Source organism: Pseudomonas sp. YA1 (assembly GCF_058680555.1).
In genome coordinates this window covers 1-54754 of sequence record NZ_JBZWBG010000016.1, presented here as the reverse complement: position 1 = coordinate 54754, position 54754 = coordinate 1, and the positions used below count along the sequence as shown (strand labels likewise).

At 63.5% G+C, this 54754-nt stretch carries 56 protein-coding genes, 1 tRNA gene and 2 pseudogenes; 35 read left to right on the top strand and 24 right to left on the bottom strand.

Annotation, left to right across the window (positions count from 1 at the left end):
• The first annotated feature begins 22 nt into the window (after positions 1-22).
• A complete protein-coding gene (gene dinB, locus AC4OR5_RS22215) occupies positions 23-1072 on the top strand; it encodes a DNA polymerase IV (protein WP_058160032.1) in 1050 nt (349 codons plus the stop codon).
• A 6-nt stretch (positions 1073-1078) separates the two neighbouring features.
• Here the strand turns inward: dinB and AC4OR5_RS22210 are convergent, their stop codons facing one another.
• The 5 genes from AC4OR5_RS22210 to gacS all read right to left on the bottom strand — a co-directional run bounded on the left by AC4OR5_RS22210 (position 1079) and on the right by gacS (position 7825).
• Positions 1079-3007, bottom strand: coding sequence for a sulfatase-like hydrolase/transferase (locus AC4OR5_RS22210; RefSeq protein WP_024947563.1), 1929 nt, complete (start codon positions 3005-3007; stop codon positions 1079-1081).
• A gap of 112 nt (positions 3008-3119) precedes the next feature.
• Positions 3120-3527 carry an META domain-containing protein gene (locus AC4OR5_RS22205; protein WP_003117111.1) on the bottom strand — a complete coding sequence of 136 codons (408 nt, stop codon included), beginning with the start codon at positions 3525-3527 and terminating at the stop codon, positions 3120-3122.
• Positions 3528-3594: 67 nt separating this feature from the next.
• Positions 3595-4020, bottom strand: a complete 426-nt coding sequence (locus AC4OR5_RS22200) for a hypothetical protein (RefSeq protein WP_003086023.1) — start codon at positions 4018-4020, stop codon at positions 3595-3597.
• Positions 4021-4055: 35 nt separating this feature from the next.
• Positions 4056-5045 carry a 2-hydroxyacid dehydrogenase gene (locus AC4OR5_RS22195; protein WP_003112591.1) on the bottom strand — a complete coding sequence of 330 codons (990 nt, stop codon included), beginning with the start codon at positions 5043-5045 and terminating at the stop codon, positions 4056-4058.
• 2 nt (positions 5046-5047) lie between these two features.
• On the bottom strand, positions 5048-7825 hold the full coding sequence (gene gacS / locus AC4OR5_RS22190; protein ID WP_058160033.1) for a two-component system sensor histidine kinase GacS: 2778 nt from the start codon (positions 7823-7825) through the stop codon (positions 5048-5050).
• Positions 7826-8010: 185 nt separating this feature from the next.
• Here gacS and pirR point away from each other — a divergent pair, with 185 nt between their 5' ends.
• The 7 genes from pirR to mazG all read left to right on the top strand — a co-directional run bounded on the left by pirR (position 8011) and on the right by mazG (position 18303).
• On the top strand, positions 8011-8730 hold the full coding sequence (gene pirR, locus AC4OR5_RS22185; protein ID WP_023107115.1) for a response regulator transcription factor PirR: 720 nt from the start codon (positions 8011-8013) through the stop codon (positions 8728-8730).
• The gene (gene pirS, locus AC4OR5_RS22180; RefSeq protein ID WP_079992398.1) at positions 8730-10067 is read left to right on the top strand and encodes a sensor histidine kinase PirS; all 1338 of its coding nucleotides are present in this window, start codon (positions 8730-8732) and stop codon (positions 10065-10067) included. The genes pirR and pirS overlap by 1 nt, the downstream gene beginning before the upstream one ends.
• Positions 10068-10301: 234 nt before the next feature.
• Positions 10302-12530, top strand: coding sequence for a TonB-dependent siderophore receptor PirA (gene pirA / locus AC4OR5_RS22175; protein ID WP_003117107.1), 2229 nt, complete (start codon positions 10302-10304; stop codon positions 12528-12530).
• A gap of 249 nt (positions 12531-12779) precedes the next feature.
• A complete protein-coding gene (gene cysM, locus AC4OR5_RS22170; protein ID WP_003102419.1) occupies positions 12780-13679 on the top strand; it encodes a cysteine synthase B in 900 nt (299 codons plus the stop codon).
• An 8-nt stretch (positions 13680-13687) separates the two neighbouring features.
• Positions 13688-15040, top strand: a complete 1353-nt coding sequence (gene rlmD, locus AC4OR5_RS22165) for a 23S rRNA (uracil(1939)-C(5))-methyltransferase RlmD (protein WP_003102417.1) — start codon at positions 13688-13690, stop codon at positions 15038-15040.
• An 84-nt stretch (positions 15041-15124) separates the two neighbouring features.
• A complete protein-coding gene (gene relA, locus AC4OR5_RS22160; RefSeq protein WP_003086042.1) occupies positions 15125-17368 on the top strand; it encodes a GTP diphosphokinase in 2244 nt (747 codons plus the stop codon).
• A gap of 104 nt (positions 17369-17472) precedes the next feature.
• Positions 17473-18303, top strand: coding sequence for a nucleoside triphosphate pyrophosphohydrolase (mazG, locus tag AC4OR5_RS22155; RefSeq protein WP_023126467.1), 831 nt, complete (start codon positions 17473-17475; stop codon positions 18301-18303).
• Between the two features lie 43 nt (positions 18304-18346).
• Here mazG and lpxO2 read toward each other — a convergent pair whose 3' ends face one another.
• Positions 18347-19285 carry a lipid A hydroxylase LpxO2 gene (gene lpxO2, locus AC4OR5_RS22150; protein ID WP_015503406.1) on the bottom strand — a complete coding sequence of 313 codons (939 nt, stop codon included), beginning with the start codon at positions 19283-19285 and terminating at the stop codon, positions 18347-18349.
• Between the two features lie 232 nt (positions 19286-19517).
• Between lpxO2 and AC4OR5_RS22145 the strand changes: the two genes are divergently transcribed.
• Both AC4OR5_RS22145 and AC4OR5_RS22140 read left to right on the top strand, forming a co-directional pair.
• The gene (locus tag AC4OR5_RS22145; protein WP_015503405.1) at positions 19518-20057 is read left to right on the top strand and encodes a DUF2058 domain-containing protein; all 540 of its coding nucleotides are present in this window, start codon (positions 19518-19520) and stop codon (positions 20055-20057) included.
• A gap of 187 nt (positions 20058-20244) precedes the next feature.
• The gene (locus tag AC4OR5_RS22140; RefSeq protein WP_058160035.1) at positions 20245-21573 is read left to right on the top strand and encodes a Wzz/FepE/Etk N-terminal domain-containing protein; all 1329 of its coding nucleotides are present in this window, start codon (positions 20245-20247) and stop codon (positions 21571-21573) included.
• Between the two features lie 40 nt (positions 21574-21613).
• On the opposite strand, the gene AC4OR5_RS22135 is transcribed toward AC4OR5_RS22140, so the two are convergent.
• The 4 genes from AC4OR5_RS22135 to AC4OR5_RS22120 all read right to left on the bottom strand — a co-directional run bounded on the left by AC4OR5_RS22135 (position 21614) and on the right by AC4OR5_RS22120 (position 22729).
• The gene (locus AC4OR5_RS22135) at positions 21614-21805 is read right to left on the bottom strand and encodes a hypothetical protein (protein WP_003454532.1); all 192 of its coding nucleotides are present in this window, start codon (positions 21803-21805) and stop codon (positions 21614-21616) included.
• Positions 21806-21897: 92 nt separating this feature from the next.
• On the bottom strand, positions 21898-22224 hold the full coding sequence (locus tag AC4OR5_RS22130; RefSeq protein WP_003086055.1) for a Rho-binding antiterminator: 327 nt from the start codon (positions 22222-22224) through the stop codon (positions 21898-21900).
• 5 nt (positions 22225-22229) lie between these two features.
• The gene (locus AC4OR5_RS22125) at positions 22230-22484 is read right to left on the bottom strand and encodes a DUF2024 family protein (protein ID WP_003086057.1); all 255 of its coding nucleotides are present in this window, start codon (positions 22482-22484) and stop codon (positions 22230-22232) included.
• Between the two features lie 11 nt (positions 22485-22495).
• On the bottom strand, positions 22496-22729 hold the full coding sequence (locus tag AC4OR5_RS22120) for a glutaredoxin family protein (RefSeq protein WP_009876024.1): 234 nt from the start codon (positions 22727-22729) through the stop codon (positions 22496-22498).
• A 115-nt stretch (positions 22730-22844) separates the two neighbouring features.
• Here AC4OR5_RS22120 and AC4OR5_RS22115 point away from each other — a divergent pair, with 115 nt between their 5' ends.
• A complete protein-coding gene (locus tag AC4OR5_RS22115) occupies positions 22845-23405 on the top strand; it encodes a MarR family winged helix-turn-helix transcriptional regulator (RefSeq protein WP_023107110.1) in 561 nt (186 codons plus the stop codon).
• A gap of 53 nt (positions 23406-23458) precedes the next feature.
• Here the strand turns inward: AC4OR5_RS22115 and AC4OR5_RS22110 are convergent, their stop codons facing one another.
• The 3 genes from AC4OR5_RS22110 to purM are packed head-to-tail and all read right to left on the bottom strand — an operon-like array spanning position 23459 to position 25897.
• Complete coding sequence (locus tag AC4OR5_RS22110; protein WP_003086061.1) at positions 23459-24175, bottom strand: DUF3108 domain-containing protein; 717 nt, start codon at positions 24173-24175, stop codon at positions 23459-23461.
• Positions 24168-24836: a phosphoribosylglycinamide formyltransferase gene (gene purN, locus AC4OR5_RS22105; protein WP_003102402.1), complete on the bottom strand. Its 669-nt coding sequence runs from the start codon at positions 24834-24836 to the stop codon at positions 24168-24170. Before purN ends, AC4OR5_RS22110 begins: the two co-directional genes overlap by 8 nt.
• On the bottom strand, positions 24836-25897 hold the full coding sequence (gene purM / locus AC4OR5_RS22100) for a phosphoribosylformylglycinamidine cyclo-ligase (RefSeq protein ID WP_003109942.1): 1062 nt from the start codon (positions 25895-25897) through the stop codon (positions 24836-24838). Before purM ends, purN begins: the two co-directional genes overlap by 1 nt.
• Positions 25898-26110: 213 nt before the next feature.
• Here purM and AC4OR5_RS22095 point away from each other — a divergent pair, with 213 nt between their 5' ends.
• Together AC4OR5_RS22095 and hda are read left to right on the top strand one after the other, a co-directional pair.
• Positions 26111-27148, top strand: coding sequence for a DUF2066 domain-containing protein (locus AC4OR5_RS22095; RefSeq protein ID WP_023099883.1), 1038 nt, complete (start codon positions 26111-26113; stop codon positions 27146-27148).
• A 201-nt stretch (positions 27149-27349) separates the two neighbouring features.
• Positions 27350-28054, top strand: a complete 705-nt coding sequence (gene hda, locus AC4OR5_RS22090; RefSeq protein WP_003102398.1) for a DnaA regulatory inactivator Hda — start codon at positions 27350-27352, stop codon at positions 28052-28054.
• A 210-nt stretch (positions 28055-28264) separates the two neighbouring features.
• Here the strand turns inward: hda and AC4OR5_RS22085 are convergent, their stop codons facing one another.
• Genes AC4OR5_RS22085 through arsC form a run of 3 tightly spaced genes read right to left on the bottom strand, consistent with a single transcriptional unit; the run spans position 28265 to position 29632 of the window.
• Positions 28265-28684: a DUF2069 domain-containing protein gene (locus AC4OR5_RS22085; protein ID WP_003086072.1), complete on the bottom strand. Its 420-nt coding sequence runs from the start codon at positions 28682-28684 to the stop codon at positions 28265-28267.
• A 1-nt stretch (position 28685) separates the two neighbouring features.
• Positions 28686-29282 carry an NAD(P)H:quinone oxidoreductase gene (wrbA, locus tag AC4OR5_RS22080; protein ID WP_003102394.1) on the bottom strand — a complete coding sequence of 199 codons (597 nt, stop codon included), beginning with the start codon at positions 29280-29282 and terminating at the stop codon, positions 28686-28688.
• Positions 29279-29632, bottom strand: a complete 354-nt coding sequence (arsC, locus tag AC4OR5_RS22075) for an arsenate reductase (glutaredoxin) (RefSeq protein WP_058160037.1) — start codon at positions 29630-29632, stop codon at positions 29279-29281. Before arsC ends, wrbA begins: the two co-directional genes overlap by 4 nt.
• A gap of 124 nt (positions 29633-29756) precedes the next feature.
• On the opposite strand from arsC, the gene AC4OR5_RS22070 reads away from it, so the two are divergent.
• Both AC4OR5_RS22070 and AC4OR5_RS22065 read left to right on the top strand, forming a co-directional pair.
• Positions 29757-30992, top strand: a complete 1236-nt coding sequence (locus AC4OR5_RS22070; protein WP_058160038.1) for a YihY family inner membrane protein — start codon at positions 29757-29759, stop codon at positions 30990-30992.
• Between the two features lie 158 nt (positions 30993-31150).
• A complete protein-coding gene (locus AC4OR5_RS22065; protein WP_003112577.1) occupies positions 31151-31336 on the top strand; it encodes a hypothetical protein in 186 nt (61 codons plus the stop codon).
• Between the two features lie 10 nt (positions 31337-31346).
• On the opposite strand, the gene AC4OR5_RS22060 is transcribed toward AC4OR5_RS22065, so the two are convergent.
• Positions 31347-31730, bottom strand: a complete 384-nt coding sequence (locus tag AC4OR5_RS22060; protein WP_003102388.1) for a hypothetical protein — start codon at positions 31728-31730, stop codon at positions 31347-31349.
• A gap of 344 nt (positions 31731-32074) precedes the next feature.
• Between AC4OR5_RS22060 and AC4OR5_RS22055 the strand changes: the two genes are divergently transcribed.
• Together AC4OR5_RS22055 and AC4OR5_RS22050 are read left to right on the top strand one after the other, a co-directional pair.
• On the top strand, positions 32075-32539 hold the full coding sequence (locus tag AC4OR5_RS22055; RefSeq protein ID WP_003102387.1) for a TlpA disulfide reductase family protein: 465 nt from the start codon (positions 32075-32077) through the stop codon (positions 32537-32539).
• Positions 32539-32814 carry an acylphosphatase gene (locus AC4OR5_RS22050; RefSeq protein ID WP_003102385.1) on the top strand — a complete coding sequence of 92 codons (276 nt, stop codon included), beginning with the start codon at positions 32539-32541 and terminating at the stop codon, positions 32812-32814. The genes AC4OR5_RS22055 and AC4OR5_RS22050 overlap by 1 nt, the downstream gene beginning before the upstream one ends.
• A gap of 16 nt (positions 32815-32830) precedes the next feature.
• Here AC4OR5_RS22050 and AC4OR5_RS22045 read toward each other — a convergent pair whose 3' ends face one another.
• Together AC4OR5_RS22045 and AC4OR5_RS22040 are read right to left on the bottom strand one after the other, a co-directional pair.
• Positions 32831-33787 (bottom strand): hypothetical protein, encoded by a 957-nt coding sequence (locus tag AC4OR5_RS22045; RefSeq protein WP_003086088.1) that lies wholly within the window; start codon positions 33785-33787, stop codon positions 32831-32833.
• Positions 33788-33795: 8 nt separating this feature from the next.
• Positions 33796-35511: a proline--tRNA ligase gene (locus AC4OR5_RS22040; protein WP_003134223.1), complete on the bottom strand. Its 1716-nt coding sequence runs from the start codon at positions 35509-35511 to the stop codon at positions 33796-33798.
• Between the two features lie 107 nt (positions 35512-35618).
• On the opposite strand from AC4OR5_RS22040, the gene AC4OR5_RS22035 reads away from it, so the two are divergent.
• On the top strand, positions 35619-36026 hold the full coding sequence (locus tag AC4OR5_RS22035) for a PaaI family thioesterase (RefSeq protein ID WP_058160039.1): 408 nt from the start codon (positions 35619-35621) through the stop codon (positions 36024-36026).
• 63 nt (positions 36027-36089) lie between these two features.
• Here the strand turns inward: AC4OR5_RS22035 and AC4OR5_RS22030 are convergent, their stop codons facing one another.
• Positions 36090-37415, bottom strand: coding sequence for an OprD family porin (locus tag AC4OR5_RS22030; protein ID WP_003109949.1), 1326 nt, complete (start codon positions 37413-37415; stop codon positions 36090-36092).
• Between the two features lie 718 nt (positions 37416-38133).
• Here AC4OR5_RS22030 and AC4OR5_RS22025 point away from each other — a divergent pair.
• The gene (locus AC4OR5_RS22025) at positions 38134-38562 is read left to right on the top strand and encodes an HIT family protein (RefSeq protein WP_003086095.1); all 429 of its coding nucleotides are present in this window, start codon (positions 38134-38136) and stop codon (positions 38560-38562) included.
• Positions 38563-38772, top strand: coding sequence for a SlyX family protein (locus tag AC4OR5_RS22020; protein WP_003086099.1), 210 nt, complete (start codon positions 38563-38565; stop codon positions 38770-38772).
• Between the two features lie 48 nt (positions 38773-38820).
• On the opposite strand, the gene AC4OR5_RS22015 is transcribed toward AC4OR5_RS22020, so the two are convergent.
• Together AC4OR5_RS22015 and AC4OR5_RS22010 are read right to left on the bottom strand one after the other, a co-directional pair.
• The gene (locus AC4OR5_RS22015; protein ID WP_003086101.1) at positions 38821-39435 is read right to left on the bottom strand and encodes a cold-shock protein; all 615 of its coding nucleotides are present in this window, start codon (positions 39433-39435) and stop codon (positions 38821-38823) included.
• Positions 39436-39648: 213 nt separating this feature from the next.
• Positions 39649-40119 (bottom strand): Dps family protein, encoded by a 471-nt coding sequence (locus tag AC4OR5_RS22010; protein ID WP_003086103.1) that lies wholly within the window; start codon positions 40117-40119, stop codon positions 39649-39651.
• A gap of 439 nt (positions 40120-40558) precedes the next feature.
• Here AC4OR5_RS22010 and aspS point away from each other — a divergent pair, with 439 nt between their 5' ends.
• From aspS to AC4OR5_RS21935, 15 genes are all read left to right on the top strand, one after another.
• Positions 40559-42334 (top strand): aspartate--tRNA ligase, encoded by a 1776-nt coding sequence (gene aspS / locus AC4OR5_RS22005; RefSeq protein ID WP_003123218.1) that lies wholly within the window; start codon positions 40559-40561, stop codon positions 42332-42334.
• Between the two features lie 66 nt (positions 42335-42400).
• Complete coding sequence (locus tag AC4OR5_RS22000) at positions 42401-43147, top strand: YebC/PmpR family DNA-binding transcriptional regulator (protein WP_003086107.1); 747 nt, start codon at positions 42401-42403, stop codon at positions 43145-43147.
• A gap of 84 nt (positions 43148-43231) precedes the next feature.
• Positions 43232-43756: a crossover junction endodeoxyribonuclease RuvC gene (ruvC, locus tag AC4OR5_RS21995; protein ID WP_003112575.1), complete on the top strand. Its 525-nt coding sequence runs from the start codon at positions 43232-43234 to the stop codon at positions 43754-43756.
• Positions 43757-43772: 16 nt separating this feature from the next.
• A complete protein-coding gene (ruvA, locus tag AC4OR5_RS21990; protein ID WP_009315344.1) occupies positions 43773-44378 on the top strand; it encodes a Holliday junction branch migration protein RuvA in 606 nt (201 codons plus the stop codon).
• 10 nt (positions 44379-44388) lie between these two features.
• Positions 44389-45447, top strand: coding sequence for a Holliday junction branch migration DNA helicase RuvB (gene ruvB / locus AC4OR5_RS21985; RefSeq protein WP_003086123.1), 1059 nt, complete (start codon positions 44389-44391; stop codon positions 45445-45447).
• 52 nt (positions 45448-45499) lie between these two features.
• Positions 45500-45946 carry a tol-pal system-associated acyl-CoA thioesterase gene (gene ybgC / locus AC4OR5_RS21980; protein WP_003086124.1) on the top strand — a complete coding sequence of 149 codons (447 nt, stop codon included), beginning with the start codon at positions 45500-45502 and terminating at the stop codon, positions 45944-45946.
• A 1-nt stretch (position 45947) separates the two neighbouring features.
• Positions 45948-46643, top strand: a complete 696-nt coding sequence (gene tolQ / locus AC4OR5_RS21975) for a protein TolQ (RefSeq protein ID WP_003086125.1) — start codon at positions 45948-45950, stop codon at positions 46641-46643.
• Positions 46644-46665: 22 nt separating this feature from the next.
• A complete protein-coding gene (gene tolR / locus AC4OR5_RS21970; protein ID WP_003086126.1) occupies positions 46666-47106 on the top strand; it encodes a protein TolR in 441 nt (146 codons plus the stop codon).
• A gap of 2 nt (positions 47107-47108) precedes the next feature.
• A complete protein-coding gene (tolA, locus tag AC4OR5_RS21965; RefSeq protein WP_003117096.1) occupies positions 47109-48152 on the top strand; it encodes a cell envelope integrity protein TolA in 1044 nt (347 codons plus the stop codon).
• On the top strand, positions 48149-49447 hold the full coding sequence (gene tolB, locus AC4OR5_RS21960; RefSeq protein WP_003086128.1) for a Tol-Pal system beta propeller repeat protein TolB: 1299 nt from the start codon (positions 48149-48151) through the stop codon (positions 49445-49447). Before tolA ends, tolB begins: the two co-directional genes overlap by 4 nt.
• Positions 49448-49499: 52 nt before the next feature.
• Positions 49500-50006: a peptidoglycan-associated lipoprotein Pal gene (gene pal / locus AC4OR5_RS21955; protein WP_003111417.1), complete on the top strand. Its 507-nt coding sequence runs from the start codon at positions 49500-49502 to the stop codon at positions 50004-50006.
• A gap of 9 nt (positions 50007-50015) precedes the next feature.
• Complete coding sequence (gene ybgF, locus AC4OR5_RS21950; RefSeq protein WP_003140772.1) at positions 50016-50840, top strand: tol-pal system protein YbgF; 825 nt, start codon at positions 50016-50018, stop codon at positions 50838-50840.
• Between the two features lie 219 nt (positions 50841-51059).
• Positions 51060-51707 (top strand): 7-carboxy-7-deazaguanine synthase QueE, encoded by a 648-nt coding sequence (gene queE / locus AC4OR5_RS21945; RefSeq protein ID WP_023107103.1) that lies wholly within the window; start codon positions 51060-51062, stop codon positions 51705-51707.
• Positions 51708-51722: 15 nt separating this feature from the next.
• Complete coding sequence (gene queC, locus AC4OR5_RS21940; protein ID WP_003111415.1) at positions 51723-52397, top strand: 7-cyano-7-deazaguanine synthase QueC; 675 nt, start codon at positions 51723-51725, stop codon at positions 52395-52397.
• 59 nt (positions 52398-52456) lie between these two features.
• Positions 52457-52532: transfer RNA gene (locus tag AC4OR5_RS21935), tRNA-Lys, on the top strand.
• A 368-nt stretch (positions 52533-52900) separates the two neighbouring features.
• Here AC4OR5_RS21935 and AC4OR5_RS21930 read toward each other — a convergent pair.
• Both AC4OR5_RS21930 and AC4OR5_RS21925 read right to left on the bottom strand, forming a co-directional pair.
• Positions 52901-54184, bottom strand: a pseudogene (locus AC4OR5_RS21930) (site-specific integrase).
• Positions 54181-54638, bottom strand: a pseudogene (locus AC4OR5_RS21925) (conjugal transfer nickase/helicase domain-containing protein); the annotation flags it as partial. The pseudogenes AC4OR5_RS21930 and AC4OR5_RS21925, both read right to left, overlap by 4 nt.
• Positions 54639-54754: the final 116 nt, after the last annotated feature.

Sequence of the window (54754 nt, the reverse complement as noted above, 5' to 3'; positions counted from 1 at the left end):
CGGGGCTTGTAGCGAGATTCCGGTGCGGAAAATCATCCATATAGACTGCGACTGTTTCTACGCCGCCCTCGAGATGCGCGATAACCCCAGCCTGCGCGGCAAGGCGCTGGCGGTTGGCGGTTCGCCGGACAAGCGCGGAGTGGTCGCCACTTGCAGCTACGAGGCGCGGGCCTATGGCGTGCGCTCGGCGATGGCCATGCGCACGGCGCTCAAGCTGTGTCCCGATCTGCTGGTGGTGCGCCCGCGTTTCGATGTCTACCGGGCGGTGTCGAAGCAGATCCATGCGATCTTCCGCGACTATACCGATCTGATCGAGCCGCTTTCGCTGGACGAGGCCTACCTGGACGTCAGCGCTTCGCCGCATTTCGCCGGTAGCGCCACGCGGATCGCCCAGGACATCCGCCGCCGGGTGGCCGAGGAACTGCACATCACCGTTTCGGCGGGCGTCGCGCCGAACAAGTTCCTGGCCAAGATCGCCAGCGACTGGCGCAAGCCGGACGGGCTGTTCGTGATTACCCCGGAGCAGGTCGACGGGTTCGTCGCCGAGTTGCCGGTGGCCAAGTTGCATGGCGTCGGCAAGGTCACGGCGGAGCGCCTGGCGCGGATGGGCATCCGCACCTGCGCCGACCTGCGCCAGGGCAGCAAGCTGAGCCTGGTGCGCGAGTTCGGCAGCTTCGGCGAACGCCTGTGGGGACTGGCCCATGGTATCGACGAGCGACCGGTGGAAGTCGACAGCCGGCGCCAGTCGGTGAGCGTCGAATGTACCTTCGATCGCGACCTGCCGGACCTGGCGGCTTGTCTGGAGGAACTGCCGACCCTGCTCGAGGAGCTGGACGGACGCCTGCAACGCCTGGATGGCAGTTATCGGCCGGACAAGCCGTTCGTGAAACTGAAGTTTCACGATTTCACCCAGACCACGGTGGAACAGTCCGGCGCCGGGCGCGACCTGGAGAGCTACCGGCAATTGCTCGGCCAGGCCTTTGCCCGTGGCAATCGTCCGGTGCGCCTGATCGGCGTTGGCGTGCGCCTGCTCGACCTGCAGGGCGCCCACGAACAACTCAGGCTGTTCTGATGCTCCTCATGGCGTCAACGAAGTCGCGAGGCTCCGCGGCGACGGCTCTTCCCTTACCGGCAAGGCGCTGAAGCGGCCGAGATCCTGCAGCAGTTCCAGGCGTGCTGCACGGAGCGGGCCGCGTATGGCTTCCTGTTGTTCCACGTCGAGCGGGCGGTCGTCGCCATCGCTCACCGGACCGTGGTGACGGTCCGCGCCACGCAGTGGGAAGCTCACCTTGAAGCCTTCGCCCAGGTAGGCGATGCGCGTGGTATCGGCGCTCACCGCATAGTCGCGATGGTAGTCCGCTGCGAGCAGGTCCTGTCCCAGCGAGTAGTCGCGGGGCGGATTGCGTACGCCCAGCAGCGGCAGGAGCGTTGCGGGCAGGTCGATGTGGCTGGTGATGCCGCGGACGGCACGGGGCGCCTGTCCGGGAATGTTCAGTACGGCGACGGTGCCGGTCTGGTAGCGATTGAACTCGGTGTTGTGGCCCCAGCGCGAGCGTTCCATGAACTCTTCCCCATGGTCGCCGAGCACCACTACTACGGTGTTTTCCAGCAGGTGCTGGTTTTCCAGGTGCTGCAGCAGGCGGCCGATCTGTGTATCGACTTCGCGCACGGCATTCAGGTAGCGGTTCTTGATCAGCGGCATCTGCGCCTGGAAATCGGTGGTCAGGTAGTTGAAGTTGACCAGATAGGGGCGGATTTTCGCGGTCTCGTCGCGGAAGCTGTAGTTGGCGTGGCTCGACTCGAGGAACAGGCAAGCGAAGAACGGCCGGTCGGGTAGTCGGCGATCGACGAAGCGCAGCAGGTCGTCGGTGTTCCGGGCGTCGCGCTGCCAGGCAGGCTCCGGGCTATCCAGCACGTGCAGGTCCTGCGGGCGCAGGTTGACGAACACGCTGCGGTCGAAGGGCGGATAGCTGAAACGTTGCGCGGCATTGATCCGGAACTGGTAGTTCTGCTGCCTGAGTACCTCCATGAGCACCGGCGGCTGGCCAGCCTTCAGCACGGCGTCCCAGTAGCCGCCGTGCAGCCCGTAGAACATGCCGAAGACGCCCATCTGGGTCAGGTTGCCGCTGCTGTAGTGGTTGTCCAGGCGGATTGCCCGGTTGGAGAAGTCCCACAGCCTGGGCATGTAGCGCGGATCGAGCATGTCCCCGCGGAGCGACTCGGCGACGATCCAGACGATGTTCAATGGGTGCGCCGGGGCGCTGATCTCCAGCGGCCGGAGCGGATAGTGCAGGTCGCTCTGCTGCTGGAGCAGCTCGCGCTGGGTGGGCGTCGGCTGGATGCCCAGGCTCCGCGCCAGGCTGCGGACGGTCAATGGCAGGTACAGCGGATAGCGTTCGCTGGCCAGCAGGATCGGCCGGTAGTCGCGCAGGGAGCTGAACGCATAGGCCAGGCGTTCGCCCAGGGCCAGGCAGAGGAAGGCCGCCAACAGGTAGCGCCAGGCGCGCCGAGGGAGCGCGGGAAGGCGTTCGCGGCTGACCTGGCAGGCGCTGTACAGCAGCACCTGCAGACAGAGCAGGGCCAGGGCCGCCAGGCTTGCGCTGAGCAGGGTGCCGTCGCCGCTGCCGAGGCTGGAGAGGCCGCCGGGCGAGACCAGCAGGCCGATGCTGAAACCGTTGAGGTGGAATCCATACAGGTCGTAGAGGGTGCGGTCGGCGTAGAGCAGTATCTGTACCGCCGCGCTGCCGACGATGGCCAGCACGCCTGCCAGCCACGGACTGAGGCGCACGGGAAGACGATCATGGAAATGCAGGAGCAGTCGGCAGGCGAGGTACACCGGGACTATATAAAGGAAGGCGTAGCTCAGGCTGGCAGCGACGCTCCAGAGCGGCAGCCAGGCGTCGTCGAAGACGATCCCGTCCTGCAGGCGCAGCACCTGCCAGAGCACCACCAGCCACGACAACAGAAAGAAGCGGTTGAGTGTCTCGGTGCTGGGTGGGGCGAACATCAAGCGTCTCCGGGCGAGGATGCGGAAGCCTAGGGACGTGGTGGTCAAGCGGGAATGAAATGGATGTCAAAAAAATGTAAACAGGCGGCGCCGGGTAGCGCCGCTTCAGGCTTCAGTCGTGCTCGGGGACCAGGCGCAGCGGCTTGCCTTCGGCCGGCCACAGGCGCAGCTCGTCGGTCGGCGAAATGTCCCAGTGCTGGACGCTCTGCAGCAGGGCCAGGAAGCGCCGTTCCTGCTCCATGATCTCCGCGGCGCACAGGCGGCGGGTGCTGCCGATGGCGCCGAACTGAAGGAGGTCGTCCTGCAGGGTGTAGCTGGCGAACCAGTGGTTGCAGCCGCCGTTGCCGAAGGCACGGCCCTGGCCGTCGAAGGTCAGGCTGATGTGGCTGTAGTCCATCGTCGGTTGTGCGCCGACCCAGTCGACCTGGTAGGCCTGCTCGGTTTCCAGGGTGGTCTCCTGGCTGGCGCAACCGCCCAGGACCAGGGCGGCGGAGGCGAAGAGGGCGATAGAGGGTTTCATGGCGTTTCCTTTGCGCATTTCGTACGGGCGATAGTTCACAGACCGTCGGTCGGACGGAGCGTTCGCCCTACTGGCATTTCGGGCACAGGTGCTTGCCTTCGCGGCTGCTCCAGCCCAGTTCGTGAATGCGCTCTTCGGCGGCCGGCGCCAGGGCCTTGCGACCGAGACTGGCGTCCACGGCGAACTCGAAGTCGAGACGAGCCTGGCACTGGTCGCAGTCGACCTGCCAGGTATGGATCGCCAGTTCGCGGAACGCTGGGCCGCGGGCGACCGCCAGCCACTGGCCGGGTGGGTTGATCAGGTGGCGGACCTTTTCCACGGTCAGGCGCATGCTCAGGGTCTTGCTGCCCTTGAGGCTGACCAGCAGCACGTCGTCGGCCTTGATCGAGCCGCCGGTGCCGGTGACCTGGTAGCGCCCCGGGGAGAGCGCGCGGCATTCGTTGAGGGTGTATTGCGGGTTGAGCAGGGTGTAACGGAAATCGTGTTCAGCCATGGAGCCTCCAATCAGCCGCGCATGCTACCACGCCATCAGGCCCGGACCCGATTGCGCGGCGTCCCGTCCTGCCAGGCGGCGATGTTGTCCAGGGTGGTGTCGGCGATCGCCGCCAGCGCCTCGCGGGTAAGGAAGGCCTGGTGGGCGGTCACCACCACGTTGGGGAAGCTCAGCAGGCGTGCCAGCACGTCATCCTGCAGGGGCTGGTCGGAGCGATCCTCGAAGAAGATATCCGCTTCCTCTTCATAGACATCCAGGCCGAGGTAGCCCAGTTGTCCGCTCTTCAGCGCCTCGATCAGCGCCGCGGCGTTCACCAGGGCGCCACGGCCGGTATTGATCAGCATCGCGCCGGGTTTCATCGTCGCCAGGCGCTGCGCGTCGATGAGGTGGCGGGTGTCGGCGGTCAGCGGGCAATGCAGGCTGACGATGTCGGACTCGGCGAGCAGGGCGTCGAGCGCCAGGTAGCGCCCGCCGAGCGCTTGGATACGCGGATTGGGATAGGGATCGTAGGCCAGCAGCTCGCAGCCGAAGCCGGCCATGATGCGGGCGAAGGTCTCGCCGATCTGTCCGGTGCCGATCACTCCCACGCGTTTGCCGTGGAGGTCGAAGCCGGTCAGCCCATGCAGCGAGAAATCGCCCTCGCGGGTCCGGTTGTAGGCGCGGTGCAGGCGCCGGTTGAGCGTCAGGATCAGGCCGACCGCGTGCTCGGCGACAGCGTGCGGCGAATAGGCCGGGACGTGCACCACCGGCAGGCCGAGCGCTTCGGCGGCGGCCAGGTCGACGTGGTTGTAGCCGGCCGAGCGCAGGGCGACCAGGCGCGTGCCGCCAGCGGCCAGGCGTTCCAGCACCGGCCGCGAGAGGTCGTCGTTGACGAAGGCGCAGACTACTTCGAAGCCCTGGGCGAGGACCGCCGTGTCCGCCTGCAGGTGGGCCTGCTGGAAGTGCAGTTCGAAGCCGTGCCGGTGGTTGCTGGCCTGGAAGCTCTCGCTGTCGTAGGCCTGGCTGCTGAAGAACAGGATGCGCATGGTCAGAGTTCGCTGGAGTCGAGGCTGGTGGAAGACAGGTGGGTGGTGGCCGAGGCAGTCTCGGCCAGGGCCTTGATGGCCTTGTCCAGCTCGTCCAGGGCCGCGGCCGCCGCCGGATCGTTCTGCTTGAGCAGGGTTTCGCTGGTCTGGCAGGCCGCGCGCAGCTGTGGCACGCCGCAGTAGCGGGTGGCGCCGTGCAGCCGGTGGACCCTCTCGAGCAACGCGCTGCGGTCGTCGTTGTCGCGGGCCTGGCGAATTGCCTGGCGGTCCGCCGCCAGCGAGGCCAGCAGCATCGCCAGCATGTCGGCGGCGAGGTCGGCCTTGCCGGCGGCCAGGCGCAGCCCTTCCTCGGGGTCGAGCACGCTCAACTGACCGAGCTGCGGCGCACGGCTCATGCTGGCCAGCGACTGGCCCAGGCTCAGTCCGGTCCACTTCAGCACTACCTGGGCCAATTGCTGCTCGTCGATCGGCTTGGTCAGGTAGTCGTCCATGCCGGCCTGCAGCAATGCGCGCTTCTCGTTGGAAAGCGCATGTGCGGTGAGCGCGATCACCGGCACTGGACTGACTTCCCGCTCGGCCTCCCAGCGGCGGATCGCCTCGGTGGCCTGGCGGCCGTCCATGCCGGGCATCTGCACGTCCATGAAGACCAGGTCGAAGCGCTCGCGCTGCACCACCTCGAGGGCTGCGTAGCCGCTGTCCACCGCAGTGACCTGGGCGCCGAGGTCGCTGAGCAGGGTCTGCACCAGCAGCAGGTTGGCCGGGTTGTCGTCGACGCAGAGCAGCCGTGGCGGCCGTCCGGAAACCATGGCGTGGGGCTTGTCGCTGCGCGTCGGGCGGACCTGCAGCAACTCCTGCAGCTTGCGTTGCAGCTTGCGGGTGCAGGCGGGCTTGGCCTCGACCTGTTCGTCGGGCAGGGTCGCGTGGTATTGCGCCTGCTCGGTGGTCGGGCAGAGCACCAGGGTCTTGCAGCCGAGCCGTTCGAATTCCCAGAACGACTGGCTCAGCTCTTCCGGCGGATGGATCGCGGCCGAGACGCCGAGCACCGCCAGGCTGATCGGCAACTGGCCGGGCGGCGGGTTGCGCAGGCTTTCCTGGAGGCTGTCGAGGTCGGCGAATTCGCTCACTTCCAGGCCGAAGTCGGTGAGCTGGTGGTGCAGCGAGCGGCGCGTCAGCTCCTGCGGTTCGAGCAGCGCCACGCGCTGGCCCGCGGCCCAGGAGGCGCCTGGCTCCTCGTTGTCGTCGCGACTTTTCGGCAGACTCAGGCTGATCCAGAATTCGGCGCCTTCCCCAGGCGTACTGTCGACGCCGATCTCGCCGCCCATCTGCTCGATCAGGCGCTTGGAGATCACCAGGCCCAGGCCGGTGCCACCGGCTTGCCGCGACAGTGAGTTGTCGGCCTGGCTGAAGGCCTTGAACAAGGCCTGCTGGTCCTCCTCGGAGAGGCCGATACCGGTGTCCTGTACGCTGATCCGCAGCTGCGCGCGGTCGTCGCTTTCGTCCTCGAGCATGGCGCGTACGGCGACGGTGCCGCCCTGGGTGAACTTGATGGCGTTGCCGACCAGGTTGGTGAGGATCTGCTTCAGCCGCTGCGGGTCGCCCTGCAATTGGATCGGGGTATCTCGGTAGACCAGGCTGACCAGTTCCAGTTGCTTCTCGTGGGCGGCCGGAGCCAGCATGGTCAGGGCGTCCTGGATCAGGTCGCGGAGATTGAAGGGGAGGTTTTCCAGAACCAGCTTGCCGGCCTCGATCTTCGAGAAGTCGAGGATCTCGTTGATGATCCCCAGCAGGCTTTCCGCCGATTTCTGGATGGTCGTGAGGTAGTCCTGCTGGCGCGGGCTGAGCTCGCTCTTCTGCAGCAGGTTGGTGAAACCGAGGATGCCGTTGAGCGGGGTGCGGATCTCGTGGCTCATGTTGGCGAGGAACTCGGACTTGATCCTGCTCGCCTCCAGGGCCTCCTTGCGCGCCAGGTCCAGCTCGATGTTCTGGATCTCGATGGTTTCCAGGTTCTGGCGTACGTCCTCGGTGGCCTGGTCGATGTTGTGCTGCATTTCTTCTTGGGCGCTCTGCAGCGTTTCCGCCATGCGGTTGATGCCGGAGGCCAGTTCGTCCAGCTCGTTGCTGCCCATCGGTGGCAGGCGGGTTTCCATGCGGCCTTCCTTGAGCTGGGCGACGCCCTGGCTGATCAGTTCCAGCGGCGCGTTGATCGCGCGGCTCATGCGCAGGGCGAGGAGGGCGGTGACGCCGAGGCCGGCGGCGATCAGCAAGAGGCTGGTGAACAGGCTGCGATATCCGCGCAGCAGGGTCCCGTGGTGCGACAGTTCCAGTTCGACCCAGCCGAGTACGCGCTCGTCGTCAGGCTCGGTGGCGCCGGACAGGCTGTGGTGGCGGCCAAGAACCGGTAGCAGGAAGTGCGTGGTGTCCAGTTCGGTGGACATGCTCAGATGGCTGGCGTCGCCGGCCGGGGCGACGGTGAGCATGCTTGGCCCGGCATGGGCGAGGCGTTCCTGGCGGGCGTCGAGGAAGGTCACCGCGCGCACGTCCGGTTGGTCCAGCGCCTCGTTGGCGATGCGGTTGAGCACGGCGGTATCCTTTCGCGCCAGCGCGGTGGCGGCCAGCGGCGCCAGTTGTTCGGCGATCAGTTGCCCGCGCTCGATCAACTGGGCGCGCATGTCGGACAGCTGGACCCAGGTGAAGTAACCGCCAAGCACCATCGCCAGCAGGCTGGTGGGGAGCAGGGTGAGCAGCAGTACGCGCCCCTTGATGCCGAGATCCTTGAACACACGTCTCTCCGTCGAGCCAGATCGGCATGGCCGACGCTCCCCGGCCATGCGTTTATCCCGCGCAGTTTAGCGGGTCGCGGAAGGGGAATCTGCACCGATGTGCGCAGCCCGGCGGATTCGGCTTGCGACGAAGCGGAAAGATCGTGAATACTGGCACGATTGCTAATCAATCTTATTTGGCTGCCATGCTCCCATCCCTGACGCCCGACCCCCGACTGCTGGCCATCGAGGACGATCCGACACTGGGCGCACATCTGTTCCAGCATCTCAATGGCAGCGGTTTCGAGGTGACCTGGTGCCGAGACGGGGAAGAGGGGTTGGCGGCTGCGCGCAGCGGCGCCTATGACCTGATCCTGATGGACATCATGCTGCCGGGGCGCGATGGCCTCGACATTCTTCGCCAACTCCGCCAGGAGCAGGCGCTGCCGGTGATCCTGATGTCGGCCCTGGGCGCCGAGCAGGACCGCATCGCCGGGTTCAGCCAGGGCGCCGACGATTATCTGCCGAAGCCTTTCAGCCTGGCCGAGCTGCGGGTGCGCATCGATGCCATCCTGCGCCGGATCGCCCTGGAGCGGGGGGGCGCGCCGGGCCGCTGCGCCGAACCGCTGGCGCGGCCCTCGCTGCAATTCTCTGCCGATGTCTGCGATGTCAGCCTTGGCGAGCGGTTCGCCGGCCTGACGCCGACCGAATACCGCCTGCTGGAAACCTTCCTCGCCGCGGAAGGCGAGACCCTGACCAAGGCCTTCCTTTACCAGCATGTCCTGCACCGCGGTCATACCCAGCATGATCGCAGCCTGGACATGCACGTCAGTCACCTGCGGCGCAAGCTGCAACGCCTCGGTTACGCCGGTCACCAGTTGCATACCGTCTGGGGCAAGGGTTACGTCCTGACACCGGCGCCATGATGCCCAACCGCCATTCGCTGTTCTGGCGCCTGGCCCTCGTGCTGGTGGCGTTCTTCCTGCTATCGGTATGGCTGTCCTGGACCTGGGGACGCAGTGCCGAACTGAAGGGTTACTACCTGTCCGCCGAAGCCCGCTCCGCCTTGGCGGATTATGCGCGGCGAGCCGAGCGTGCCTGGCTCGACGATGGCCGCGAGGGCATCGACCGTTGGCTGGCCGAGCCGCGCCAGCAGGCGCTGGACTGGGTGGTCGTGCTCGACGGACGGCTGCAATCGCTGGGCAGTCGTCCGCTCACCACGGAGGAAGCCGAGCGCCTGACTTTCCTGCGGGGCGTCGACTGGCCGATGAGTTCCCGCTCGCTGTCGCGGCCATTCATCAACCTGCGCTTCCCCGAACATCCGGAGCAAGGCAGGGTGGTCCTGCGTCTTCCCGCCGAGTTCGTCCCTCCCGGCTTGTCGCCGGCCAAGCGCCTGGTCACCCATGGCCTGGTGCCAGCCGGGCTGGCCCTGCTGCTGGGAGTGTTGCTGTATCGGCGCTGGATAGTGCCGCTGGGACGTCTGCGAGCGCAGGCCAATGCCCTGCGCGGCAACGACCTGACGGCGCGTACGCAGGCAGAGATCAGCCGGCGCAGCGACGAGTTGGGCGATCTGGGGCGGGCGTTCGACCATATGGCCGAGCGACTCGACGAGCACATGGTGTTGCAGCGCCAACTGCTCCGCGATCTCTCCCACGAGCTGCGCACGCCGCTGGCGCGCCTGCAGGTGGCGGCAGAGGGCACGCTGTCCGCGCAGCTCCTGCGCGAGCGCCTGGAGCAGGAGGTACAGGGCATGCAGCAACTGGTGGACAACACCCTGGAGCTGGCCTGGATGGACACCGAACGCCCGGTATTGGCGCTGGAGGACATTTCCATCCCGGCGTTATGGGACCTGCTGGTGGAGAACGCACGTTTCGAAAGCGGCTGGGCCGGCGAGCGGTTCCGCAGCGATCTGCCCGAGGATTGTGTCGTGCGTGGCAACCTCAATGCACTTGCCCAGGCCCTGGAGAACCTGCTGCGTAACGCCATCCGGCATTCGCCGGAGGGCGGCGTGATCCGCCTGCATGGTCGGCGCGAAGGAAGTTGCTGGTGGCTTTGCCTGGAAGACCAGGGCGAGGGTGTGGCCGAGCACCAGTTGGAGGCCATCTTCCGCCCGTTCACCCGGCTGTCTTCGGCACGTACCGGCAAGGGCTTCGGCCTGGGACTGAGCATTGCCCGTCGCGCCGTGGTGCTCCAGGGCGGCCGCCTATGGGCGGAGGCCGCCGATCCGGGGCTGCGCCTGTGCCTGGTGCTGCCTTCTGCCTAGCGAGGCGCAGGTGCCTTTACATTTTGCCTAGATGTAAATGATCTTTACTCTCCTTTGTGAATGATTATCATCCGTGCGATCTCCTCGGCCGGCCTTGTTCCGGGTCTGCGCCCTGTCCTGCCCGTGCCGAGACGTCACCCGCGCAACGCCGGCGACCCAGGCTTCAGAAAAAACGTCAACGTATCCCTCGTGGCTCGCCTGCTACCCGTTTTCCCTCGACAGGAGTAGTCACGCATGTACCCCCAATTCCGTCGCGGCCATCTCGCCGCTGCCGTCCTTTTCGCTTCATCGAGCCTGCTGGGCGGGCAGGCCCTGGCCGAGGACGAGCGCCTGGAAGAACTGGACGAACGCGCCGAATCGGTGGTCCAGCTGGGTGACGAGGTGGTGCTGGGCACCGCCGAACAGGAGCTCAAGCAGGCACCGGGGGTATCCATCATCACCGCCGAGGACATCAGGAAGCGCCCGCCGGTGAACGATCTCTCCGAGATCATCCGCACCATGCCCGGGGTCAACCTCACCGGCAACAGTTCCAGCGGCCAGCGCGGCAACAACCGGCAGATCGACATCCGCGGCATGGGGCCGGAGAACACCCTGATCCTGGTCGACGGCAAGCCGGTCAGCTCGCGCAACTCGGTGCGCTACGGCTGGCGCGGTGAACGCGACACCCGCGGCGACAGCAACTGGGTGCCGCCGGAGGAGGTCGAGCGCATCGAGGTACTCCGTGGGCCCGCGGCGGCGCGCTACGGTTCCGGCGCGGCGGGTGGGGTAGTCAACATCATCACCAAGCGCCCGACCGATCGTTTGCGTGGCTCCATGACGGTGTTCACCAACATTCCGGAGAGCTCCAAGGATGGCGCCACGCGCCGCGCCAACTTCAGCCTCAGCGGGCCGCTGACCGAAGCCTTGAGCTTCCGTGCGTACGGCAGCGCGAACAAGACCGATTCGGACGATACCGACATCAACCTCGGACACACCGTCAACCCGAGCCGTACCGTGGCCGGACGCGAAGGGGTACGCAATCGCGATCTCAGCGGGATGCTGTCGTGGCAGGTGACCCCCGACCAGGTCGTCGATTTCGAAGCGGGCTTCAGCCGACAGGGCAACATCTATGCCGGCGATACCCAGAACAACAACGGCACCGCCAATACCCAGGGACTCGCCGACGACGGTGCGGAGACCAACCGCATGTATCGCGAGAACTACGCCATCACCCACAACGGGACCTGGTCGTTCGGTACTTCCAGGTTCGTCGCCCAGTACGACTCCACCCGCAACAACCGTCTGGAGGAGGGGCTGGCCGGTTCCGTCGAGGGGCAGATCGGCGCCGACCGTTCGTTCAGCACCAGCAAGCTGGAGAACTATCGCCTCAGCGGCGAACTCAACCTTCCGTTGCATGCGTTGTTCGAGCAGGTGCTGACGGTGGGCGCGGAGTGGAACAAGGAAACCCTCAACGACCCGTCCTCGCTCAAGCAGGGCTTCGTGGGAAGCGACAGCTTGCCGGGGACCCCGGCGGCCGGCTCGCGAAGCCCGAAAAGCAAGGCGGAGATCCGTGCGCTGTACGTGGAGGACAATATCGAACTGCGCCCCGGCACCATGCTCACCCCCGGGCTGCGCCTGGACGATCACAGCGACTTCGGCCTGAACTGGAGCCCGAGCCTGAACGCTTCCCAGACGCTCGGCGAATACTTCACGGTCAAGGCCGGTATCGCACGGGCCTTCAAGGCGCCCAACCTGTACCAGAGCAACCCGAACTACCTGCTCTATACCCGTGGCAACGGCTGCCCGATCCAGACCAGCAGCGGCGGCTGCTACCTGGTCGGCAACGAAAACCTGGACGCCGAGACCAGCGTCAACAAGGAACTGGGCATCGAGTTCCGGCGCGATGGCTGGGTCGCCGGGCTCACCTACTTCCGCAACGACTACAAGAACAAGATCGTCGCGCCGCTGGATGTCATGGGACAGACCGGGACCGGTAACAACATCCTGCAATGGAGCAACGCGAAGAAAGCAGTGGTCGAGGGCCTGGAAGGCAACTTGCTGGTCCCCCTGCACGAGGACCTGAGCTGGAGTACCAACCTGACCTATATGCTGCAATCCAAGGACAAGGACACCGGCAACCCGCTTTCGGTGATCCCCGAGTACACCCTGAACTCGACCCTGGACTGGCAGGCCAGCGAGCGTCTTTCCACCCAACTGACCAGCACCATCTACGGCCGCCAGGAGCCACCGAAGCATGGCACCAGCCGCAACACGCCGGTGGTCTCGCGAAAAGAGGTGGGTACCTATGGCATCTGGGGCGTCAGCGCCGGCTACACCTTCAGCGAGAACCTGAGCGTACGGGGCGGGGTAAGCAACCTCTTCGACAAGCGCCTGTACCGCCAGGGCAACTCCTTCGACGCCGGCGCGGCAACCTACAACGAGCCGGGTCGCGCCTACTACGTTTCGATGACCACCTCGTTCTGATCGCCGCGGCCAACGCGCTTTCACCGGCAGGCGCAACGCCTGTCGGACCTTTCTTTGGCGTTGGTCAGGCATCGGCTGTCCAACGCCAGGTTTTCTCTTCGGACGCCTCTGGTCATCGCATCGCATGCCGTTTCGGGCGGTCTTTCGGCTGAATCGGCATGCATGACCGGATATTGCGGTGCTAGGGTCCGGCCCCAGTTTCCCGGTATCATGCTCAGCCTTTACCGTCAGTGCCGAACGAGTGCCTCCATGACCGTGCAGTACCCGACTATCGCCGACTGCGTTGGCAATACCCCTCTGGTGCGTCTGCAGCGCCTTCCCGGGGAAACCTCCAATACCCTGCTGGTGAAGCTCGAAGGCAACAACCCGGCGGGATCGGTGAAGGACCGCCCGGCCCTGTCGATGATCACCCGTGCCGAACTGCGCGGCGACATCCGCCCCGGCGATACGCTGATCGAGGCTACTTCCGGCAACACCGGCATCGCCCTGGCCATGGCGGCGGCGATCAAGGGTTACAAGATGATCCTGATCATGCCGGACAACTCCACGGCTGAACGCAAGGCGGCGATGACTGCCTATGGCGCCGAGCTTATTCTGGTCAGCAAGGAAGAGGGCATGGAGGGCGCGCGCGATCTGGCCGACAAGCTGCAGCGCGAAGGCCGCGGCAAGGTCCTCGACCAGTTCGCCAATGGCGACAACCCGGAAGCCCATTACCACAGCACCGGCCCGGAAATCTGGCAGCAGACCGGCGGCAGCATCACCCATTTCGTCAGCTCCATGGGCACCACCGGGACCATCATGGGCGTATCGCGCTACCTCAAGGAGCAGAACCCGGCGGTGCAGATCGTCGGCCTGCAACCCATGGAGGGCTCGGCCATCCCGGGAATCCGACGCTGGCCGCAGGAATACCTGCCGAAGATCTATGACGCCAGTCGCGTCGACCGGGTCGTCGACATGCACCAGGACGAAGCGGAGGACATCATGCGCCGGCTGGCCCGCGAGGAAGGCATCTTCTGCGGCGTGTCCTCCGGCGGGGCGGTGGCGGCGATGCTGCGCCTGTCCCGCGAACTGGAGAATGCCGTGCTGGTGGCGATCATCTGCGACCGCGGCGACCGCTACCTGTCTTCCGGCGTCTATGACCCTCGCTGAGCATGTCCATGGCCAGAAATAAGGGCGGGCTGCGCTTCCAGCCCAGCGGTGGTGCGCGCGGTCCCGCGATACCGGTAGGCAAGAAGCAGCGCCTGACCATCGAGCGCCTGGCCCATGACGGCCGAGGTATCGCCCACGAGGCGGGGATGACCTGGTTCGTCAGCGGCGGGCTGCCTGGCGAGGAACTTGAGGCCCGGGTGCTGGGCGCGCGAAGCAAGGTGGTCGACGCGCGCAGCGAGCGCCTGTTCAGCAGTAGCGACCTGCGTCGCCGCGAGCCCTGCACTGTAGCGGGTCGCTGCGGCGGCTGCACCCTGCAGCACCTGGAACACGGCGAGCAGTTGGCCCTGAAGCAGCGTACCTTGCAGGAGCAGTTGCAGCGTTTCGCCGGGATCGAGCCGGAAGAATGGGCCGCCCCCCTGGTCGGGCCCGAATTCGGCTATCGGCGCCGCGCTCGGATCGCCGTACGCTGGGATGCCAGGGCGCGGCGTCTGGATGTCGGCTTCCGTGCCTCGGCCAGCCAGGAGATCGTCGCCTTCGATGAGTGCCTGGTCCTGGTGCCGCCTTTGCAAACGATTGCCCGTGCCCTGCCTGCTCTTCTGCAGGACTTCCGCAAGCCGGAAAGCATCGGCCACGTGGAGCTCTTCCATGGCACGGCCAGTGCATTGCTGTTGCGGCATACGACTGCCCTGGTCGACGAGGATCGCCAGCGCCTGGCCGCTTTCTGTTCCGCACACCAGGCCCAGCTCTGGCTGCAAGGTGCGGAACAGCCCTTGCCGGTGGAGCCGGCCGCCGAACTGGGCTACTCCTTGGGTGACTGGCAACTGACTCTGGCGTACCGACCCGGAGACTTCGTCCAGGTCAATGCGCCGGTGAACGAGTCGATGATCCGCCAGGCCCTTGACTGGCTGGCGCCGACCGCCGACGAGCGGGTCCTCGACCTGTTCTGCGGGCTGGGCAATTTCTCCCTGCCGCTGGCGCGCCGGGTGGCGCGGGTAGTCGGGGTGGAGGGCGTGGCGGCGATGGTCGAGCGGGCAGGCGCCAACGCGCTGGCCAATGGCCTTGGCAACGCGCACTTTTTCCAGGCCGACCTGTCCAAAGCGCTTGCCGAAGCGCCCTGGGCGGAGCAAGGTTTTACCGCTGTGCTGCTCGATCCGCCGCGCGACGGCGCGTTCGAGGCGGTACGCGAAATGAGTTCTCTGGGTGCCCGGAGGGTAGTCTATGTATCCTGCAATCCGGCGACCCTGGCGCGCGATGCTGGCGAAATGGCCAGGCAGGGCTATCGTCTGAAGCGCGCCGGAATCCTCGATATGTTTCCGCAGACCGCACATGTCGAGGCCATGGCTTTGTTCGAGGCAGGCTAGGATGCCTGCGTAATCCGACCAGCCCGTTCGAAGGCTGGCGCAGTCATCGGTGGGCTACGCGCACCGTGGTAAAGGGTAGGCAAGATGGTACAGGTGAGAGCGCACCAGCCGGTCAACACCGACGGCAGTATCAACCTCGAGGCCTGGCTGGACCACGTCCAGAACCTCGTCCCCGGGCTCGATCGTCAGGGCTTGCTGGAGGCTTGCGAGTTCGCTCGCGAATCCGAGCAGCGAGCGATCGCCGCACAGAACTCCTGGGCGGAAGGCACGTCCAGCTTCCAGACCGGACTGGAAATCGCCGAGATCCTCGCGGACCTCAAGCTGGATCAGGAGTCCCTGGTCGCCGCGGTCATCTATCGAGGCGTGCGGGAAGGCAAGATCACCCTGGAAGCGGTCAACAAGCATTTCGGGCCGGTGGTGGCCAAGCTGATCGAGGGCGTGCTGCGCATGGCCGCGATCAGCGCCAGCCTCAATCCGCGCCATTCCATGGTGCTGGGTACCCAGGCGCAGGTGGAGAACCTGCGCAAGATGCTGGTGGCGATGGTCGACGACGTTCGCGTCGCCCTGATCAAGCTGGCCGAGCGCACCTGCGCCATTCGCGCGGTGAAGAATGCCGACGAGGAAAAGCGTCACCGCGTCGCCCGGGAAGTCTTCGATATCTACGCGCCGCTGGCCCACCGCCTGGGCATCGGGCATATCAAGTGGGAGCTGGAGGACCTGTCCTTCCGCTACCTCGAGCCCGACCAGTACAAGCAGATCGCCAAGCTGCTGCACGAGCGCCGGCTGGATCGCGAGCAGTACATCGCCAACGTGATGAGCCAGTTGAAGGAAGCTCTCGCGGCCACCGGCGTACAGGCCGATCTCAGCGGACGGGCGAAACACATCTATTCGATCTGGCGCAAGATGCAGCGCAAGGGCCTGGACTTCAGCCAGATCTACGACGTTCGCGCCGTGCGCGTGCTCGTTCCGGAGATGCGCGACTGCTACACCGCGCTGGGCATCGTGCATACCCTCTGGCGGCACATTCCCAAGGAATTCGACGACTACATCGCCAACCCCAAGGAAAACGGCTATCGCTCGCTGCATACCGCAGTGATCGGCCCCGAGGGGAAGGTGCTGGAAGTACAGATCCGTACCCACTCCATGCACGAAGAGGCGGAGCTCGGGGTCTGCGCGCACTGGCGCTACAAGGGGACCGACGTCAAGGCCAGCTCCAACCATTACGAAGAAAAGATCTCCTGGCTGCGCCAGGTGCTCGAATGGCACGAGGAACTGGGCGACATCGGTGGCCTGGCGGAGCAACTGCGGGTCGATATCGAGCCGGACAGGGTCTACGTCTTCACTCCCGACGGCCATGCCATCGACCTGCCCAAGGGCGCGACCCCGCTGGATTTCGCCTATCGGGTCCACACTGAGGTCGGGCACAACTGCCGCGGGGCGAAGATCAACGGACGCATCGTGCCGCTGAACTACAGCCTGCAGACCGGCGAGCAGGTCGAGATCATCACCGGCAAGCACAGCGGTCCGAGCCGTGACTGGCTGAACAGCAACCTGGGCTACGTCACCACCTCCCGGGCGCGGGCGAAGATCGTCCACTGGTTCAAGCTGCAGGCGCGGGACCAGAACGTTGCTGCCGGCAAGGCCTTGATCGAACGCGAGCTGTCGCGCCTGGCGCTGCCGCCGGTGGATTTCGACCGGCTGGCGGAGAAGGCCAACGTGCGTACCGCCGAGGATATGTTCGCCGCTCTCGGCGCCGGCGACCTGCGCTTGGCGCACCTGGTCAACTATGCCCAGCAACTGGTCGAGCCGGACCGCGACAGCGAGCAACTCGAACTGATCCCGCGCAAGCCGAGCAAGATCGGCCACGGCAAGCGCGGCGACGTGCAGATCCAGGGCGTCGGCAACCTCCTGACGCAGATGGCCGGCTGCTGCCAGCCGCTGCCGGGAGATCCCATCGTCGGCTACATCACGCTGGGCCGTGGGGTCACCATCCACCGCCAGGATTGCGCCACCGCGCTGCAACTGGCGGGACGCGAACCGGAGCGGATGATCCAGGTCAGCTGGGGGCCGGAGCCGGTCCGCACCTATCCGGTGGATATCGCGATCCGTGCCTATGATCGTTCCGGCCTGTTGCGCGACGTGTCCCAGGTGCTGCTCAACGAGCGGATCAACGTTCTGGCGGTGAATACCCGTTCGAACAAGGAAGACAACACCGCGACCATGCAACTGACCATCGAGATTCCCGGTCTGGACGCTCTTGGACGCCTGCTGGCGCGCGTTTCACAACTGCCCAACATCATCGAGGCGCGGCGCAACCGTACGCCTTGAGGCGAGGCGGAAACAGGCCACGGGCGCTCGCAGGCTGCCCGTGGCCTTTTCGTTTCCGGAAAGGGCAGAATGCCCGGACCGTTCACTGAAGACCCGAGATACCCATGTACCGACTCGACGACCTGCTCCACCTCATGGCGCGCCTGCGCGATCCCGAATTCGGCTGCCCCTGGGATCTCCAGCAGAGCTACGCGACCATCGTCCCGCACACCCTGGAAGAAGCCTACGAAGTAGCGGACGCCATAGAGCAGGGGGATTTCCCGCAATTGCGCGAGGAACTGGGCGACCTGCTGTTCCAGGTGGTCTATTACAGCCAGTTGGCTCGCGAAGAGGATCGCTTCGCTTTCGACGAGGTGGTGGACGGCATCACCCGCAAGCTGATCCGTCGACATCCCCACGTATTCCTCGATGGCGATCTCTATGGCAAGCCCGATGCGGCGAAGCTGGCCGAAGCGGCGGTCAAGCAGCGCTGGGAAGAACTGAAGGCCGAGGAGCGTGCCGCCAAGGCCAAGGAGCCGCAGCAGTTGTCGCTGCTGGATGACGTTCCTGTCGCCCTGCCGGCGTTGTCACGGGCGGCGAAGCTGCAGAAGCGCGCGGCGCAGGTCGGCTTCGACTGGCCGGAAGCGCTGCCGGTGGTGGACAAGGTTCGCGAGGAGCTGGACGAAGTCCTCGAGGCGATGGCAGCGGGTGACGAGGGAGCCGTGGGCGAGGAGGTTGGCGACCTGCTGTTCGTCGTGGTCAACCTGGCCCGGCATCTCAAGGTCGATCCGGAGGCTGCTCTGCGCCAGGCCAACGGCAAGTTCGAGCGGCGATTCCGATTCATCGAGCGGAACCTGCGCGAAGCCGGCCGGAAAGCCGAAGAATGTTCGCTGGAGGAACTGGACAGCCTCTGGGGCGAGGCTAAGAAAGCGGAGAGGAGCGCGCCTGGCTGTTGATGGGGAAAATTACCGTGGCAGCCGGGCTGCCACGGCATCTGAATCAGCCGAAGATCCAACGATAGAGGATGACCAGCAGGATCACCGCCAGCACCGGGCGGAGGATTCGGTAGGCCTTCGGGTAGGCGCGTTTGAAGCGCTTCACCTGGGCGCCGATGGCATTGCCGCCGCGAATGGCGACCGAGTAGGCCTGGTTGATGCTGCCGACGCGTTCGCCTTCGACGTTCTGCGGTGCGGTCGCACGCCCGAGAATGCCGCTGATCCAGCGATTGAGCCGGGTCAGCAGGCGGGAGCGGAGCGGCCGCTCGATATCGCAGAAGAGAATCACCCGGGTCTGCTCGGTCTCGTTCTTCACCCAGTGGACGAAGGTTTCGTCGAACATCACGTCTTCGCCATCACGCCACGCGTAGGGCTGGCCGTCGACATAGATGCGGCAGTTGTCCGAATTCGGCGTGGACAGGCCGAGGTGATAGCGCAGCGAGCCGCCGAAGGGGTCGCGGTGCGGATTCAGGTGGCTGCCGCCGGGAAGCAGGGTGAACATCGCGCCCTTGACGTTGGGGATGCGGCTCACCAGCTCTACGGTCTTCGGGCAGAGCTGCTGGGCGGAGGGCAGCGGGCCGTCGTACCAGGTCAGGTAGAAGCGCTTCCAGCCTTTCTTGAAGAACGAGCCGAAGCCGGCTTCGTTGTTGTTCAGGGCTGCCCGGATATAACCCTCGTCGAACAGGTTGAGGGCTTCTTCGCGGATGGTTTGCCAATTGTTCTTCAGTTCGTCCAGCTCCGGAAAACGGCTGCGATCCAGATAGGGCTTCGAGGGGACGCTGGAGAACAGGTACATCAGCGAATTGTAGGGGGCGAACCAGGCGGAGTGGTTGACCAGTTGACGCAGGAAGGGCAAGCGCGCGCGCCCACGGAAATGGACGAACAGGACGCTGGCGACGAACAGGCCCACCAGAGTGATTTTTACCAGGAGAGAAACGCTCATGCCTTGCTTTCCATGCCTTCGATATCAGGGGCCGGGAGGAGTGCCTGCGGGTGCTCGGGACGGTAGGGAGGGGTCTCCAGGGCATGCGTGGCAGTTTGCGAGCCGCCGAGACTTGCGTTGAGGCGGCTGAGGCTGGAGGATTATACCCCCTGCGAGGGCCGGCTGAACCCCAGTCGGCTGGAAGATTATGCCGCACCCCACCGGGCGTGCCACGCGAGCGAGTCGTTGACGAATGAGCATGTCATTGCGTGACCAGTTGCTGAAAGCCGGGCTGGTCAATGAGAAACAGGCCAAGCAGGCCAGCAAGCAGAAACAGAAACAGCAGCGCCTGGAGCACAAGAACCAGGTCGACAAGGACGACTCCCAGCGCCAGGCGGCGGAGCAGGCCAAGGCGGAAAAGCTGGCGCGCGACCAGGAATTGAACCGCCAGCAGCAGGAAAAAGCCGAGAAGAAGGCCAAGGCCGCGCAGATCAAGCAACTTATCGAAGGGACGCGCCTGCCCAAGCTGGAAAGCGACGACTACTACAATTTCGTCGACGCCAAGAAGGTCAAGCGGATCGCGGTCAACGACCTGATCCGCGACAAGCTGAGCCGAGGCAGCCTGGCTATCGTCAGCTATGACGGACGCTACGAGATCGTGCCCCGGGATGCGGCGGTGAAGATCCAGGAGCGCGATCCGCGGCGGGTGGTGCTGCTCAACGTACAGAGCCAGGAACCGGACGAAGACGATCCCTACAAGGACTATGTGGTGCCCGACGATCTCATGTGGTGAGGCCCGCATCCGGAGTGTCGCGTGACCGGTACGGATGCCGGTCAACTACCAATTCTGGAATGCGAAGCAGTTCTAAAATAACTACCGATGATTTCGTTTCGATAGCATAATGCCTTTCCTCAGAAATCTCCTACGGCTGCCTTTGCGTGCATCTGTGGGCTAGCCGCCTATCGAAAAGGACGTTGGTATGCCTTCCTCACAGCTTCCGGGGGCTTCGCCCTCGGAGATCGATATCGTTCAGCTGTTCCAGCAATTGTGGGCGTCGAAGTGGCTGATAGCGCTGATCGCGGCCTTGGCGACCGCCGCTGCGCTCGCCTACGCGCTGTTGGCCGTTCCGACCTACCAGGTGGATGTCCTGTTGCGGCCGATCCAGACCAAGGCCCTGGAGGCTGTCAATGTCAAGGGGCTGTATGCCCTGACTCCGCGGGAAGCGCTGGATCGCGTCGGCAACGAGCTGGCAGCCTACTCCGGCAGGCTGGAGTATTTCGAAGCCCATCCAGAGCTATTCCAGCAATTGAACACCGAGGGCCTGTCCCCCGAGCAGGCTTTCTGGAAGTTCAACCAGGATGCCTTCAGCATGCAGCAGACGGACTTGAAGAAGGACCCCCAGGCGGCGCCTTTCTTCCGCTTGTCCATGCAGTATCCCCAGGGCATGGATGGTGCCGCCATTCTCAACGGCATGCTCGCGTCGACCATCGAGAACGAGCGCCAGCGAATCCTGGACGACCTCCAGGCACGTATCGACGGTCGCCTGCAATTCCTCGAGCAGGATATCGAAGGCAAGCGTGCCAGTTACCAGGCTACCAAGGAAGGCAAGATCGCCCGGTTGCTGGAAGCGGACAGCATCCGGCGGGCTGGCTTGGAGGATGAGCTCAAGGCGTTGCGCGGGCGGCTGAAGATGGTGCGCGATTCGCGTATCCAGCAGCTCAACGAGGCTATCCAGATCGCCACCCGGCTGGGGATCGTCAAGCCGACGACCCCGGGCGCACTGGGAGAGGTCGGGCAGGATGGCTCGCGCAGCGTTTTCCGCACCGAGGTGAATAACCAGCAGATACCCCTGTATTTCATGGGTGTCGATGCCTTGACCGCCGAGCGCGATACCTTGCTCAAACGCAAGGGCGATGACTTCACCGAGCCCCGCGTGGCGAAGATCCAGCAGGAGCTGAAGCAGTTGGAAAACAACCGTGAAGTGCAATACCTGCAGGCTCGAAAGGGCGAGGAGCGTTTCTTCGAAAACATCGACAAGCTGCGTGGAGAGCAGGCGCGCCTCAAGACTCTGAAGGCGAGCGAGCTGAAGATCGAACTGGTGCGGATCGACCAGAAGGCTTCGACCCCTCTGAAACCGATCAAGCCGCGCAAGGCCTTGGTGGTGGCCTTGGGTCTCCTGGGTGGGCTGGTGTTCGGCGTGCTGGTGGCGCTGGTTCGGGCGATGTTGAGTACCCCTCGGCAACGGGTACAGGAAGATAGCCTGCCGCCGGGAGTCGTCAGCCTCGACCGGAGCCTTTCCGGGACCTGAGATCAAAGGTACGCCCCCGAAGTACGCGGGGGCGCATGGTTCAGGCCGATTTACCTATCTGCCGCAGTTCTTCTTCTTTCTCCAGCTTGATTCGATAGGCGTGGGCGTCATCCTCGTTATGGAAGACGCCAACCAGCAGTCCCTGCTGATGCACGTCCCAGCAGCGGCGGCCAAGCGCACGCAGCTCGCGGGATTTGTGGTCATCGTCACGCTCGGTCACTGTCACACTCATCTTTCTGCTCCAGGGTTGATCTGCATCAAGGCAAATCCAGCCTATTTCAATAGCAGGCTAATCAAATACCCCTGGAATTGAGAAAAACCTTTTCAGTTTCCAAGGTGTGAAGGTGGCATGCCGGATGCTCTGGAACAGGCCTCTTCCCTCAGGCGTATGCGGCCGAACAAGGCCGCTTCCGTGAGGGCGGTAATCGCCAACAGGCGATCCAGGCGCAGCAGCAGAGTCGCTCCTTCGACGGCCACCTCAAGGTATTCCTCCTTGCCGCCGCCTGGCCGAACGGCCCGGGTATGCGTCGTGCGCGCCTCGGCTTCGAAGCGAACACCGTCCTCGAGTTCGAGGAGCAACCGGTAGCGGTAGAGGCAGGCGATCTCCAGGTAGTCATGGAGATCGCAGGCGATCGGGTGGTAGCTGTCCATTGGCCTCAACAGCCTTCCAGGGGAAGGATGTAATGGCCATGGAGCCGAATGGCTTCGGCAACCTCTGCTGTCGCAATCTCGCTATGGCAGTAGCTGCAATGCCCCTGGCTGATATCGGCCTCGTCTATGCCTCTTCCGGCGAGCCAGCGTCGAGCGAACTCGCCGGCGCGAGCCCCCAGCTCCTCCGTGACCAGGACATCGAAGTGCAGGTAGCGGCCGTCGCGGGTTCGCACATGGGTGTCGAAGATCTTCACCTCCATGGCCGTTCTCCTTATTTCAGATCGCTGAGCGCCGCACCGAAGTTAAGGTGCAGTACCTGTCCGTCGACAACCAGGGCAGGAACCGACTTGACCCCGACCTTTTCCGCCTCGGCGATGCGTGCCGATTGTTCGGCGAGATGGACCACTTCGATGTCCACCTGCTTGCGATCGAGCAATGGCAGCAAGGAACGTTCGGCTTCGACACAGATTGCGCAGCCGGCGTGGTAGTAGATGGCTTTGGTCATGCTGATTCTCCTGTAGGAATTTAGTATCGATACGATACTTTTTCAGCCTAAACAAGAGGTGACCTCTTTGTCAAACATGTTTTTAGTCGATACTATATTGGCAAGGAGGTATCCCATGTCCGCCATCGCCCTTTACGATTATCTGGAAAGGCTGACCAGCCTGATGCGTGCCTGGTCCCGCGAGCAGCCGCTGGTGGCTGAGCTGCAGCCGGTGCAGTTGAGCGCCTTGCATTACCTGGCGCGTTGTAATCGCTATTCGGATACTCCGCTGGGCGTGACCGAATACCTCGGCTTGACCAAGGGCACAGTGTCGCAATCGCTCAAGGTGCTGGAAGGGAGGGGGCTGATCAGCAAGCTGCCGGATGCGCGGGATCGGCGCAGCGTTCATCTGCGGCTGACCGATGCGGGGCGCTCGCTGATCGAAGCGGTGATTCCGCCGCAGTTCCTCGAGCAGGCCGTCACGGCACTGGGCGAGAAGGGCGAACACTTGCAAGGCTTGTTGCGTGATCTTCTGGTCGTCATCCAGCGTCAGGAGGATGTGCCTGGTTTCGGCCTTTGTCGGTCCTGCCGGTTCCATCAACGGCGTGCGGGCTCGCCCTTCTGCGGTCTAACCGGGGAGCCGTTGAGCGCTGCCGATGCCGAACTGATCTGCCGCGAGCACCAGGCCTGCGGCTGATCCGCGGGCAATAAAAAACCGGGCAATGGCCCGGCTTTTCGTGGGAGGGGGGATCAGCTCTTTTCGCCAGTGACGGTCTTGCCGTCGATGGTGCCTTCCTTGAGCATGATCTGGTATTCCTTGCCATCGGTTTCCATCTGGTACAGACGGACCAGCAGGTAGTCCCAGTCCTTGGCGAACCAGAGGATGGTCTTGCGGTTGCTCTTGCCCGGATCACGCACGCGCTCGACCTTGATCGCGTTGATCAGGCCGGCCTGGGTGCGTACCTTTTCCTCGCCGAGAACCCGGAAGTCGTAGGTATCGACATCCTCGCCCTCGATGATCTGGTAGCTCATGCTCTTCTTGCCGTCGGCAACGTCATGCTGCAGGACCAGTTGATAGGTGGACTTGTCCAGTTGACCGCGATTCAGGGGTTGCCGCACCGCATCGCCGCGGTCGCTGCCGAGCACCTGCTTCTGCGACCAGTCGAAGTCCAGCTCGATCTGCTTGCCTTTGCCCAGACCCTGGCGGGCGAAGCGGTAGGTCTGCGGCAGGAAGGTGTCGTTCTCGACCTTGAAGGTGCTGACTTCGTTGAGACTGGCCAGCAGCATGGAGGCCTCGAAGTCCAGTTGCCAGCGGCCGTCGCCGAGAGCCTTCAGGCTGCGGGAGGCATTGCCGCTGATGGGCATCTGTTTCCAGTCGGCGGTATAGCTGGCGGTGAACGGCTTCAGCTCGAAGGCATAGGCCGGCAGGGTCAGCAGCGTCAGCAGGAACAGCATGGCTTTACGCATTGCGAATCTCCTTGGTGCGAATCTGATGGCCGGTGGCAGGCAGGGCCTGGCCATCCAGCAGGGCGCCCTGTTCGCCCAGGCGCAAGCGGCCCTCGGCGAACCAGCGCATGGCCAGCGGGTAGATCCGGTGTTCTTCCTCGTGAACCCGTCTGGCCAGGCGTTCCGGCGTATCTTGCGACTCTACCGGGATTACTGCCTGTACGACCAGTGGCCCCCCATCGAGTTCCTCCGTCACGAAGTGCACGCTGCAACCGTGCTCGCGGTCGCCGGCTTCGAGGGCGCGTTGATGGGTATGCAGCCCTTTGTGGCGCGGCAGCAACGAGGGATGGATATTCAGCAGTCGCCCCTGGTAATGGCGAACGAAATCGGCGCTGAGGATGCGCATGAACCCGGCAAGGATCACCAGGTGCGGTTCATGGGCATCGATCCGTTGTGCCAGGGCCTGGTCGAAGCTTTCGCGATCGGCATAGGCCTTGTGATCGAGCACCTCGGTCTGGATGCCGGCCTGGCGTGCGCGTTCCAGGCCATAGGCGTCCGCGCGGTTGGAGATCACCGCGCGGATCCGGGCCGGCGTGGCGCCGTCCCGGAGGCTGTCGATCAGCGCCTGCAGGTTGCTGCCGGAGCCGGAAATCAGCACCACGACATTGCAGAGTTTCGGCATCAGTGGTTTTTCAGATTGTTCAGGACCACGCGCTCGGCGTCCGCGCCGCAGGTTTCGATGCGACCGATCTGCCAGGGTTGCTCGCCGGCGGCACGCAGGACTTCCAGGGCTTTCTCGGCGTCGCTCTGGGCCACGCAGATGACCATGCCGACGCCGCAGTTGAGTACGCGATGCATCTCGGTCTCGTCGACGTTGCCCTGTTCCTGCAGCCAGTCGAATACCGCCGGACGGTTCCAGCTGGCGACATCGATCACGGCCTGGGCGTTGTCCGGCAGGACGCGCGGGATGTTGTCCAGCAGGCCGCCGCCGGTAATGTGAGCCATGGCCTTGACCGCGCCGGTCTGCTTGATCAGTTGCAGCAGCGGCTTGACGTAGATGCGGGTCGGCGCCATCAGCAGGTCGGCCAGCGGCTTGCCGTCGAGTTGGACCTGCTCGATGTCGGCGCCGGAAACCTCGATGATCTTGCGGATCAGGGAGTAGCCGTTGGAGTGTGGGCCGGAGGAGGGCAGGGCGATAAGCGCGTCGCCGGCCTGGACCCTGGAGCCGTCGATGATCTCGGCCTTTTCCACGACGCCGACGCAGAAGCCGGCCAGGTCATAGTCTTCGCCTTCGTACATGCCGGGCATTTCGGCGGTCTCGCCGCCGACCAGGGAACAGCCCGCCAGTTCGCAACCGGCACCGATGCCGGTGACTACGGTGGCGGCGACGTCGACGTTGAGCTTGCCGGTGGCGTAGTAGTCGAGAAAGAACAGCGGCTCGGCGCCGCAGACCACCAGGTCGTTGACGCACATCGCCACCAGGTCCTGGCCGATGCTGTCGTGCTTGTTCAGGTTGAGCGCCAGGCGCAGCTTGGTGCCCACCCCGTCGGTGCCGGATACCAGCACCGGCTGCTTGTAGCCGGCCGGGATTTCGCAGAGGGCGCCGAAGCCGCCGAGGCCGCCCATCACTTCCGGGCGTGCGGTGCGCTTGGCCACGCCTTTGATGCGTTCCACCAGGGCTTCGCCGGCGTCGATGTCCACACCAGCGTCCTTGTAGCTCAACGAGGGTTGCTTGCTGCTCATAAATCCAGGCCTATAGGGGTAATTCGGAGATCGGCCGGCCGCCCAGGCGTGCAACGCTGTTTGCCGGTTTTGAAGGCGCGCGATTTTATCAGGCTTGCCACGCAGCGGCCATCTCGGTTGCCGCTGGACGGACTGCTGTTTAAGGTATAGGTCCACTTGCGCGGCCTTCACAGCTCGTCGCCGCCGTTCCCATCCGTTCGTCGAGAGCCCCCCATGCGCATAGCCCGACTCTTCGTTCTCTGTTTTTCCCTGCTAGGCTTGCCCGTCTTCGCGGCAACGGTCCCCAATCTCTACCAGGTCCACGAGCCGGTTTCGTCGCAGCAGCCCGGGGAGCGCGATGCCGGACTGGTGCGAGCCCTGCAGACCCTGCTGGTGCGCCTGACCGGCAATCCGCAGGCGCCGCAGAACCCGGCATTGGCGGGGTACCTGAAGGATCCGCAGCAACTGATCAGCCAGTACGCCTTCGAAAATGGTCCGCCGCTGGCGCTGGTGGTCGATTTCGATCCGACCGCCACCGGTAATGCGCTGCGGGCCGCCGGCCTGCCGAGCTGGGGCGCCAACCGCCCGGCGGTGCTGGCCTGGTGGCTGAACGAAAGCGCCGATGGCAGCACCCTGGTCGGTGACAACCAGGCCTCGGCCGAACCGCTCAAGCGTGCGGCGCAGAACCGCGGCTTGCCGTTGCGCCTGCCTCTGGCGGATCTCGACGAACAGATCGTCGGTACCCCGGAGAACCTCACCGCCGCCCAACCCGATGCCCTGCGCGCAGCCTCCGAGCGTTATGCCGCCGATGCCTTGCTGGCAGTGGACGCCAAGGAGGCGGACGGCAAATGGCAGGCGCAATGGCGGCTGTGGATGGGCGATTCGCGGGAGCAAGGCCAGGCTGAAGGCGCTACGCCCGACGCGTTGGCAGACAGCGTGATGCTGGCCGTCGGCAACCGCCTGTCTACCCGTTTCGTTGCCACGCCGGGAGCGGCGACCGGCCTGACCCTTCAGGTCCAGGGCGCGACACTGGCACGCTATGCCGAGTTGCAACGCCTGCTCGATCCGTTCGGCGCGCGCCTGGTAGGCGTGCGGGGCGACCGCCTCGACTATTCCGTGAAGGCCAGTCCCGAGCAATTGCGTGCCCAGCTGGGCCTGGCGCAGTTGCAGGAAGTCCCGGCCGACAGCGTGCCGGTGGATGCCTCCGGCCAGCCCGCAGCGCCCAGCGCGGCGGTGCCGTCGTCGACCCAACTGAATTTCCGCTGGCAGTGAGCCGGCGCGCCGATCCGCTCCTATGCAACGGAGCGGGCCGGCGCGCGACCGGCCGATGCTCTGGGCAAGGAGCCTCGGCTATCGGCAAACCTTTGATTTTGCTTGCCTAGTTGCTCATTGTGCGGCCTTGCCTAGGCGTATAAACTTTGCAGCCTTTACGGTGACTCCTGCGGCGTTTTCGGATTGTCCGCCCAGCCTGGCATGAAACCTATTCAGCTTCCCCTCAGTGTGCGTCTGCGCGACGACGCCACCTTCGCCAACTACTATCCCGGTGCCAATGCCGCGGCACTGGGATATGTCGAGCGTTTGTGCGAAGCCGAGGCTGGCTGGGCGGAAAGCCTCATCTACCTCTGGGGGCACGACGGCGTCGGCCGCAGCCACCTGTTGCAGGCGGCCTGCTTGCGTTTCGAGCAGTTCGAAGAGCGAACCATCTACCTACCGATGGCCGATCTGGTGCAGTACGGCCCGGAAATCTTCGACGATCTCGAGCAGTGCGAGCTGGTCTGCATCGACGACCTGGATGTGCTGGTTGGCAAGCGAGAGTGGGAAGAGGGGCTGTTCCACCTGTTCAATCGACTGCGCGATACCGGTCGGCGCCTGCTGCTGGCGGCATCGAAGTCGCCCCGGGAGCTGCAGGTCAAGCTGCCGGACCTGAAGTCCCGCCTCACCATGGCGCTGATCTTCCAGTTGCACGGTCTTTCCGACGAGGACAAGCTTCGTGCCCTGCAACTGCGGGCATCCCGTCGTGGCTTGCATCTGACCGATGAAGTCGGTCGTTTCATCCTCAACCGCGGTTCGCGCAGCATGAACTCTCTGTTCGATCTGCTGGAGCAACTGGATCGCGCTTCGCTCCAGGCTCAGCGCAAGCTGACCATTCCTTTCCTCAAGGAAACCCTCGGCTGGTAAGCGTCGACAGTCCGTCGGCGAACTCCCGCATGGCCGTGCTGCAGTCCTTGGGTTTCGCTTGCGGCAGGAAGTGACCGCCTTCTATCCGTCTCTCCATCCATGCGCCGGCAATACCGGAGCGCTGGCTGTCCGCAGGCTTACCGGCAGTGGCAGATTGGTCGGCACTGGAAAGCGGCGCAGGCAGGGCAGGAGGGGGCTCCTGCCTTACCATCAGCGTTCCCCGGCGACCCTGCGGTCGTACTGGAATCGCCAGCGCGTATAGAGCAGCGCGGCGCAGAACAAGGTCACGCTGAGTAGCACTTCGGCCCAGCCGAACAGGCGCTGCGTGGGATCGAAGGCGGCGAGTACGCCGAGGATGAAATACAGGTTGACCACGTAGCAGGCCCAGGCATGCCCGCGCGCGCTGCCCATGAGCAGTCCGGGGGCCACCACCAGCAGCGGCAGCAGCTTGAAGGCGAGGACCAGCCAGGGCACCCAGCTCGCCGCACCATGGGCGTCCGCGTAGATCAGGTCGCGAATGAGGATGAGCAGGACCAGGCCGACGAAGCTTCCCAGGCTGATGGCGCGGCTGAGCGCCAGGCGCGGCTGCAGCCACGCTACTTCGGGCAGCGGTTTGTTCTTGCGGGCCATTTCAACTCCCCAGCTTGCCGGCGGTTTCCGCCAGGCGTTTGCCCAGCGCGCGACACAGGGTCAGTTCGTGCTCATCGAGGCTGCGCTTGCCATCGGCGCCGGCGAAGTGGCTGGCGCCGTAAGGCGTGCCGCCGCCGCGGGTTTCCAGCAGGGCGGGTTCGCTGTAGGGAATGCCCAGGACCAGCATGCCGTGGTGCAGCAATGGCAGCAGCATCGATAACTGAGTGGTCTCCTGGCCGCCGTGCAGGCTGGCGGTGGAGGTGAAGACCGCTGCCGGCTTGCCGACCAGGCCGCCGGTCAGCCACAGGCTACTGGTACCGTCGAGGAAGTATTTCAGCGGGGAAGCCATGTTGCCGAAGCGGGTCGGGCTGCCGAGGGCCAGGCCTGCGCAGTTCTTCAGGTCCTCCAGGGTTGCGTACAGCGCCCCCTCCGCGGGGATGTCCGGGGCGACCGCTTCGCATTCGGTGGATACCGCGGGAACCGTGCGTACGCGCGCCTCGAAGCCGCCTTGTTCGACGCCACGGGCGATCTGCCGGGCCATTTCCGCGGTAGCGCCATGGCGACTGTAGTACAGCACCAGGATGTAGGGACTGCTCAAACGAGGATCTCCAGGACTCTTTCCGGAGGCCGGCCAACCACCGCCTTGTCACCCGCGACCAGCACCGGACGCTCGATCAGCTTCGGATGCCTGGCCATTGCCTCGATGATGGCCTCTTCGCCAAGACTGGGCTCATCCAGGCCGAGGGCCTTGTATTCGTCCTCCCCGGTCCGCAGCAACTGGCGGGCGGGAATGCCGAGCTTGGCCAGGATCGCTTTCAGCTCGCCGGCGCTCGGCGGGGTTTCCAGATAGCGCACCACCTGCGGTTGCAGGCCGCGGGCTTCGAGCAGTTCGAGCGCTGCGCGGGATTTCGAGCAGCGCGGATTGTGCAACAGGATCAGTTCGCTCATGTCAGGGGTCGCATGGCCGGTGAAGTGACGGCTATTCTAACCGCCTCGTCGACCAGGACTGAACCCGTCGGCGCGAAGTACCGCCCCGAGAGGCGAAGAACCGGCGCGACTTCAAGGAGAGGGCATGCGCGAACATTTCAACGATGGGGTCGAGTTCGCTCGCTTCCTCGCTCATCGCTTCGTCACCGACAAGGCTCCCAACAGCGCGGCGGCGCTGACCTACACCACGTTGTTCGCGGTAGTGCCGATGATGACGGTGATGTTTTCCATGCTTTCGCTGATTCCGGCATTCCATGGCATGGGCGAGTCGATCCAGACTTTCATCTTTCGCAATTTCGTGCCTTCTGCTGGAGAAGCGGTGGAAACCTACCTGAAGAGTTTCACCACCCAGGCCCGGCACCTGACCTGGGTCGGGGTGGTCTTTCTGGCAGTCACCGCCTTCACCATGCTGGTGACCATCGAGAAAGCCTTCAACGAGATCTGGCGGGTTCGCCAGCCACGCCGGGGTGTAGGGCGGTTCCTCCTCTACTGGGCGATCCTCAGCCTGGGCCCATTGTTGCTCGGGGCCGGCTTCGCCGTGACCACCTACATCACTTCGCTGTCGCTGCTCCATGGCCCGGACGCGTTGCCGGGCGCGGAGACGCTGCTGGGGCTGATGCCGCTGGCGTTCAGCGTGGCGGCCTTCACCCTGCTCTATTCGGCGGTCCCGAACGCCCGGGTTCCGGTGCGCCATGCCCTGATGGGCGGCGTGTTCACCGCGGTACTGTTCGAAGCCGCGAAAACCCTGTTCGGGCTGTACGTAAGCCTATTTCCCGGCTACCAGTTGATCTACGGTGCCTTCGCCACCGTGCCTATCTTCCTGTTGTGGATCTATCTTTCCTGGATGATCGTTCTGTTCGGCGCGGTGCTGGTCTGCAATCTCTCTTCTTCCCGTCTCTGGCGGCGGCGCTCGCTGCCCAAGCTGATCGTCCTGCTCGGCGTTCTGAGGGTGTTCCACCAACGCCAGCAGCTTGGACAATCGCTGCGCCTGACCCACTTGCATCGTGCGGGTTGGCTGTTGCCCGAGGATGAGTGGGAGGAACTGCTGGACTTTCTCGAGAAGGAGCAGTTCGTCTGCCGCGCCGGCGGAGGCGAGTGGGTGCTGTGCCGGGATCTTGGCACCTACAGTCTGCACCGCTTGCTGAATCGCTGCCCCTGGCCCATGCCTAGCCGAGAGCGCATGCCTGCGAATCTGGACGAGGCGTGGTATCCGCCGTTCCAGCAGGCCATGGAGCGCTTGCAGGTGGAGCAGGAGGCGCTGTTCGGAGAAAGCCTGGCCCATTGGCTGGCGGACGGAACCTCGGGAGTGAAGGTGACGTAAAGTGTCAGTTTGCGGCGAACGATGTGCATGAGGCGCTGCATTCTGCCGGAGGAATCCCAGCAAGCGCAGGGAAAGCGCTGTTGGCACGCTTCTGGCAAACCCTCGTGTGACAGTCGTTTCACTCCGTAGTTCCGCCGAGGTTCCCGTTCATGCTCCCAATGTCGAACAAGGTCGTCCATTTGCATCACAAGGATGAGCAGGCAGCGCTTGAGCGTTTGAACCGGATTACCGGGCTGCAGTTCAGCAGTTGGCCGGAGTCGCTGGTGCCGGCGCGCAGCGTCAGCGAACCGTCGCCTGAGAAAGCGCGGGACGAACCCCTGCTCGATCAGGTGCGCCAGGGCTGAGCGATCCGGCTCAAGCTTCGGACAGCTGCTGGGTCCTGTTTTCCTGCTCCACCGCTTGTACGAAGAACTCCTCCACGACCAGTCGGGAAAAGGCCGTCGCCGACTTCAGGCGTACCTGCATGTTCTCCACTTTCTGCCGTACGGGTAGACGGGCAATGCCGGAAAGCAGGATGCGTTGCTGGCGGTCGATTCGTCCGTGATCCACCGCCACTTCGCGCTGGCGCCCGCCATCCAGATAGCTGACCACCAGTGATACCAGCAGGTCGCAGGCATCCGGAAGATGTAGCCAGGCGGCAATGTTGTAGTCCGCGACCAGGCCCTCGTGGGCTGTCAGGGTCGGGCGTGCGGCATCCACCAGGTGTGCGGGGACGCTTCCGATCAGATGGTCTTTCATAAGCAGCAGTGTGTCCGTTTAAAAGGGCTTCGGACTCGTCGCTCTCGACTTCTCCCCAAGTCGATCCTGCCGATGCCTGGGCATACGGCCGGTTGAGTCGTCGCGTCGTGTGTGGCACGCGGATTATAGGGGTGGTCCTTTGCGTCAAACTGTGCGGTTCGACGGCGATCGTCGTGACTCTTCTCGCACTTTGTGCCTTGTAGGAAGTATCGGGGCTTCTTCTTCCCATATTCGTCTCCACTCGGTTTTGCAGAGGTGGATGGCTTCCAGTAAGGTCTCGCCATAGTGCCGCGCCGGGTTGCCCTGGTCCGGCCGATGTTTTCCTGACTCGAGAGGTTCCTGACATGGGGAGTTGGCTACGCCCGCTGGGCGCTGCTGCGGTGTTGTTTCTCGCGGGCTGTTCGGCGGATTACGGAGTCGACCAGGACGGGCGTCCTGTCGCTGCGGAGCAGTTGGACGGGCATTGGCTGGTGGTCAATTACTGGGCTGACTGGTGCGCGCCCTGCCGGACCGAGATTCCGGAGATGAATCGCCTTGCGCAGGTGCTGGAAGGGCAGGGCGGGCGCGTCATTGGCGTGAATTTCGATGGCTTGCGCGATGCCGAGTTGAAGAAGTCGGCCGATGGCATGGGGATTCGCTTCACCGTGCTGGCCGATGATCCGGCGCCTCGCTTCAAGCTCCCTCGCAGCGAAGCGTTGCCTGTCACCTATATCGTCGATGCTCGGGGGGAAATGCGTCAGCGTCTGCTGGGCGAGCAGACGGCCGATGGCATATTGAAACAGCTCGAGGCTTTGCGGGAGGGACGCTGATGGCGAGGATCTGCTTGCATGCCTATGTCGGCGGCCGGGTACAGGGCGTCGGTTTCCGTCAGGCGACCCGGGAAGAGGCTGATCGCCTCGAACTCGACGGTTGGGTGCGAAACCTGGATGACGGGCGTGTCGAGGTCGTCTGGGAGGGCGAGGAGGACCGGGCGAAAGCCCTGGAGCGATGGCTGGGGCGGGGCCCGCGGCACGCGGAGGTCTCTGCGGTCGAGGTCGAGCAAATGCCGCTGCAGGGGATCGCTGGCTTCGTCGTCCGTCGCTGACGAGGCGAGTTCGCCGTCAGGGCGTCTCGCCAGGGTCCGCGGCCAGGCGTCCGGCATCCCGGAGCAGGGCATGCATGAACTGCTGCTGCAGTTCGGGGTCGTTGCGCGTGAGTTCGATCAGGCTCTGTTCCAGTTCGCTGGCTTCTTCTTCCAGGCCCAGCTCCGCGAGGCGTTTCACCCGGTGGACCCAGTGGTGGACGTCATCGCCTTCCAGGTCGTCATAGATCAGGGCGTGAGCTTCCAGGAGCTTGCCGCGCAGGCTGCGGCTGACGCGGAGGCTGGCATCGGCGCGGGTACCATCCTGCGGGTCGCTCACCGAAAGATGTATCTGCGAGATGCGGCTGATGTCCTGTTCGGCGAAGGGGCTGTCAAGCAGGTTGAGGCGCAGCACGCCATGACGGTCGGTAAGCAGTTCGTTGAGTTCCTTGCCGGAACTGACCATGACCGGACGCTCCGCCCAGGGCAGGCTGGAGTACTCCAGGCGCTTGTCGCGCTGTTTCTCGTCGATGCTCGCGAGATTCTGTTCGGCGCGACCGTTGGATTCCACGTTCATGAACGGATTCACCCCGGCCAGTCCGTAGTTGATCCAGCCGTGGGTGATGTTGTCCGGTACGCTGCCGAAGGTCACCACGTTGACGATGTTCGCTCCGACGCCGGCCACCAGCGCCACCGCGCCCAACGGGATCTCGTAGATCTCCCGCCAGGCCTGGTACGGCGTATAGCGGTCGTAACGGCGCGTCACCTCGAACTCGGTGACCTCGAAGGACTTCTGGTCGTTGATCCGGACCCGGCGCTGCGGCAGTTCGAGCACATCGGGCTGGCCGACATCGACTTGCAGGGTGTGTTCGAGCAGCTTCCGCTCGACGCGCTCCTCATGCTCGCTACGCTGCGGCAACTGGTTGGCGCAGCCGCTCAGCAGAAGGCCGCCGCACAGGGCGGCGGCGAATAGGCGCAGGGGTCTTCCGGTGGGCATCGTTACGCTCAGCGGCTGAGTTTTTCGGTGATGAACGACATCAGTTCGCCGATCGGCAGGTTCTGCGACTCGCTGTCACGGCGGCCCTTGTATTCCAGGACGCCTTCGTTGAGGCCGCGGTCGCTGATCACGATGCGGTGGGGAATGCCGATCAGCTCCATGTCGGCGAACTTCACCCCGGGGCTGGTCTTCTTGTCGCGATCATCCAGCAGCACTTCGAAACCGGCTGCGGTCAGCTCGGCATAGAGCTTGTCGGTCGCCTGCTTGACGCTCTCGGTTTCGTACTTCAGCGGTACCAGGGCGATCTGGAACGGCGCCAGTGCGCTTGGCCAGAGAATGCCACGCTCGTCATGGTTCTGTTCGATGGCGGCGGCGACCACGCGGGATACGCCGATGCCGTAGCAGCCCATGATCAGGTTGACCGGCTTGCCCTGTTCGCTCAGGACGTTCAGCTTCATCGCTTCGCTGTACTTGGTGCCAAGCTGGAAGATATGACCGACCTCGATGCCGCGCTTGATCACCAGGGTGCCCTTGCCGTCCGGGCTGGGGTCGCCTTCGACGACATTGCGCAGGTCGGCGACCTCGGGCAGCGGCAGGTCGCGCTCCCAGTTCACGCCGAAGTAGTGCTTGTCCTCGATGTTGGCGCCAGCGGCGAAATCGCTCATCAGGGCGACGGAGCGGTCGACGATGCAGGCGATCGGCAGGTTGACCGGGCCCAGCGAGCCGGGGCCGGCGCCGATGGCGGCACGGATCTCGGCCTCCGAAGCGAATACCAGCGGGCTGGCGACCAGCGGCTGGTTGGCGGCCTTGATTTCGTTGAGCTCGTGATCGCCGCGGACGATCAGGGCGACCAGCGTGCCTTCTTCGGCGCCATGCACCACCAGGGTCTTGATGGTTTTCTCGATCGGTAGCTGGAAGCCGTCCACCAGGGCCGCGATGGTCTTGATGTTGGGCGTGTCGACCAGGCGCATGTCCTCGGTGGCGCTGCCGCGGGCGCTCTCGCGCGGCACGGCTTCGGCCTTCTCGATGTTCGCGGCGTAGTCGGAGCTGTCGCTGAAGACGATATCGTCCTCGCCGGAGTTGGCCAGCACGTGGAACTCATGGGAGTCGCTGCCGCCGATGGAGCCGTTGTCGGCTTGCACGGGACGGAAATCCAGGCCGAGGCGGGAGAAGATCTTGCTGTACGCCTGGTACATCCCGTCGTAGGTCTGCTGCAGCGAGTCCTGGCTCAGGTGGAAGGAATAGGCGTCCTTCATGATGAATTCGCGTCCGCGCATCAGGCCGAAGCGCGGGCGGATCTCATCGCGGAATTTGGTCTGGATCTGATAGAAGTTGATCGGCAGTTGCTTGTAGCTGTTCAGCTCGTTGCGCGCGAGGTCGGTGATCACTTCTTCGTGGGTCGGGCCTACGCAGAATTCGCGCTCGTGGCGGTCCTTCAGGCGCAGCAGCTCAGGGCCGTATTGCTCCCAGCGCCCCGACTCCTGCCACAGCTCGGCCGGCTGCACCGCCGGCATCAGCACTTCCAGGGCGCCGGCAGCGTTCATTTCCTCGCGGACGATGGTCTCGACCTTGCGCAGTACCCGCAGGCCCATTGGCAGCCAGGTGTAGAGACCCGAGGCCAGGCGACGGATCATGCCGGCGCGAAGCAGCAGTTGATGGCTGATTACCACCGCGTCGGCGGGGGTTTCTTTGAGCGTGGAAAGCAGATACTGACTGGTACGCATCTTTGGCCGTTATGTCGGTTGTATCGGGAGGAATGGCTGGGCATTGTACGGTGCCGGTCTGGCTGCGTACAGGGCGCCGGCCATCGATGATGAGGAGTCAGCAGGCAATGAACGCGGCGCAGGTACAGGCGTTGATCCGCATGGGGCTGCCCATGGCCGAGGACATCGATTTTCGTGTCGAGCGTCTCGACGAACGACATGCGCTGGCGCGCATACCTTTTCACGGCAAGCTGGTGCGTCCCGGTGGAACGTTGTCCGGCCCGACCATCATGGCGCTGGCCGACGCGGTGATGTACGCGGTCATTCTCGGGCGTCTCGGGGCGGTCGAGATGGCCGTGACCTCGAACCTGAACATCAACTTCCTCAGCAAGCCCAGGCCCGAGGACCTGTTGGCCGAGGCGAGCATCCTCAAGCTGGGGCGGCGCCAGGTCGTCTGCGAGGTCGGAGTGTTTTCGCAGAGTAATGAGGAAGACCTGGTGGCCCATGTGACCGGTACCTACGCCCTTCCTTTATAGGCGCGTTGCCGCCGAGAAGAAAAAACCCGGCGATGCCGGGTTTTTTCGTTGCCTGTCGGTCGATTACAGGATCGACAGCGGATAGTCGACGATCAGGCGGAACTCGTTCTGGTCGCCTTCACCCTCGTCGGCATTGGCGCGGTGCCAGGCCTGGCGGATACGGAACGACAGGTCCTTGGCCGGGCCGGCCTGGACGACGTACTTGGCTTCCAGGTTGGTCTCGTGGTGCTTGCCGTCCTCGCCGTACAGGCCCGCGTAGGAGGAACTGGAGTCGACCTTGGTGCCGTCGATGTCCTTACCGTTGATGTAACGAACCATGAAGGTCAGGCCGGGAACGCCGTAGGAGGCCATGTTCAGGTCGTAGCGGGCCTGCCAGGATTTCTCGCCGGGGCCGTTGAAGTCGGAGTACTGCACGGAGTTGGCGAGGAAAATCGAGTCACCGCCGCCGCCGGAACCGTTCTCGCCGAAGCCGATGTAGTCGAACGGCTCGTCGCCATGCACCTGCTGGTAGGCCAGGGTGAAGGTGTGCGCGTCCAGGGTGTACGCGCCGGCCAGGGACCAGGCGGTGTTGCTGATGTCGCCGGCCTTGGCTTTGCCTTCATCGGTGGTGCGGTAGATGTTGAAGTCGAAGCCCAGCGACTGGTCGGATGCCAGCGGGATTGTGTAGTTGGTGTTCAGGTAATACTGGCGATAGATGTCTTTCAATTCGGCGCCATACAGGGAGGCGCTGAGATTGTCGGTGATCGCGTAGCGGCCGCCGGCGAAGTCCGCGCTCTTGGCGGTCTGGCCTGCATAGGTTGCGTAGAGTTCGCCGCGCGACTTGGTGGTGGTGCCCTGCTTGCCTTCGGTGAAGTGGCCCGCTTCGAGATCGAGCCCTTCGAATTCACTGCTCTGCAGTTGGAAGCCGGTCGCGGTCTGCGGGAACAGGCGGCTGCCGCCGGCGGCGAAGACCGGCGCGGTAGGTTGCATTTCGCCCCACTTCAGCATGGTCTTGGAAATGCGCACCTTCAGGGCGCCGCCAGCGCGGCTGTAGTCGTCGCGCGGCTTGCCGTCGTTCATCACCGGCAGGTTGCCGGTGCCGGTCTTGTCCGAGGTACCGTCGAGCTTCAGGCCCAGGTAGCCGAAGGCATCGACGCCGAAGCCCACGGTGCCTTGAGTGAAGCCGGATTCGTAGGTGGTGAGGAAGCCCTGGGTCCAATCGACGCGATCGCCCCGACCTTCCTTGCCGTCACGGTTGAAATAGTAGTTGCGGAGCAGCAGGTCGAGGCTGCTGTCTTCGATGAACCCCTTCGCTTCGGCCTGATCGCTGACGAATGCGTCGGCCACGGCGAACTGAGTGCTACCTGCGGAAACCGCCAGTGCAATGGCGCTCCACTTCATCACTTTCATTGTGATTGCTCCTTTGGTTTTGAAATTATCTCTGCCATCACAGTGCCGCAGTGACGGCTAGTTCTTCTTGTCGGCGCTAACTTATAGCACGCAGTGTTTCTTGGCGATAGTTGAGGTTTCGAAGCGACGGATTCTTTACGGTGTTGTCGCAAAATTGCATGACGTATGTCGCATCTGCGTAGGTGAGCAGTTGAAAAAATGACGTATGTCGCGGGCTTGGTCACTCTTGTTGAGGTCGCTTCTCAAGTCGCTTTTCCCGATTGGCGGGGTCTTGTAATAAAAATGTCATGTTCCGTGCGACCCCTCTTACTGTGATGAAAGAGGTATAAGCAAACTCCGTGCACAAATTGGAAAACGGCTTCGCCTATGTATTCCAGTTGGTCTCTGCGAGAGCGAAACTATTCTGTTTGAAAGCAAACGAATCATGCCTTGAAACCTGTTTGTAATCCGTCTGCTTCAAGGGTTGGTTGCCATCGAGTTGTCTGTGGCGAATGCGTTTGTATCCACGGCATGTCTCCTGTTCGGCGTCGCGCTGTATTCATTCGACCGGCATCTTATGGGGCGTTCGGCTGGAGAGGCGCGCCAAGCTGGGGCGGGCGGATGTGCGGGCTTGCTTTGGCCGGGCGGCGAAGTATCCTGCGCGGCAGTTACGGCGGGTCCCTTCTCGGAAGGAGGGGCTAAGCTGTCCATGAATGACGGTCGAACAGGAGAGGTCAGTATGTTCGCTTTGGATCCCCGGCTGGAGCAGGACACCCTGTTGCTCGGCGACTTTCCCCTCAGCCGCCTGCTGCTGATGAACGATGCCCGCTATCCGTGGTTCATCCTGGTGCCGAGGCGGGAGGATGTCACCGAGCTGTTCCAGCTCGATGTCGATGACCAGCAGGCGCTGTGGCGCGAGGCCACGCTGCTGGCAGAGGTGCTCAAGGACACCTTCCGTGCGGACAAGATGAATGTCGCTAACCTGGGCAATGTGGTCAGCCAGCTCCACATGCACGTGATCGTCCGGCGACGTGGCGACGACGCCTGGCCCGGCCCTGTCTGGGGGCGCCATCCGGCTCAGCCTTATTCTTCCGAGCAGGTCGAGGCGATCCGCGGCAAGTTGCGGATGGTGCTGACCGACGGCTTCCGTTTTGCCGGGGAGGCCTAGATGGAGCTGGACGCGCGCATGGATGACCTGGAATGCCGCCAGGCTTTCCAGGATGACACTTTGCAGGCTCTCAACGATGTGGTGGTCGAGCAGCAGCGCAGCATTGAGCGACTGCAGCTTCAGGTCGCGGCATTGATCAAGCGTCTGGAAGACGTCCAGGGGCTGGTGGGCGAGGCGGGGGAAGACGAAGCGCCTCCTCCCCATTATTGAATGCACAAAAAACCCGCCGTTCGGCGGGTTTTCTGTTTTTCGCGGCGGTCAGCGGCGGGAGGCGATTACGTCTTCCGCCTGCAGGCCCTTGTCCCGTTGTACCACCGAGAACTCCACGCGCTGGCCTTCGATGAGGATGCGGTGGCCTTCGCCGCGAATCGCTCGGAAGTGGACGAAGATGTCCTCGCCCGAATCGCGGGAAATGAAGCCGAAACCTTTTGAGGTGTTGAACCACTTCACGGTACCGGTCTCCCGGTTGCCGCTGTCCTGGCTGCCGCCGAGGGCCGTCGGGGCGCTGGCGCTGCGCGAGACCGGTTTGCCGGGCTTCAGGCTGCCCGCCAGTTGCAGGGCCGTGGCCAGCACCAGGCTTAGCAGGGGCAGGACGATCGCCGGCTGGTCGGCGATGGTCGGCAGCGGCGCCAGCAGGATCAGTGCCTGCAGGACGACGCCCAGGACCAGCAGGGCGGCTGCGCCGGCCTGCAGCGGGCGGGTTGGATGTGACGATTGCAGTACGGGAGCGAAGAGCAGGTTGATCAGGCCCAGAATGGCCAGGTAGATGGCATCGGGATGTTGCAGGAAGGGTGTGGCTTCGGTTCTTAGGCTGGGAATGAAGGACAGCAATAGGGCGGCGACGCCCGTGACCAGAAGGACGATTTTCAACATGTCAATGAGTTCACCTTGATGGGGTAACGATCAAGTAGCCGGACAGCGCTTCGGTGCATGAAACGAAAGGTGCGGAAGGACGGCCGGCCTATGCGTGTGACGCACGGCGGCTATTTAACAGGAAAGCAGGAGGCTACTCAAATCAAGCGGTTGGCGCCGGAGGGGAGGGCGGGGCCCTGAGGCGGGCCCCGCTTTCTATCGAGCGATCGACGATCAGCTGGCGAGAAGGCTGCGCAACATCCAGGCGGTCTTTTCATGTACCTGCATGCGTTGGGTGAGCAGGTCGGCGGTGGGTTCGTCGCTGACCTTGTCCAGCAGCGGGAAGATGCTGCGGGCGGTGCGCACCACGGCTTCCTGGCCCTGGACCAGTTGCCGGATCATCTCCTCGGCTTCCGGCACGCCTTCCTCTTCCTTGATGGACGACAGGCGGGCGTAGGCGGCGTAGGTGCCGGGCGCCGGGAAGCCCAGGGCCCGGATGCGCTCGGCGATGTCGTCCACGGCAACGGCCAGTTCGGTGTACTGGCCTTCGAACATCAGGTGCAGCGTATTGAACATCGGGCCGGTGACGTTCCAGTGGAAGTTGTGGGTTTTCAGGTAGAGGGTGTAGGTGTCGGCCAGTAGCCGCGACAGGCCCTCGGCAATGGCTGCGCGATCCTGTTCGCCGATTCCGATATTGATTTCCATGGCGTTCTCCTTTCAGTCGGCCTTGTGAATGGGGCACTCCGAAACAGTTGGAGTGAGGCTAACACAGGGTTTTTCCCAGCGCTCTTGGTCTATGTCAAAGGCGGCGATAGGGAGAGTCTATTCCGACTGCCCGGCCAAGCGAATGGTTCGCAGGGGGCGGCGAAATGCTTCCGTTCAACGGCCTGGCTTCCCGCGTGACAGGCCGGCGGGGCTGGCTGCAAGCCATGGATTTTTCAGGCTATAATCCCCGCCTTCAATGCGAAGTGGGCCCGGATGCGGGTGCTTCGCCGTTGCCGTTCACCGGGCAGCGCGGGCGATGTCCTTCCGGGGGCGTACCGATGGTTCCGGTGCTCGGTCAGGGCCGGCGAGAGCCCGGCAATGGTCGCCAGGCAGCCGGCGGCTCCACAGAATCCAAGACTTACGAGAAGCGAACCACACCATGATGCGCAGCCACTATTGCGGCCAACTGAACGAGAGCCTGGACGGCCAGGAAGTCACACTTTGCGGTTGGGTTCACCGCCGCCGCGACCATGGTGGAGTGATCTTCCTCGATGTGCGCGATCGCGAGGGGCTGGCCCAGGTGGTGTTCGATCCGGACCGTGCGGAAACCTTCGCCAAGGCCGACCGGGTGCGCAGCGAGTTCGTGGTGAAGATCACCGGCAAGGTGCGCCTGCGCCCTGAAGGCGCGCGCAACCCGAACATGGCGTCTGGCTCCATCGAGGTACTGGGCTACGAACTGGAAGTGCTGAACCAGGCCGAGACTCCGCCGTTCCCGTTGGATGAATACTCCGATGTGGGCGAGGAAACCCGCCTGCGCTACCGCTTCATCGACCTGCGTCGTCCGGAGATGGCCGCCAAGCTGAAGCTGCGCGCGCGCATCACCAGCAGCATTCGCCGCTACCTGGACGACAACGGCTTCCTCGACGTCGAGACCCCGATCCTCGGCCGGCCGACGCCGGAAGGCGCGCGCGACTACCTGGTGCCGAGCCGTACCTACCCGGGACACTTCTTCGCCCTGCCGCAGTCGCCGCAGCTGTTCAAGCAACTGCTGATGGTCGCCGGCTTTGATCGCTACTACCAGATCGCCAAGTGCTTCCGTGACGAGGACCTGCGTGCCGACCGCCAGCCGGAATTCACCCAGATCGACATCGAGACCAGCTTCCTCGACGAGAGCGACATCATCGGCATCACCGAGAAGATGGTGCGCCAGCTGTTCAAGGAAGTGCTGGACGTCGAGTTCGACGAGTTCCCGCACATGCCGTTCGAAGAGGCCATGCGCCGCTACGGTTCGGACAAGCCCGACCTGCGCATCCCGCTGGAGTTGGTGGACGTCGCCGACCAGTTGAAGGAAGTGGAGTTCAAGGTCTTCTCCGGTCCGGCCAACGATCCGAAGGGGCGTGTCGCCGCCCTGCGTGTACCGGGCGCCGCCTCCATGCCGCGCAGCCAGATCGACGACTACACCAAGTTCGTCGGCATCTATGGTGCCAAGGGCCTGGCCTACATCAAGGTCAACGAGCGCGCCAAGGGCGTGGAAGGTCTGCAGTCGCCGATCGTGAAGTTCATCCCCGAGGCCAACCTGAACGTGATCCTCGATCGCGTTGGCGCGGTCGACGGGGACATCGTGTTCTTCGGCGCCGACAAGGCCAAGATCGTTTGCGATGCCCTGGGCGCGCTGCGTATCAAGGTCGGCCATGACCTCAAGCTGCTCACCCGGGAGTGGGCGCCCATGTGGGTCGTGGACTTCCCGATGTTCGAGGAGAACGACGACGGCTCGCTGTCCGCGCTGCACCACCCGTTCACCTCGCCCAAGTGCACCCCGGCCGAGCTTGAGGCCAATCCGGGCGCGGCGCTTTCCCGCGCCTACGACATGGTGCTCAACGGCACCGAGTTGGGTGGCGGTTCCATCCGCATCCACGACAAGTCCATGCAGCAGGCGGTGTTCCGCGTGCTGGGCATCGACGAGGCGGAGCAGGAAGAGAAGTTCGGCTTCCTGCTCGACGCGCTCAAGTACGGTGCGCCGCCGCATGGCGGCCTGGCCTTCGGCCTGGATCGCCTGGTCATGCTGATGACCGGTGCATCGTCGATCCGCGAAGTGATCGCCTTCCCGAAGACCCAGAGCGCTGGCGACGTCATGACCCAGGCACCGGGTTCCGTGGACGGCAAGGCCCTGCGCGAGCTGCACATTCGCCTGCGCGAGCAGCCGAAGGCCGAGTGATTCGAATCAACCCGCGGTGGCGCCGCTTGCGGCGCCTCCTGCCGAGAGAGCAATACGGAGTGAGTTATGGCTGGTCATTCTAAATGGGCCAACATCAAGCACCGCAAAGAGCGGCAAGATGCCAAGAAAGGCAAGATCTTCACCAAGCTGATCCGTGAGCTGACCGTCGCTGCAAGGCAGGGCGGCGGCGTACCGGCGGACAACCCGCGTCTGCGCCTGGCCGTGGACAAGGCGCTGACCGCCAACATGACCCGCGATACCATCGATCGTGCCATTGCGCGCGGCGTCGGCTCCAACGATGCCGACAACATGGTCGAGCTTTCCTATGAAGGCTATGCGCCGAGCGGCGTAGCGATCATCGTCGAGGCGATGACCGACAACCGCAACCGTACCGCTGCGGAAGTGCGTCATGCCTTCAGCAAGTGTGGCGGCAACCTGGGTACCGATGGTTCGGTCGCCTACATGTTCGAGCGCAAGGGACAGATCAGCTTCGCTCCCGGCGTGGACGAGGAAGCGCTGATGGACGCGGCCCTGGAGGCTGGCGCCGATGACGTGGTAGTCAACGACGATGGCTCCATCGACGTGTTCACCACCTTCGCCGACTTCATTTCGGTGAACGAGGCGCTGGCCGCCGCTGGATTCAAGGGCGACGAAGCCGAAGTCACCATGATCCCTTCGACCACCGCGACCCTGGACCTGGAAACCGCGCAGAAGGTGCTCAAGCTGATCGACATGCTCGAGGACCTGGACGACGTGCAGAACGTCTATTCCAATGCCGATATCCCGGACGACGTGATGGCGCAGCTCGGCTGAGCCGATCGGAGCGATAACGCGAAGCCGGAAGTGGGGTACGCTTGACGCGTTCGAACCCCGCTTCCGGCTTTTAGTATCCAGCTTATGACTTTGATTCTAGGGATTGACCCGGGCTCGCGCATCACCGGCTTCGGCGTGGTGCGGGAAACGGCGCGCGGTTGCGAATACGTGGCGTCCGGATGCATACGGACCGGTAATGGCCCCTTGCACGAGCGTCTGCACGTGGTGTTTCGCAGCGTCCGCGAGGTGATCCGCACCCATGGCCCGACGGCCCTGAGCATCGAGCAGGTGTTCATGGCGCGCAACGCCGATTCGGCCCTGAAGCTGGGGCAGGCGCGGGGGGCGGCCATCGTCGCGGCAATGGAGGAGGGGTTGAGCGTGGCGGAGTACACCGCCTCGCAGGTCAAGCAGGCAGTCGTGGGGACCGGCGGTGCAGACAAGCAGCAGGTGCAGATGATGGTCATGCATCTGTTGAAGCTGACCCAGAAACCGCAGATCGATGCCTCCGATGCCCTGGCCATCGCCCTGTGTCATGCCCATACCCAACAGAGTCTGGTCCCCCATGGCCTGGTGGGCGCACGCCGACGTGGCGGGCGCCTGCGTCTTTGAATAAGGAAAGCTCTTCGTGATCGGACGCTTGCGTGGCACCCTGGCGGAGAAACAGCCGCCGCACCTGATCCTCGATGTGAATGGCGTCGGCTATGAAGTGGAAGTGCCGATGACGACCCTCTATCGGTTGCCTTCGGTAGGCGAGCCGGTGACCTTGCATACCCATCTGGTTGTGCGTGAGGATGCGCACTTGCTCTATGGCTTCGCCGAAAAGCGCGAGCGAGAGCTGTTCCGTGAGCTGATCCGACTCAACGGCGTGGGTCCGAAACTGGCTCTGGCGCTGATGTCGGGCCTGGAAGTGGACGAACTGGTGCGTTGCGTCCAGGCACAGGACACTTCCACCCTGGTGAAGATCCCCGGTGTTGGCAAGAAGACCGCCGAGCGCCTGCTGGTGGAGTTGAAGGACCGCTTCAAGGCTTGGGAAAACATGCCCACGATTGCACCGTTGGTGATGGAACCCCGTGGCAGCGCTACAGTCTCAAGCGCCGAGGCCGATGCAGTCAGCGCGCTGATCGCCCTCGGCTTCAAGCCACAGGAAGCCAGTCGTGCCGTCGCAGCCGTACCGGGAGAGGATTTGTCCAGCGAAGAAATGATCCGCCAGGCCCTGAAGGGCATGGTCTAGGTGGCGCCCGATGATCGAGCCTGATCGCCTCATATCCGCCGTTTCCGGTCGCGAACGCGATGAGCAGTTGGACCGCGCCATTCGCCCACTGAAGCTGGCCGACTACATCGGCCAGCCCAGCGTGCGCGAGCAGATGGAGCTGTTCATCCATGCCGCGCGCGGCCGCCAGGAGGCGCTCGACCATACGCTGATCTTCGGTCCGCCGGGGCTGGGCAAGACGACCCTGGCGAATATCATCGCCCAGGAAATGGGCGTTTCCATCAAGAGTACTTCCGGGCCGGTGCTCGAGCGTCCCGGCGATCTCGCCGCGTTGCTGACCAACCTGGAGGCCGGCGACGTCCTGTTCGTCGACGAGATCCACCGTCTTTCGCCCATCGTCGAAGAAGTGCTGTATCCGGCCATGGAAGATTTCCAGTTGGACATCATGATCGGCGAAGGGCCCGCGGCCCGCTCCATCAAGCTGGACCTGCCGCCGTTCACCCTGGTCGGCGCGACCACTCGTGCCGGCATGCTGACCAATCCACTGCGCGATCGCTTCGGTATCGTCCAGCGCCTGGAGTTCTACAACGTCGAGGACCTGGCGACCATCGTCAGTCGGTCGGCCGGCATTCTCGGCCTGGAGATCGAGCCGCAGGGCGCGGCGGAAATCGCCAAGCGCGCCCGCGGTACGCCGCGAATCGCCAATCGCCTGCTGCGCCGGGTACGCGACTTCGCCGAGGTCCGGGGGCAGGGCGACATTACCCGGGTGATCGCCGACAAGGCATTGAACCTGCTCGATGTCGACGAGCGTGGCTTCGACCACCTCGACCGTCGTCTGTTGCTGACCATGATCGACAAGTTCGATGGCGGGCCTGTAGGAATCGACAACTTGGCTGCGGCGTTGAGCGAGGAGCGGCACACGATCGAAGATGTACTGGAGCCCTATCTGATCCAGCAGGGCTACATCATGCGGACACCGCGGGGACGCGTGGTAACACGCCATGCGTACCTGCACTTTGGCCTGAATATTCCGAAAAGGTTGGGGCCGGGGGTGACGACGGATCTGTTCACGTCTGAAGATGGTAATTAATTGCATTTGTGGGCGATTGCCGATTGGCAAAGCCGGGACTTGGTTCTAGAGTATGCGCGCGCAACACGGGGGAAAGCCGTTCCAGCAGCGTTTCCGGGTCTATTACGAGGACACGGATGCCGGCGGCATCGTCTATTACGTCAACTATCTCAAGTTCATGGAACGGGCTCGGACCGAGCGGCTGCGAGCTTTGGGGTTCGCCCAATCGCAACTGGTCGGCGACAATCTGCTGTTCGTCGTGCACTCCGCCGAGGCGCGTTACCACGCCCCGGCCAAGCTCGACGATGAACTGCTTGTCAGCGCCGAGGTCGAGGAGTTGAACCGGGCGAGCCTGAAGTTTCGTCAACAGGTTCGTCGAGCGTCGGACTCCGTCCTGCTCTGCGAGGGGCGGTTCCTGGTGGCGTGCGTGCGAGCGGACACCCTGAAGCCACGTGCTATCCCCGAAACGTTGCGTGCGGCTTTTGCCGGAAGCCCGGATTCTTTTTCAGCAGGAGATTAAAGTGGAACCGAACGTCGTCGACCATACCTCCATGTGGAGCCTGATCAGCAACGCCAGTATCGTGGTGCAGCTGGTCATGCTGACCCTCGTGGCCGCCTCGGTCACATCCTGGATCATGATTTTCCAGCGCGGTAACGCCATGCGCGCCGCCAAGAAGGCACTGGATGCCTTCGAAGAACGCTTCTGGTCGGGCATCGACCTGTCCAAGCTGTACCGCCAGGCCGGTAGCAATCCGGACCCGGACTCCGGCGTCGAGCAGATCTTCCGTGCCGGCTTCAAGGAGTTTTCCCGTCTGCGCCAGCAGCCCGGCGTCGATCCCGATGCGGTGATGGAGGGCGTGGCGCGCGCCATGCGTGTGGCCATCTCCCGTGAGGAGGAGAAACTCGAGGCCAGCCTGCCGTTCCTGGCAACCGTCGGCTCCACCAGCCCGTACGTCGGCCTGTTCGGTACCGTCTGGGGTATCATGAATTCCTTCCGTGGCCTGGCCACCGTGCAGCAGGCTACCCTGGCCACCGTCGCCCCGGGTATCGCCGAAGCGCTGATCGCCACCGCCATCGGCCTGTTCGCCGCGATCCCCGCGGTCATCGCCTACAACCGCTTCTCCGCACGTTCTGAGATGCTGATCGGTCGTTACTACACCTTCGCCGACGAGTTCCAGGCCATCCTGCACCGCAAGGTGCACACCAGCGACGACTAAGACGACTGAGAGGTAAGCCGATATGGCAAGGGTTCGTCACAAGCGCAAGCCGGTCGCGGAAATGAACGTGGTGCCTTACATCGACGTGATGCTGGTACTGCTGGTGATTTTCATGGTGACCGCACCGATGCTCAACCAGGGGGTCAAGGTCGACCTGCCGAAGGTGTCCAGCGAGGCGTTGCCTCAGGACAACAACAAGCAGGTCCTGACCCTTTCGGTGAAGGCTGACGGTTCCTATTACTGGAACGTCGGCAGCGAAGTGGATACTGAAAAACAGACCGATAGTGCCGTGTCGTTGGAACAGATGACCGATGCAGTCACCAAGATCATGAGTGCCCGTCCGGACACCCAGGTATTCATCCGCGGCGACAAGGCGGTGAACTATGGTGCGGTGGTTGGCGCCATGGGTGCCTTGCAGCAGGCCGGTGTGCCCAACGTCGGGTTGATTACCGAGGCCCCCTGATCTTGAAGCAACAGTTCGAGCGCTCGCCTTCCGAGAGTTATTTCTGGCCCGTCGTCCTGGCGGTGGTCCTGCACGTTCTGATCTTCGCCATGCTGTTCGTCAGCTGGGCGTTTGCTCCGGAGCTTCCTCCCTCCAAGCCGATCGTGCAGGCCACGCTCTACCAGCTCAAGTCGAAGAGCCAGGCGACGACCCAGACCAACCAGAAGATCGCTGGCGAGGCGAAGAAGACCGCCTCCAAGCAATACGAAGTCGAGCAGCTCGAACAGAAGAAGCTCGAGCAGCAGAAACTCGAGCAACAAAAGCTGGAACAGCAGCAGGTCGCTGCTGCGAAAGCGGCGGAACAAAAGAAGGCTGACGAGGCTCGAAAGGCCGAGGCCCAGAAAGCCGCCGAGGCGAAGAAGGCCGATGAAGCCAAGAAAGCTGCCGAGGCCAAGGCCGCCGAACAGAAGAAGCAGGCTGACATAGCCAAGAAGCGCGCCGAGGACGAGGCCAAGAAAAAGGCCGCTGAGGACGCCAAGAAAAAGGCAGCCGAGGACGCGAAGAAGAAAGCGGCCGAGGAGGCCAAGAAGAAGGCTGCTGCGGAAGCGGCGAAGAAGAAAGCCGCCGTCGAGGCCGCCAAGAAAAAGGCCGCCGCCGCTGCCGCGGCAGCCCGCAAGGCTGCCGAGGACAAGAAGGCGCAGGCGTTGGCCGAGTTGCTTTCGGATACGACCGAGCGCCAGCAGGCCCTGGCCGACGAGGTGGGCAGCGAGGTCACCGGCAGTCTCGACGACCTGATCGTCAACCTGGTGAGCCAGCAGTGGCGGCGTCCTCCATCGGCGCGTAATGGAATGAGCGTAGAAGTACTGATCGAAATGCTGCCGGACGGTACCATCACCAATGCCAGCGTCAGCCGTTCGAGTGGCGACAAGCCTTTCGACAGTTCGGCGGTGGCGGCGGTGCGCAACGTCGGCCGTATTCCCGAGATGCAGCAATTGCCGCGGGCTACCTTCGACAGCCTGTATCGTCAGCGCCGCATCATCTTTAAACCGGAGGATTTGAGTCTGTGAGTACCCTGATTCGCATTGCGCTGTTCGCCCTGGCCCTGGTGGCAGGTGCTGCGCAGGCTGCCGACCCGCTGGTGATCTCCAGCGGTAACGACCGTGCCATTCCCATCGCCGTGGTGCCGTTCGGCTTCCAGGGGGGCAACGTGTTGCCGGAAGACATGTCCAATATCATCGGCAACGACCTGCGCAACTCCGGCTACTTCGAGCCGCTGCCCCGGCAGAACATGATCAGCCAGCCGGCGCAGGCCAGCGAAGTGATCTTCCGTGACTGGAAGGCAGTTGGCGTCAACTACGTGATGGTCGGCAACATCGTACCTGCCGGCGGACGCCTGCAGGTGCAGTACGCATTGTTCGATGTCGGCACCGAGCAGCAGGTCCTGACCGGCAGCGTGACCGGCAGCACCGATCAGCTCCGCGACATGTCGCACTACATCGCCGACCAGTCGTTCGAGAAGCTCACCGGTATCAAGGGCGCGTTCTCCACCAAGATGCTCTATGTCACCGCCGAGCGTTTCTCGGTCGACAACACCCGCTACACCTTGCAGCGCTCCGACTACGACGGCGCCCGCCCGGTGACCCTGCTGCAGTCGCGCGAGCCCATCGTGTCGCCGCGCTTCTCGCCCGATGGCCGCCGTATCGCCTATGTCTCCTTCGAACAGAAGCGGCCGCGTATCTTCATCCAGTACGTCGATACTGGCCGTCGTGAGCAGATCACCAATTTCGAGGGCCTGAATGGCGCTCCGGCATTCTCCCCTGACGGCAACCGCCTGGCCTTCGTCCTGTCGCGCGACGGCAACCCGGAAATCTACGTCATGGACCTTGGCAGCCGCGCCCTGCGCCGCCTGACCAACAACCTGGCGATCGATACCGAACCTTTCTGGGGCAAGGACGGCTCTACCCTGTACTTCACCTCGGACCGTGGCGGCAAGCCGCAGATCTACAAGATGAACGTGAACAGCGGTGCCGTGGACCGGGTAACCTTCATCGGCAACTACAACGCCAACCCGAAACTCTCGGCCGACGAGAAGACTCTGGTAATGGTTCACCGCCAGCAGGGCTACACCAACTTCCAGATCGCCGCCCAGGACCTCCAGCGCGGCAATCTGCGGGTGCTGTCGAACACCACTCTGGACGATTCGCCCACTGTTGCGCCCAATGGCACCATGCTAATCTACGCCACCCGCCAGCAGGACCGGGGCGTGCTGATGCTCGTATCCATCAACGGACGCGTACGGATACCTCTCCCTACCGCTCAGGGCGATGTGCGCGAGCCTTCCTGGTCCCCTTACCTGAACTGACGGTCGCCAACGGTTACAAACTTATACACTGGGGTTCATTAGGAGTTACATGATGGAAATGCTGAAATTCGGCAAATTTGCTGCGCTGGCTCTGGCCATGGCTGTGGCTGTGGGTTGCTCCTCCAAGGGCGGCGATGCTTCCGGTGAAGGTGCCAATGGCGGCGTCGACCCGAACGCAGGCTATGGCGCCAACAGCGGTGCCGTTGACGGCAGCCTGAGCGACGAAGCCGCTCTGCGTGCGATCACCACCTTCTACTTCGAGTACGACAGCTCCGACCTGAAGCCGGAAGCCATGCGCGCTCTGGACGTACACGCGAAAGACCTGAAAGGCAGCGGTCAGCGCGTAGTGCTGGAAGGCCACACCGACGAACGCGGCACCCGCGAGTACAACATGGCTCTGGGCGAGCGTCGTGCCAAGGCCGTTCAGCGCTACCTGGTGCTGCAGGGCGTTTCGCCGGCCCAGCTGGAACTGGTTTCCTACGGTAAAGAGCGTCCGGTCGCCACCGGCCACGACGAGCAGTCCTGGGCTCAGAACCGTCGCGTCGAGCTGAAGAAGTAAGAAGTCGTTATGCCCAAGCACCTGCGTGTCCTGACGTTCCTCGCGCTCAGCCTGCCATTCGCGGCCTGGGCGGAAGTTCCTGTGTATGACGGCGTTGCCGCCAACAATGGCGGCAACGTTCCTCCTTCCGGGTATGGCACGGCAGGTGCCGGCGGCGCCTTTGCCGGAGGTGGGGTGACAACCCCCACCTCCGTGCAGGGCGAACTGTTCATGCAGCTCCAGCAGATGCAGGACGAATTGGCTCGCCTGCGTGGCACGCTCGAGGAACAGCAGAACCAGATCCAGCAGCTCAAGCAGGAAAGCCTGGAACGCTACCAGGACCTCGACCGTCGGATTTCCGGTGGTGGCGCTCCCGCTGCACAGAATTCCGCACCCGCTGGCGCCATCAACGCCAATGGGGCGCCTGCGGCTCCCGCAGGCAACAACGCACCGGCGCCGAGTAGCGAGCCGGGCGACCCGGCGAAGGAGAAGCTCTACTACGACGCGGCCTTCGACCTGATAAAGAGCAAGGATTTCGACAAGGCGAGCCAGGCGTTCAATGCCTTCTTGCGCAAGTACCCGAACAGCCAGTACTCCGGCAACGCCCAGTACTGGCTCGGCGAGGTGAACCTGGCCAAGGGCGACCTGCAAGGTGCCGGCCAGGCTTTCGCGCGGGTCAGCCAGAGCTACCCCAGCAGCCAGAAGGTGCCTGACTCGCTGTACAAGCTGGCGGACGTCGAGCGTCGCCTGGGTAACAACGACAAGGCCAAGGGCATCCTCCAGCAGGTCATTTCCCAGTACCCGGGCACTTCGGCCGCCCAACTGGCGCAGCGCGACCTGAAGAACCTTCGCTGATCCCGTTCCCGATGAACAAACCCGCGCCTGTCGCGGGTTTTTTCGTTAGAATCGGCGCCCCCGTGAAGCTGCATGGTTTCAGCTCGGCTGATCTTCGTGCCTCTCCACGCGAGACCTTCCGGGATTTCGAGTGCCACGACAGGATACGTTCCGTGGCGCCCCTTCATTTACCGCAACGGAGGCGGACGACCTGTTCAGTCGTCACGCCCGTGGCTGAATATGCAACAGACCCTGCGCATCACCGAGATTTTCTACTCGTTGCAGGGGGAAACACGTACCGCCGGCTTGCCGACGGTCTTCGTGCGCCTGACCGGCTGCCCCCTGCGCTGTCACTATTGCGATACCGCCTATGCCTTCAGCGGCGGCGACGTCGTTAGCCTGGACGCTATTCTCGAGCGGGTTGCCGCCTACAAGCCCCGCTACATCTGCGTGACCGGCGGGGAGCCGCTGGCCCAGCCGAATTGCATTTCTCTGCTGGAGCGGCTCTGCGACGCCGGCTACGAGGTTTCCCTGGAAACCAGCGGGGCCCTCGATGTGTCACGGGTCGACCCGCGCGTAAGCAAGGTTCTCGACCTCAAGACGCCGGGATCTGGCGAGGTCGGACGCAACCGATACGAAAATATCCCGTTGCTGACCGACAACGATCAGGTGAAGTTCGTCGTCTGTTCGCGAGAGGACTACGACTGGGCGGTATCCAAGCTGATCGAGTACCGCCTCGACCAGCGTGCCGGTGAAGTCCTGTTCTCGCCGAGCCACCATCAGGTCAGCGCGCGAGAACTGGCCGATTGGATCGTGGCCGACAACCTGCCGGTCCGCCTGCAATTGCAACTGCACAAGATTCTCTGGAACGACGAACCGGGCCATTGAGACGAGGAATCCATCATGAACCAGAAGAAAGCGGTCATCCTGCTCTCCGGCGGCCTCGACTCCGCCACCGTTGTCGCCATGGCCAAGGCCGACGGCTACGCCTGCTACACCATGAGTTTCGACTACGGCCAGCGCCATCGCGCCGAGCTGCAGGCCGCCGAGCGCGTGGCCCGGCAGTTGGGCGTGATCGAGCACAAGGTGATAGGGCTCGACCTCAATGGCATGGGCGGCTCGGCATTGACCGACGAGAGCATCGCGGTGCCCGAGTCGCCTAGCGAAGGTATACCGGTGACTTACGTGCCCGCGCGCAATACGGTGTTTCTCTCGCTCGCCCTGGGCTGGGCCGAGGTCCTGGATGCCCGTGACATCTTCATCGGTGTGAATGCGGTGGATTACTCTGGTTATCCGGATTGTCGCCCTGAGTTCGTCGAGGCTTTCGAGCGCATGGCGAACCTGGCAACCAAGGCGGGCGTGGAAGGCAATGGCTTCCGCATCCAGGCGCCGCTGCAGTATCTGTCCAAGGCGCAGATCATCCAGGCGGGCGTGGCGCGTGGGGTGGATTACGGCCTGACGGTGTCCTGTTATCAAGCCGATGAGCAGGGACGTGCGTGCGGCAAATGCGATAGCTGCCGGCTGCGTGCGGATGGCTTCGCGGCGGCTGGTATTTCCGACCCGACGCCATATTTCTGAAAAAAATTCGCGAGAGGTGTTGTTTTTACGTTAGAAATCAGTATTATACGCCTCGCGTTGGGTCGTTAGCTCAGTCGGTAGAGCAGTTGGCTTTTAACCAATTGGTCGTAGGTTCGAATCCTACACGACCCACCATTTTCCAAGGGGCGAGTTGCGTAGGTCTAGGAAGGGGGTGTTGCACCGTTCTAGCCTTGCAGCCGTCTGGGCCGAACATTAGGCCCGCATTGACGTGATGTCAATATGGAATAGCCCGCCTTTATAGGTGGGCTTTTCTGTTTCTAAGGCCCTGAAACCATTCTGCAGGCGTAGCAATGCGCCCCCGACGTAATCAGCGATTACAGAGGGTACTGTGGTATTGGCCTTGAAATTGCGCGGCTCTGCCAGCATGCCGGCGCTGGAATCCAGGCGCTCTCGGTAATTCCAAATTTTTCCTACAGGCCTAGCGATCTGCTGGGAGGCGCGGCTACCTTTCGTCCGGTAGCCGGCCCTCAGTACCGGTATCGCTAGGCGAGATTGCTTCGGGCGGCAGATCCCCATCCGCCTGTTCCGCTTGTTGCAGCGGGAGCCGCGGATGCCGAGGCGGCACGGTTCGATAAGTGTTGAGCCATCAGAGTGAACAGCACGCTTTGCTCGAAGGTGTCAGGTGGCTGTGGTAGCGCTTCTGCTTCCCACGCGGTTGGACCTCCCTGAATGCCTGTCCCTGGCGTGTGCTCCCTTGGTTCTGCAGGCTCTGTCCTGGCCTCCGGTGGCGGCGCTTCACTCACTCGAGCGAGAGGTTGCCCGCATGGCTTCGGTTTGGCAGAGGCTTGCGGGGAGCCGCTGTAATCCACCTTCCTGACATTCTCCAGCGCGCCTTGGGCCAGGCTTCTAGCATGCAGCACGGCACGCATGTGATCGTAGTCGGCCTCGATGTAGCTCATCGTGGTCTGGATATTCGAGTGGTTGAGCAGGCACTTCGTGAGGTGGATGTTCCGCTCGGGTGCCTTCATCAAGTCGGTGGCCAGGGTGTGCCGGAAACGGTGCGGGGTCATCCGCACCCCAACCTTCTCGGTCAACTTCCGGTACATGGCTTCGACCTGGTCGGAGTTCATCACCTTGCTCTTGTAGTGCGGTGAGAACCGGTTGACGTTGAACAACTGGTCGTCATCGGCGAATCCGGCTCTATCGGCTTCTTGCAGGAGCCTCGATAGGTGAGGCACAAGCCCCTCCGTTATCGGCACTACGAACTCTTTGTGAGTCTTCTCAGTCTCGCCGCGGATGAGGATCAGTTGATTATCCCAGTCGATGTCGCGCTTGCGGATGCACAGCAGCGCATTCAACCGGATGCCGGTGTAGTAGAAGACCTCGAACGTGCAAAGCCAGAACCAGGCGGGTGTGATCCGTGCGCGTTCGCCGGTGCAGCGCTCTGCGCCGTCCTGCATGTTGAGCCAATTGCGGGCGCGCAGGATGGCTTCGGCGGCGACGGTTTTGCTTGCTCGCCTGGGGGGAATGACGGTGGTCTTTCTGAACGGGTTGACTTGGGAGTGTGTCACCAGCTCGTGCTCGATGGCATAGCCTCAGATCGTTCGCAGATGATTCGAATACGTGTTCCAGCTCCGCTTCGACAGGCCTTGTTCCAGTACCTTGTGCCGCCATCCCAGGACAGCCCGGTGGTCCACGTCCTGTACGGTTGCCGTAGGACCAAAGTGCTTGAGCAGCGCCTTGGTCGCGGCGCGGTAGATCTTCGCGCTGGCTTCCCGGAGATCGTGCGCGAAGATGTACTCCTCGGTGAGCTGCTGCGGCGTCATTCCACACCTCCTTCGGCATCGGTGATGACCGTGAGGCTTGGGTTGTCCAGAGGCTGCTCAGGGAACAGCAATTTGGGATCCTGGAGCAGGTAGGCCTTGAGCTCTTTCGTCTTGCGAGGACCAGAAACCTTAATGGTCCAGATGTTCAGGTTTTTACTGGTCTTTCGGTGAAGACCTTGTTTCTCGAAAGCGCGCTGTACCAGCTTCCAGCCGGCGGTCTCCTTGGCCTGGGCCAGCTTTTCAACCTCCGGATGCTCCTGGACATAACGCTTGAAGATTCCTGGCGTGACCAGCATGGCGGTCCCGTCGACGTATGCACCAAAGCCTTGGTGTCGTTGATGAACAGGCGACGGGCCGCGATGCCAGATTTCATCCAGCCAACGAATCCCTGTCCCAGATCAGTGCTTCTGCTAGGCATAAATACATCTTCAATTGCTTCAGGAGCGCAATCTGTAGTGGTCAACCCATCCCGGACAGTGGGTTGAGTTTTTCTTCGGCCACCGCAGGTGGTAACCCGTCGTTGAATTGATGCGGCCTGATCCAGTTGTAGCGGTGCATCAAGTAATGACT

Coding starts and splice junctions, on each gene's coding strand:
- AC4OR5_RS22210 (WP_024947563.1), bottom strand. CDS start 3,007: ATGTTCGCCCCACCCAGCACCGAGACACTCAACCGCTTCTTTCTGTTG.
- AC4OR5_RS22205 (WP_003117111.1), bottom strand. CDS start 3,527: ATGAAACCCTCTATCGCCCTCTTCGCCTCCGCCGCCCTGGTCCTGGGC.
- AC4OR5_RS22200 (WP_003086023.1), bottom strand. CDS start 4,020: ATGGCTGAACACGATTTCCGTTACACCCTGCTCAACCCGCAATACACC.
- AC4OR5_RS22195 (WP_003112591.1), bottom strand. CDS start 5,045: ATGCGCATCCTGTTCTTCAGCAGCCAGGCCTACGACAGCGAGAGCTTC.
- pirR (WP_023107115.1), top strand. CDS start 8,011: ATGCTCCCATCCCTGACGCCCGACCCCCGACTGCTGGCCATCGAGGAC.
- pirS (WP_079992398.1), top strand. CDS start 8,730: ATGCCCAACCGCCATTCGCTGTTCTGGCGCCTGGCCCTCGTGCTGGTG.
- pirA (WP_003117107.1), top strand. CDS start 10,302: ATGTACCCCCAATTCCGTCGCGGCCATCTCGCCGCTGCCGTCCTTTTC.
- cysM (WP_003102419.1), top strand. CDS start 12,780: ATGACCGTGCAGTACCCGACTATCGCCGACTGCGTTGGCAATACCCCT.
- rlmD (WP_003102417.1), top strand. CDS start 13,688: ATGGCCAGAAATAAGGGCGGGCTGCGCTTCCAGCCCAGCGGTGGTGCG.
- relA (WP_003086042.1), top strand. CDS start 15,125: ATGGTACAGGTGAGAGCGCACCAGCCGGTCAACACCGACGGCAGTATC.
- mazG (WP_023126467.1), top strand. CDS start 17,473: ATGTACCGACTCGACGACCTGCTCCACCTCATGGCGCGCCTGCGCGAT.
- lpxO2 (WP_015503406.1), bottom strand. CDS start 19,285: ATGAGCGTTTCTCTCCTGGTAAAAATCACTCTGGTGGGCCTGTTCGTC.
- AC4OR5_RS22145 (WP_015503405.1), top strand. CDS start 19,518: ATGAGCATGTCATTGCGTGACCAGTTGCTGAAAGCCGGGCTGGTCAAT.
- AC4OR5_RS22140 (WP_058160035.1), top strand. CDS start 20,245: ATGCCTTCCTCACAGCTTCCGGGGGCTTCGCCCTCGGAGATCGATATC.
- AC4OR5_RS22135 (WP_003454532.1), bottom strand. CDS start 21,805: ATGAGTGTGACAGTGACCGAGCGTGACGATGACCACAAATCCCGCGAG.
- AC4OR5_RS22130 (WP_003086055.1), bottom strand. CDS start 22,224: ATGGACAGCTACCACCCGATCGCCTGCGATCTCCATGACTACCTGGAG.
- AC4OR5_RS22125 (WP_003086057.1), bottom strand. CDS start 22,484: ATGGAGGTGAAGATCTTCGACACCCATGTGCGAACCCGCGACGGCCGC.
- AC4OR5_RS22120 (WP_009876024.1), bottom strand. CDS start 22,729: ATGACCAAAGCCATCTACTACCACGCCGGCTGCGCAATCTGTGTCGAA.
- AC4OR5_RS22115 (WP_023107110.1), top strand. CDS start 22,845: ATGTCCGCCATCGCCCTTTACGATTATCTGGAAAGGCTGACCAGCCTG.
- AC4OR5_RS22110 (WP_003086061.1), bottom strand. CDS start 24,175: ATGCGTAAAGCCATGCTGTTCCTGCTGACGCTGCTGACCCTGCCGGCC.
- purN (WP_003102402.1), bottom strand. CDS start 24,836: ATGCCGAAACTCTGCAATGTCGTGGTGCTGATTTCCGGCTCCGGCAGC.
- purM (WP_003109942.1), bottom strand. CDS start 25,897: ATGAGCAGCAAGCAACCCTCGTTGAGCTACAAGGACGCTGGTGTGGAC.
- AC4OR5_RS22095 (WP_023099883.1), top strand. CDS start 26,111: ATGCGCATAGCCCGACTCTTCGTTCTCTGTTTTTCCCTGCTAGGCTTG.
- hda (WP_003102398.1), top strand. CDS start 27,350: ATGAAACCTATTCAGCTTCCCCTCAGTGTGCGTCTGCGCGACGACGCC.
- AC4OR5_RS22085 (WP_003086072.1), bottom strand. CDS start 28,684: ATGGCCCGCAAGAACAAACCGCTGCCCGAAGTAGCGTGGCTGCAGCCG.
- arsC (WP_058160037.1), bottom strand. CDS start 29,632: ATGAGCGAACTGATCCTGTTGCACAATCCGCGCTGCTCGAAATCCCGC.
- AC4OR5_RS22070 (WP_058160038.1), top strand. CDS start 29,757: ATGCGCGAACATTTCAACGATGGGGTCGAGTTCGCTCGCTTCCTCGCT.
- AC4OR5_RS22065 (WP_003112577.1), top strand. CDS start 31,151: ATGTCGAACAAGGTCGTCCATTTGCATCACAAGGATGAGCAGGCAGCG.
- AC4OR5_RS22060 (WP_003102388.1), bottom strand. CDS start 31,730: ATGAAAGACCATCTGATCGGAAGCGTCCCCGCACACCTGGTGGATGCC.
- AC4OR5_RS22055 (WP_003102387.1), top strand. CDS start 32,075: ATGGGGAGTTGGCTACGCCCGCTGGGCGCTGCTGCGGTGTTGTTTCTC.
- AC4OR5_RS22050 (WP_003102385.1), top strand. CDS start 32,539: ATGGCGAGGATCTGCTTGCATGCCTATGTCGGCGGCCGGGTACAGGGC.
- AC4OR5_RS22045 (WP_003086088.1), bottom strand. CDS start 33,787: ATGCCCACCGGAAGACCCCTGCGCCTATTCGCCGCCGCCCTGTGCGGC.
- AC4OR5_RS22040 (WP_003134223.1), bottom strand. CDS start 35,511: ATGCGTACCAGTCAGTATCTGCTTTCCACGCTCAAAGAAACCCCCGCC.
- AC4OR5_RS22035 (WP_058160039.1), top strand. CDS start 35,619: ATGAACGCGGCGCAGGTACAGGCGTTGATCCGCATGGGGCTGCCCATG.
- AC4OR5_RS22030 (WP_003109949.1), bottom strand. CDS start 37,415: ATGAAAGTGATGAAGTGGAGCGCCATTGCACTGGCGGTTTCCGCAGGT.
- AC4OR5_RS22025 (WP_003086095.1), top strand. CDS start 38,134: ATGTTCGCTTTGGATCCCCGGCTGGAGCAGGACACCCTGTTGCTCGGC.
- AC4OR5_RS22020 (WP_003086099.1), top strand. CDS start 38,563: ATGGAGCTGGACGCGCGCATGGATGACCTGGAATGCCGCCAGGCTTTC.
- AC4OR5_RS22015 (WP_003086101.1), bottom strand. CDS start 39,435: ATGTTGAAAATCGTCCTTCTGGTCACGGGCGTCGCCGCCCTATTGCTG.
- AC4OR5_RS22010 (WP_003086103.1), bottom strand. CDS start 40,119: ATGGAAATCAATATCGGAATCGGCGAACAGGATCGCGCAGCCATTGCC.
- aspS (WP_003123218.1), top strand. CDS start 40,559: ATGATGCGCAGCCACTATTGCGGCCAACTGAACGAGAGCCTGGACGGC.
- AC4OR5_RS22000 (WP_003086107.1), top strand. CDS start 42,401: ATGGCTGGTCATTCTAAATGGGCCAACATCAAGCACCGCAAAGAGCGG.
- ruvC (WP_003112575.1), top strand. CDS start 43,232: ATGACTTTGATTCTAGGGATTGACCCGGGCTCGCGCATCACCGGCTTC.
- ruvB (WP_003086123.1), top strand. CDS start 44,389: ATGATCGAGCCTGATCGCCTCATATCCGCCGTTTCCGGTCGCGAACGC.
- ybgC (WP_003086124.1), top strand. CDS start 45,500: ATGCGCGCGCAACACGGGGGAAAGCCGTTCCAGCAGCGTTTCCGGGTC.
- tolR (WP_003086126.1), top strand. CDS start 46,666: ATGGCAAGGGTTCGTCACAAGCGCAAGCCGGTCGCGGAAATGAACGTG.
- pal (WP_003111417.1), top strand. CDS start 49,500: ATGGAAATGCTGAAATTCGGCAAATTTGCTGCGCTGGCTCTGGCCATG.
- ybgF (WP_003140772.1), top strand. CDS start 50,016: ATGCCCAAGCACCTGCGTGTCCTGACGTTCCTCGCGCTCAGCCTGCCA.
- queE (WP_023107103.1), top strand. CDS start 51,060: ATGCAACAGACCCTGCGCATCACCGAGATTTTCTACTCGTTGCAGGGG.
- queC (WP_003111415.1), top strand. CDS start 51,723: ATGAACCAGAAGAAAGCGGTCATCCTGCTCTCCGGCGGCCTCGACTCC.